Source organism: Parabacteroides sp. AM08-6 (assembly GCF_003473295.1).
GTDB lineage: Bacteria > Bacteroidota > Bacteroidia > Bacteroidales > Tannerellaceae > Parabacteroides.
In genome coordinates, this window is record NZ_QRMP01000022.1 from 1 (window position 1) to 57,671 (window position 57,671).

Sequence of the window (57,671 nt, forward strand, 5' to 3'; positions counted from 1 at the left end):
TGTATTTGTTGTCAGGTAGTTGTCTGTTGCTTTTGTGGTCAAATATGCTACAGGAGTAGTGATTTGAGTTGCAATTGCACTTGTCAAAGCACTTTCTACTATATAATATTCACCATCGGCAGCAACCTTAAAGTATAACGGAGTTGCAGGTACGTTCTTTGAAACGACATATTTACCAGCTGCATTTTTACCCAAGAATTTACCGTCTTTAGTTTTGAAAGTATAAGCGGTAGCTAACAATTCGTCATTTACACCATATTTTGTTACTGTACCAATTGTCGGATACAACATTAAGGAAGCATCATCTGCTTTTACACCCAGAACTGAGTCGGCTACTGTTGTTACATAGATGTTTGCACCGATACCGTTTACCAGACCTAATGCGAATTTCTTATAGTTTATATCAGCAGGATCGATTGCGAAATAATCAATAGCACCCTTCTCTGCATCAGCAGTTACGAATGCCAAAGTATCCAAATTACCCGTTGAATATAAACCATCGCCTACTTCATATAATACATCACCCAATACTTCTTTTGTATAACGGTTCTGAACTTTCAGCTTATCGTCTTTTCCGGATACAACCCATACCTGATAAGAGTTGTCTGCAGAAGCTTCATCTACATAAGCTGTACCGTCTTCATTGCCACACAAACTGTATACATAATATTTGTCGAAGTTCTTTTCTTCCGCATTTGCTTTGTCTGCTGCCTTATTCTGGATAAAGTAGTAACCTTCAGCAATGTTAGGATATACAGGTGCTGTAAATGCGTAAGGACGCAAAATACCTTCTACACGATCAGCGCCAGTAGCATCATTTTCAGCAAACACAGTTGAAACCAATTTTGTATTATCCAATTTAGCTTGACCTAAAACTACTTCACCGTTAGCATAAGTATAAGTACCAAGTGTCAAGGTAGTTGTACTAGGGTTAGGAGCTACAGTAAAATAAGGAGCTGCTGCTGAATTATATTTTACAATTGCTTCCGGACGGAAAATAATACTATCGGCATTACCTACTTCACGCATCAGAGTAAATACCTTAAGACCATTTCTGGGGTTAGTAGTTCCTGCATGTTTTGTTGCATCTGTAACAATAGTATCAGTGCTCAAACCATAAGCATAAACATTATTCTGATGTGCACCTGCGATATTATAACGCGCTGTATCGATTGCATAATATTTAGGGTTATCCAAACCGATTTGTGATACGGGTTTGAAGATAAATTGGGTTGCAGTACTCGGAGTAGCAGCCGGTGTTATCTCATCTGTTGTAGGATTGTAATCAACCGGAATAATTTCGAAGTTCACCAATCCTTGAATGTTCGTAGAACGGATACGAGAAGTATTCAATTCTGAATACGGGATCTTGTACATAGCTGTCATTGCAGCATCAACTGCATCCTTATCCAACTGCCATTCACCGAAAGATGCAACCATCATAGTAGCACTAGCACCTGCTAAACTCGCCAAAGAAGTTTTCATATCAGTATCAAACTCAATGCGAGCTGTACGGGCCATGTTATATGGTTTATCTCTTGCCGAACGATAAGAACCTATAGCTACGACAGAATCAACTCCTTCCGTATGATACATATAAGCGATAGTATATTTGTCACTCGAAGCAACCTTATCTACTGACCAGTATGAATTCAAATCCGTTGCGGTTACCACTTTAGCAGAATCCGTTGTTGCAAGGATAGTATTTTCGTCACTGTAACCAACCTCTTGTTTCGGAGCATCATAAGCCATTACAACGTTTGTTGCAACGTTTGTAAATTTATAATCTTTCAGTCCTCCGGCATTTTCACGTACCGTAACTTTCCAGCTCACAGAGTCAATCTTTGCTTTTGTATCCAACTTATATTCAGCTTGAGAGACAGTAATAATGCCTTTGTCTCCCTGTGCTTTCAAATAAGTAGGAGTAAGATTACCATACGCATTATCCGTAAAGTCATTCTTCACAAAAACGACATCTCCTGTTTTTAATTCAGTAGGGGCTATAGTAGCCGCAAACGCCCCGACGCTACCGGCCAGCAGGACACCGGCCAAAAAAGTAGAAAACTTCTTATTCATACTTCTAAATTTTAATATTAATAATACTGTTAATTGAAATAAGTTCTTATATATGTACACCCGTACGTTAATTTCTGTATAATGACTAAATAAAACGTACGTTTTTTCTCGTCACAAAAATAGGCATAAGTTTTGAACCGACAATTCTTTTCTTCGATTTTTTTTCTCTCTGTATATGCTTTCTTATCAATCAGATAGCGAAGTATGTACAAAATTCGGGCTTTCGATTACGAACTCTGCAAAGAGCTGAAAAAACGACAAAAAAAAACGTACGTTTATTTTAGTCATTTGGTTTTTCGCATCTATCTTTTTAATTATCAATCGTTTAATTTAATTTTTCTACCCCATTTCACCCCTTTATTATACAGACGCACGCGTACATTACACAAAAACCAATTTGCTAATAATCAACCTATTACAAAGACAAGAAATATCATGAATATGAGAGTTTTTTCAACTTACCCGCTTTGAAGTACTTTTCGTATATAAAATTTAACATTATCCGATGAAATTCAAGATGAACAGTTTCCCTTTCTGATTCCGCATACATCTCCCAATATAGCATTAGAATAGACTAAAACTAATTCCGTCAATTAGGGAAATAAATTCTTATTTATATGGTGATTTTCAGATACTCGTATAAAAAAATGGGAAACGAATTTAATATAGCGACTCTGCATTCATGACTATTCACATGTTTGCTCAACTGAGCAGCAAATATCAGATGTTGCGCGATGTCAGTTTTTGAATCAGGATACTCCGTTACCTCCTTGCAGAGAAAGTTTGCTTTAATCACATTCATGTCAATCAGATGTAACCAATTTTGTTTAGCAGTTGCAAACCGCCCTCGCTTTTTCTCATCACTCTCTTTTAATTTGGAGTATAATGAATAAATATTGCTGTTATAAGTGCAGACAAAAGGTTCTGTCTCTTTGTCTAAAAGAGTATAGTTCGTTTTAATCTTTTATAAATCAGCGATTAAAAGTGTTTTTTATAAAGATGCAGGTAACGATATAGTAATGGAAGTCTAGCTACACATTGCATTGCTCTGCATAATTTCAAATAACTCTCTGCCACAAAGGTAGGCAATGTTTTTGATGGTAATAAGTCAATTAGAGTATATTTTAAATGGGGTTGATAATAATTTATCGGCTCCATTTAGCCTCTACGTATTTATCTTTTTAAACCCCGCTTATGGATATTCTTTTTTACCGGCTCAGACTTTTGTTTCTTTTGAGGAAGCGGAAACGACTCAAAAACTTTATCTTGAATTTTAGTCATATCAACCAATCTTTTTTCAATAAGTTTCCAATCATATTTGCCATTTAACATCACAATATCCTCATCGAAATCTATGTCGTCAAAGTAAGTCATTGCTTTGAAAGGTCGGATAACATTTGAGCCCGGGAACTTCTGTTCATACAACCTGAGCATTGAATTGAACGGAAAGCGGGTGGAAAGGAAAGCGATATCTACGAAATCCTTTAACCGTGAACCATTATCGGCAATGGCGGAAAGTTTCATAGCAATAATATCTTCCATGCTGTACAATCTTATACCAGACTCAGTGTAAGGCTTCTCAAGATACTCATAGGAATGGGTAATACAATCTATCTTGACTCCATCGATAGTGCCTTTCAGGGTATTCCTTTCCATAAAATCAGTACGGAAACCATATTTATTAGAGAGGAACATTTCCAATTTGGTTGCATCAAATGGTTCAGGCGTGAAAAGATCCAAATCCACACTTAGCCTATGGCCTAAATAGAGGGACAAAGAGGTTCCGCCTGCCAAATTAAAATTCGACAGGGCACTTTCCGCTTCCAGCTTTCTCAGGAGTTCAAGAGTTGCTCCCGTAACAGTTTCCGTGTGTAGCATTTTAGTTCTTCTTTTTTGAGGTCAAAGACGATGCAGACAAAATTCATATCCCGTGCCGACAAGTAGGGAATTTCCTTTATTATTTCCCTGAATCCCTCTATCCCTCCATACAGATTGAATGCAGCATAAAAGTCCTTTAGCCAGCCTCTTTCGATGACACGCTGAACCACAACCTTCCTCGTTTTCCACCAATCGAAATGAGACAAGTCATATTCCCAGAGCAATGAAGGAGAGATTGAAGAATCACCCGTATAAGTTTTATATTCGTCAAATATAGTCATTACCTTCTCTTTTTTACATATATACAAAATTACCATTTTTCACCGTAACATCCAATTTTTCTACTATATTTGTGATGATTTTCTACCCGCCTTTTTCTGCTTTCCATACAAGCAATTTGCCTTTCGATAATTATGGGAAGGCCTTTTGACAACTGTCGTAAGGCCTTGCGACGGTTATGGTAAGACCTTGCGACAATTGTCGAAAGGCAATTAGCCGCGCAACTAATTCAAAAAAGCCGCCGTATAATTCCTGATTACATAAGGAGCAAACAGGCATAATCCGGAAACATTTCAAAAGTTGCGACGGAAAACCATAAATTATCTGATACGAAATTCTTATCTTTGCACTCTGTAAACGAGGGGTATCCGATTTGCCCCATACGAACAGAATACAATTAATAAATCAACGATATGATTCTATTCTTTCAATCTCCAACAAAGACGGTGCTGGCTGTGGAAGCGGCACACGCTTTCTCTCCTGAAGATGTTCAAAAACTCGTTTGGTTATTTAGTGAGGCTACTCCGCTCCAGGCTGAGACATTGGAAGGCTGGTATGTTGGGCCGCGCCGGGAAATGATTACCCCGTGGAGTACGAATGCCGTGGAAATTACCCAGAATATGGGACTCGGCGGCATCTCACGCATCGAAGAATATTTTCCTGTTTCTTCGGGCGATGCGGAACACGACCCGATGCTGCAACGCATCTACAACGGTCTGAACCAGGATATTTTCACCATCAGTAAAAAACCGGACCCAATCGTTTATATCGAAGATCTGGAGGCCTACAACCAACAGGAAGGCTTGGCACTGAGTAAGGAAGAAATCGCCTATCTGAACGAAGTGAGCCAAAAGCTGGGACGCAAGTTGACAGACAGTGAAGTGTTCGGCTTTTCGCAGGTAAACTCGGAACATTGCCGTCACAAAATTTTCGGCGGGGTATTCGTGATTGACGGTGAAGAAAAAGAAAGTTCGCTTTTCAACCTGATTAAGAAAACATCTGCCGAAAATCCGAATAAACTGGTTTCCGCCTACAAAGATAACGTGGCTTTCAACGAAGGACCAGTCGTAGAGCAGTTTGCACCCCAAAGCGGCGACAAGCCTGATTTTTACGCGGTAAAAAATATCAAAACGGTTATCTCGCTAAAAGCCGAAACACACAACTTCCCGACTACGGTAGAACCGTTCAACGGGGCGGCTACTGGTACGGGTGGTGAAATTCGCGACCGTCTGGGCGGTGGTAAGGCCTCCTTGCCTATCGCCGGTACAGCTGTTTACATGACCTCTTACCCGCGTACGGAAGGGGCACGCGAATGGGAAAAGATTTTGGATCCGCGCCCCTGGTTGTACCAGACTCCGGAACAAATCCTGATTAAGGCTTCGAATGGGGCTTCCGACTTCGGCAACAAGTTCGGACAACCGCTTATCTGCGGTTCGTTGCTGACTTTCGAACATGCGGAAAACAATAAGAAATATGCTTACGACAAGGTTATCATGCTGGCCGGAGGTGTCGGTTTTGCCAATATGCGCGATGCGCTGAAGGGAGAGCCGGAACCGGGTGAGAAAGTGGTGGTAATCGGGGGCGACAACTACCGCATCGGTATGGGTGGCGGTGCCGTCTCTTCCGTGAATACGGGACAGTACACCAGCGGCATCGAACTGAATGCCGTACAGCGTGCCAATCCGGAAATGCAAAAACGTGCGGCCAACGTGATTCGTACGATAGCCGAGTCCGACGAGAATCCGGTTGTATCCATCCACGACCACGGTGCCGGCGGCCACCTGAACTGCCTGTCCGAATTGGTGGAAACTACCGGCGGGCATATCGACATGAGTAAGCTGCCTATCGGCGACCCGACTCTTTCCGCCAAGGAAATCGTAGGAAACGAGAGCCAGGAACGTATGGGTCTGCTGATGAAAGAAGAAGATGTGGACCGCGTACGCCGCATCGCCGACCGCGAACGTGCTCCGATGTATGTGGTAGGCGAAACGACCGACGACATGAAGTTCGTATTCGAACAGGCGGACGGTGTGAAGCCTATCGACATCAAACTGGAATATATGTTCGGCAAACCGCCTCGTACGGTGATGACCGACCATACGGTTACGGAAACATACCAGCCGGTTGTTTACAAAGAATCCGAGTTGCATCATTATCTGGAAAATGTATTGCAACTGGAGGCTGTGGCTTGTAAAGACTGGTTGACAAATAAGGTGGACCGCTCCGTTTCCGGAAAAATCGCCCGCCAGCAATGTCAGGGAGAATTGCAGTTGCCGTTGAGTGACTTGGGAGCCGTAGCATTGGATTACCGGGGAAAATCCGGTATTGCCACTTCTATCGGCCATGCCCCGCAAGTGGCGATGGTTGACCCGGCTGCCGGTTCTGTAATGGCGATTGCCGAATCGTTGACGAATATCGTATTTGCTCCGCTGACCGACAAGCTGGCCGGTGTTTCGCTGAGTGCGAACTGGATGTGGCCGTGCCGCAACGAAGGTGAAGATGCCCGTCTGTATACGGCAGTCGAAGCTGCTTCCGATTTTGCCTGCTCGCTGGGTATCAATATCCCGACAGGTAAAGATTCGTTATCCATGACGCAGAAATATGGCGACGATAAAGTGATTGCTCCGGGAACGGTTATCATTTCCGCCGGCGCAGAAGTGAGCGACATCCGGAAAATCGTTTCTCCCGTACTGGCGCATGAAAAGAATTCTTACCTATATTATATAGACTTCTCGTTCGACACGATGAAGTTGGGCGGTTCCGCTTTTGCCCAGGCGTTGAACAAGCTGGGTAACGAAGTACCGACGGTGAAAGATGCCGAATATTTCCGGGATGCTTTCAATGCCGTACAGGAGGCTATCGAAAAAGGGCTGGTTCTGGCCGGCCACGATATTTCCGCCGGCGGTATGATTACTGCTTTGCTGGAAATGTGTTTCGCAAACGTGGAAGGTGGCTTGGAGGTAAATCTGGATAAACTGGCAGAACAGGACATCGTAAAAATCCTGTTTGCGGAAAATCCGGGTATCTTAGTCCAGGTAAAAGAAAAGAAAGCATTCGAAAAGTTGATGGAAGATGCCGGTGTTGGTTTCGCTGTTATAGCCAAACCGACCGACGAACGTCACATCCTGGTATCGAAAGAGGGCATTCAATATCATTTCGGCATCGACTATATGCGTGATGTTTGGTACGAATCGTCTTATAAACTGGATATCAAACAGAGCGGCAGTGTATGCGCGGGCAACCGTTTCGAGAATTACAAGATGCAGCCGCTGGAGTTCAAGTATCACAAAGACTTTACCGGCAAGCTCTCTTCGCTGGGCCTGACTGCCGACCGCACGAAACCGAGTGGTATCAAGGCTGCTGTCATCCGTGAAAAAGGTTGCCAATGCGAACGTGAAACTTCCTACGCGCTGTATTTGGCCGGTTTCGATGTAAAGGATGTCCACATGACCGATTTGGCTTCCGGACGCGAGACGTTGGAAGATGTCAACATGATTGTATTCTGCGGTGGTTTCTCCAACTCCGATGTGTTGGGTTCCGCCAAAGGATGGGCCGGTGGTTTCTTATACAACGAAAAGGCCAAGAAAGCGTTGGATAATTTCTATGCCCGTCCCGACACGTTGAGTCTGGGTATCTGCAACGGTTGTCAGTTGATGGCGGAACTGGGAGTTCTCTATCCTGAACATGAAAAGAAACATAAGATGTTGCACAACGACTCTCATAAGTTCGAATCCAACTTCATCACAGTGGAAATTCCGAAGAACCATTCTGTTATGTTCGGTTCATTAAGCGGAAGCAAGCTGGGTATCTGGGTGGCTCACGGAGAAGGCAAGTTCGATTTCCCGTACGAAGAGAAGGAATATCATGTTGTAGTCAAATACAACTATGAAGGTTATCCTGCCAATCCGAACGGTTCCCCTTGGTCTGTTGCCGGCGTATGCTCGAAAGATGGCCGCCATTTGGCCATGATGCCTCACCTGGAACGCGCCATGTTCCCGTGGCAATGTGGCTACTACCCTGCCGAGCGTCGCAACAGCGATGAAGTTACCCCGTGGATTGAGGGTTTCGTGAATGCAAGGAAGTGGATTGAAGAGAATAAGTAAAAATAGATGACGAACGGATAAAAATCCATCGTCGTCCCTATCAGAACGGACAAGCTTCGAAGTAAAAAACGAGGCTTGTCCGTTTTTCTATCATCCGCCACGTCAGAAAGTTATCCTCAGCCAAGAGATCTCTCTTATTCATCTGTTTTCAAAGCCCGAATGGTATCCTTGAAGAAAAAAATACATATCTTCGTATCCGGGATATTGAACAGTGATATAGCCATACAAGTAAACATTAATATTATGCGTGCATTTGTTGCTATCAGACAATTAACAGATGTCTCTCCTGTAAACGACATTACAAAACTCCAACAACAAAGTAAGTAAAAAGAATATGAGCAAAAAAGAGAAAATAACCGTACAGGGTACGGAAATAACCGTTATTTCTGAGAAAAATAACGATTATATTTGCCTTACCGATATGGTAAAGGGTCAAGAGGGCGAAGATCATATCCGCAACTGGATGCGCAATCGCAATACTCTTGAGTTTCTTGGTACTTGGGAGATGTTGCACAACCCCGCCTTTAAAGGTGTCGAATTCGACACCTTTTTGCATGAGGCTGGGGCAAACCGTTTTAATATGACACCCCGCAAATGGATTGAGGCAACTGATGCTATTGGTGTGATTTCCCAAGCAGGGCGAAACGGTGGAACTTACGCCCATAAAGATATTGCGTTTGAGTTCGGCTCATGGCTCAGCCCGGTGTTTAAACTCTATTTGATTACCGAATATCAGCGGCTTAAAGAGGCTGAAAACAATCCGATGCTCGGCGAATGGAACGTAAAGCGGGTGCTTAGTAAAGTGAATTATACGCTTCATACCGATGCTGTCCGTGATTTTATCATTCCCAAAATTGATGTTGAGCGCGAGAAAGCATACGCCTACGCAGATGAAGCCGATATGCTGAACCTCGCTTTGTGGGCTTGTACAGCAAAGCAATGGCGAGAAGCAAATCCCGGATACGCAAAGAAAGGTTTGAATATACGCGATACGGCAAGTATTAACGAATTGGTTGTCTTGGCGAATCTTGAATCGTTTAACGCAGAACTTTTGAAACGTGATATGGACAAATCCACCCGATACGCCTGTTTGCACGAAATGGCAGAACGCCAACTGACACGTCTCAATGCAATAGACGCAGAAAAAGGATTTCGAAAATTAGAAGAAAAAAAATAAAGATGCTAAGCCTTTCTTTATCCGAACACAAAGGTACGTTCCAAGAGTGAAATGTCAAGGCTGAAATAAACTTTATCTGAAACGTTCCGTAAAAAATAACATCAGAAGATTTCCTTGTGACTTTGTGTTTGAACTGACAAAAGAAAAGTGGGATTCTTTAAGGTGCAGTTTTTGCACCTTAAACAAAACAAGAGGACAGCACCCTAAATATCTGCCATTTGCATTCAGCGAATTAGGAGTATCCATGCTCAGCAGTATATTGAATTCAGATATTGCTATCGAGGTCAATATTTCTATTATGCGTGCATTTGTTGCTATCAGACAATTAACAGATGTCTCTCCTGCAAACGACATTACAAAACTCCAACAGGAAGTCAAAGAACTGAAATCCTATATCGAAGAAGTCTTTTCCGATTACAATGATATTAACGATGACACTCGCATGCAACTGGAACTGATAAACGAAACCTTAGCCGAACTGCAAAGCACAAAAGCTTTAAGCAATAAGCCACGACCTAAAATCGGTTTTGTGAAATAAATAAGGTTATCTTTAAAAGATTCTGTATATTTGGCAATCATAAGAAATCAAATGAAGTATTTAATTTACATATTGCCTTTTATTCTCTTCTCCCAACTCAATGCTCAGTCATATAGTTTGGAGCAGGGTAAATCTGATTTTCAGAGAAGCAGAAATGCTTTAACTCAATCAGTTCCTGCCAATATTCAAAAATATTTCGATATTGACATAGACGAGATTGAACATTTCTAATTCCACAACAGGAGGGGAGCATATGAAAAGTCATTTTTTTTATACGATACTTGTTTTCATCTTATTGGGTTGTAGCGCACAAAAACGTATGCGTAATTTACAAATATATGAAGATATATATGTTTGTCAAGGAAATCAGGACGTTATTGGAAAATCACTAAATTTATATAGAAAACAATTAGACTATCTAAGCAAGTTTGAATATTCTCCCCAAAATGACACTGTTTATATTCTGGAAATGTATGGCGCACAGGGGAATCTTCTTATTACTATTTGGAATAAAAATAAAATGCTTTCTTATACCAACGAACAAGGTCCTTTTGAAAGTAAGAATGAATCTTTATTTACAAAATATATGATGGAGCTAGTATCGGAATGGAATATCCCCGGAATAAGAAAAGAAGAAATCAACTCTAACACATTGCCTAGTGAATTAATTTATGCCACTAAGATAGTGTTTAACAAGGGGAAATATCACATTGCTTGTATTTATTTTAAAGATTTTTTCAATCTGGAGAGGGATACCGGAAATGAGATATACTAATGGCTGACTCTTTTTCTTATCCCATTAAAAGGAAATGTCAAGGCTGAAATAAATTTTATCTGAAACGTTCCGTAAAAAATAACATCAGGAGATTTCCTTGCGACTTTATGTTTGAACTGACAAAAGAAAAGTGGGATTCTTTAAGGTGCAGTTTTTGCACCTTAAACAAAGCAAGAGGACAGCACCCTAAATATCTGCCATTTGCCTTTACAGAACATGGAGTTGCTCAACTTTCATCTGTTTTAATGACTATTGCCGAAAACAATTCGCTAATATTGCGAATTATACAATTATATGTTACCTTTGTGTCATCAAAGAAATGCCTCTCGAATAGAAGATTTGTATCAGTACAGCTCTTTGAACTATGGGTATAACAGCAAATAATTTACAGTCATTCCGTCCCTATCATCCGGGCGAGTTGGTAAAGGAAGAATTAGAGTGCAGAGGCATAAGACAAAAGGACTTTGCAAAGAAGTTTGGTTTGTCTTATTCTGCCTTAAATGAAACGTTAAATGCAAAACGTCCGATAACTACCGAGTTTGCCTTACTTTTAGAGGCTGCTTTAGGTATCAATGCCGATTTGCTTGTAAGAATACAAACGGATTATAATATACAGGTAGCACGAAAGAATAATTCCTTGTGTGAAAAGCTGAATAATATAAAGAAAATAGCTGCTGTGTTTTGAAGGCAGACTTACGGGCTAATTCCCTTGGCATGGTATATACTATAACAAAGAATAGGGCTTCTAACGGAACGTTTAAAATAAAATCTTTATCTTCGTGCAAAAAACAACACACATGAAGAAATGGTTGCTTATGCTTGCTGTTGCAAGCTTTATGTTAGGTTATGTATCCTGCTCAAATGATAATGACGAGACTTCCGCGTCATTAGCTTTAATCCCTGCCCCACAGGGAGTTTCAGTAAAAGCCGGCCATTTCAAGCTAACACGACGGGCAGCCATTACGCTCGATACATCGAATCCGGAACTAATAGCTATCGCGCAATATTTCAACAACAAAATAGTGCCCGCCACCGGTTTTGATGTGCCGGTAGAAAAACATGGAAAAATAGAGTTCAAATTAACGGAAGACACTTCATTGGGAACAGAAGGATACCATCTGTTGGTAAAACGCGGGGATATCACCCTTACGGCAAACAAACCGGCAGGTATCTTCTACGGAGTACAAACACTCTTGCAAATGCTTCCGCCGGAAATCAAAAGTTCTACGAAACAGGAAAATATCGATTGGACTATTCCTTGTGCCGATATTACGGATAAACCGCAATTCCCTTGGCGCGGTATGATGCTGGATGTCAGCCGCCATTGGTTTACCAAAGAAGAAGTCAAAAAATACATCGATGAATTGGCCGAATACAAAATGAATGTCTTCCACTGGCACCTGACGGACGACCAGGGTTGGCGCATCGAAATAAAATCTTTACCCCGCTTGACGGAAATCGGAGCCTGGCGCGCTCCCCGGGTCGGCCAATGGTGGCAACGCGAACGGCAGCAACCGGGGGAAGAAACTTCCTACGGAGGTTTCTATACACAGGAAGAGATAAAAGAGGTATTGGCTTATGCAGCCGAACGTTATGTACGGGTTATCCCGGAAATAGATGTGCCGGGCCATAGTGTAGCCACGCTGGTTGCCTATCCGGAACTGGCATGTATGAAAGCGCCGGATGCTGTCAATGTGGGAAACAAGTTCTACGGAGAAGATGAAAACACGCTTTGTATCGGCAAAGACTTCACATTCGAATTCATGGACAAGGTGTTGACAGAGGTCGCAGCCCTCTTCCCGGATGAATATATCCATATCGGCGGTGACGAATGTTTCAAAGGTTTCTGGCACAAATGTCCGGATTGTCAAGCCCGGATGAAAGCGGAAAACCTGAAGAATGAAGAAGAACTGCAAAGTTATTTCATTCATCGGATGGGCGACCTCTTAAAATCGAAAGGGAAAAAATTAATCGGTTGGGATGAGATATTGGAAGGAGGCTTGACTCCCGATGCCACCGTCATGAGTTGGCGGGGTATGGAAGGTGGCATCAAATCGGCAAAAGCCGGACATCATGTGATTATGACTCCTTCCGAACATTGTTATCTAGACCTCTGGCAAGGAGAGCCGTCTGTCGAACCCGACACCTACTCCATGTGCCGGTTGAAAGACGCTTATAGTTTCAATCCTGTTCCGGACGGCGTACCGGCTGATATGATATTAGGTGGGCAAGGCAATCTATGGGCTGAGTCGCTTCCGACTTTCCGTCATGCCGAATACATGGCCTGGCCACGCGGATGGGCACTTGCCGAAGTACTCTGGAGCGGACCTTCCAAAACAAACTGGGAACAGTTTTATCCCCGCGTAGAAAAACATTTCGAACGGGCATACTACGCACAAATCAATTATGCCCGCAGTATGTACAATGCCATTATCACATCCCGATATAACAAAGAGGGAATATTGGAAATCAAACTGGAAAGTGAACCGGGCAATCTGGATATCTATTATACTTTCGACAATACAGATCCGGACAACTTCACCCCGAAATATCATTCGCCTTTACAAGTTCCGAAAGATGCGACTTGGTTGCGTGTTGTAACCTACCGCGACAACCGGCCGATAGGCAAAGTTATCACATTAACAATCAAAGAACTAGAGAAACGAGCAGGGAAAAGGGAGTGAGTAGCCGATACTTTGTAACAGGAATGTAACACATATGTCGTAATCCCGAAACAAAATATTCATTCTTTTGCAAACGAATTTAAAAAGTCAAGGATGAAATTCAGAACATTTGTAGTGCTTTCCTTATTAGCACTTTCTTCTTTTGCTATTCGAGCACAAGAAACCCGGAATACAGAGAACCTGAACTTACGTGTAGACTCACTTGAAAACGAAGTAGCTACGCTGGATAAAATAGTTCAGAAACTCAGTAAATTTAAAGTATCCGCCTACATACAAGGGCAATTTCAGTATGGCCAAGAGGACGCGACATTAAAGGTCGGCGACAAAAATGAACATGTCGATAAAGGTTTCAACCGTATCGGTATCCGCCGCGGACGTGTCAAATTCGAGTACAACGACGGTATCGGCACAGGGGCTGTACAGATTGAAGTCAACGACAAAGGAGTTAGTTTCCGCGATTTATACATCGGACTTAAAGACCCTTGGACAAAACGCAGCCAATTGATGGCCGGGGTTTTCAACCGTCCTTTCGGTTACGAAATCGGATATTCGACAAGCGGATTGGAATCACCGGAACGAGCTACCATTATTCAATATTTTTTCCCGGACGAACGTGACTTGGGAGCCATGCTGACCCTCCGGACAAAGGCTACCAGTCCGCTTAATTTCCTGCGACTGGATGCCGGATTATTCGCAGGTAACAGTATTAACAGAGAAACCGATAACCGAAAAGATTTTATCGGCCGCCTGGGAGCTGAAAAGACAATTGGCGATTGGGGAAAATGGGGGTTGGGAGTCTCCTACTACAACGGAGGCGTCTACAATTCGACTACAACAGCCTATGAACTGAAAGGTAAACAATTTGTCTCGGTCGACAAAGGGGAAGTAGGAACCTATATGAAACGCGAATATATCGGGATGGATGCTCAGTTCTCTTTTCTGAGTGCATGGGGAAAGACAACGCTCCGCGCCGAAGGTCTTTTAGGGACACAACCGGGTATTGCCGGTAGCAGCAAGAGTCCCAATACCGGAACCCGTCCGGAAAATTTACCGGAAAACTCATTATTCAAACGGCCATTTATCGGATATTTCTTCTATTTCGTACAGGATATCGGAGTTTCTCCTTTCTCTGCCGTTCTGAAATATGACGCTTACGACCCTAACACCAAACTGAAAGGCAGCGAAATCGGTGTAGATGGCAGCCTTACCTCCAAAACGGATTTGGCACAAAGCACATTAGGCATCGGAGCTTTATACAATTTCAATAAGCACATCCGCCTGCAAGCCTATTATGAATTCAACTTTAACGAGAAATCCCCTTTCGTAAAAGGATACGAGAAAAATCGTAAAGACGATGTGCTGACCGTACGCTTGCAATACAAGTTTTAAGAGAAAAAGCCCTTTATAAAAAGAAGGGAAGTCTTAATAATTCATTCTTCATACAAATGTAATATCTGTTTCACGCCATTGAAATACAACTGTATTTCCTTTGCACGTAGAAAATTAATTCAATTTTAGAGAAATGAAAAAGACAATCTTACTGGCAGCAATAGCCGCCTGTTTATTTACTACAAATGTATTTGCACAGAAAATTAAGGGGAGTGATACCTGCTTACCTCTCAGCCAGACGGAAGCAGAAAACTACATGAACAAAAATAAAGCCGCCAAAATCACAGTAACCGGAGGCGGCTCCGGTGTCGGCATTTCCGCTTTGATGGAAGGGACAACCGACATCGCAATGTCGTCCCGCAAAATGAAATTTGACGAAAAAGTCAAACTTCAGGAAGCAAAGAAGAGTCCTAAGGAAATCGTAATTGCCTATGATGCATTGGCAGTTGTTGTACACCCATCCAATAAAGTAACTAATCTGACACGCGAACAACTGGAAGGGATATTCACCGGTAAAATAAAGAACTGGAAAGAAGTAGGTGGCGCTGATATGAAAATCGTGGCTTACTCGCGTGAAACCTCTTCCGGAACATACGAGTTCTTCAAAGAGAGCGTATTGAAAAATAAAAATTACATGAATGGCATCCTTAGCATGCCGGCAACCGGAGCAATCATCCAATCTGTCAGCCAGACAAAAGGTGCAATCGGTTATGTCGGACTGGCTTATGTCAACAAGGAAGTGAAACCCATCCATGTATCATACGATGCCGGAAAGAATTATGTCGAACCGTCGTTTGCCAATGCAAAAAACAAAACATATCCGGTCGTTCGTCCGCTTTTCTATTATTATGAAGCGAAGAACGAAGGCAAAGTAAAACCGTTTATTGATTATATCTTGTCGGCTGAAGGCCAGGAAACCGTAAAGAAAGTAGGTTATATCCCGGTAAAATAAATCCGACATATCACATTTGAATGAGAGCGGAGTGAACCTCTGCTCTTTTTTATTTTATACATGTACTGCACATTTTTTACTGGCCTGTGCAATAATTCTAGTATAAATTGCACATTCTTTGGTTTATTATGCTACCTTTGCTTCCATATTTTTTATAAACATATTTTACTTACAATGAAGACATTGACAATTGGAGACCTTAAGGCTCGTATTCCAATCATCCAAGGTGGAATGGGCGTAGGGATTTCTCTTTCCGGCTTAGCCTCGGCCGTTGCAAATGAAGGTGGGATTGGCGTTATCTCCGCAGCCGGTCTCGGACTTTTATATAAAAAACTTTCCCCTAACTACACAGAAGCCGGCAATTTAGGGTTGGCAGAAGAGATACGGAAAGCCCGCGAAAAGGCCAAAGGTATCATCGGCGTGAACGTAATGGTTGCTCTTTCCGACTTTGCAGAACTGGTTAAGACAAGTATTTCCGAAAAGGTAGACATTATTTTCAGTGGTGCGGGACTCCCGCTAGACCTGCCTTCTTTCCTAAAGAAAGATAGTGTAACCAAGCTGGTTCCCATCGTGTCAAGTGCCCGCGCCATCCGCATCATCTGCGAAAAATGGAAAAACAATTACGATTATTTGCCGGATGCGGTTGTACTGGAAGGTCCAAAAGCAGGCGGTCATTTAGGTTATAAAGAAAACCAGTTGGAAGATAACAACTATTCATTGGAAGAACTGCTTCCCCAAGTGGTACAAGAAGTATCTCTCTTCGAAGAGAAATACAACAAGAGAATCCCGGTAATTGCAGCAGGAGGCATTTATACGGGTGAAGATATCAAACGCGTGATGGACCTTGGAGCATCGGGCGTTCAATTAGGAACCCGTTTCGTCACCACTACCGAGTGTGATGCTTCCGAAGCTTTCAAGGAGAGCTATATCAAAGCGGAAGAAAAGGATATTGAGATTATCAAGAGTCCTGTCGGTATGCCGGGACGAGCCATTCATTGCGATTTCTTGCAGAAAGTGAAAGATGGATTGAAGCAACCGAAAGCTTGTCCGTTCAAATGCATCAAGACTTGCGATATATCCCGCAGTCCGTATTGTATTGTGACAGCTTTGTATAACGCATTCAAAGGAAACTTTGAAAACGGTTATGCTTTCGCTGGAAGCAATGCTTGGCGTACTACACGTATCATGTCGGTGAAGGAAACGATAACCGAACTGATTAATGAGTGGAAAGCTAGAGAATAAAGTATTAAACTATAAAAGAGGTGTATGAAAAAGGCGAACCCACAATAGATTCGCCTTTTCATCACACACACTGAAAAAAATATCAACTTTTCTTTTTGCCTAACTTCAATTCGATGATAAAGGCGATTATTAAACTGATTCCTCCGAAAAGAAGAACAGATGCCCCATAAACCACTCCGGCTATTTGGCCACGATACCACTGCCAGCTATCTTCCAAATACGACACATTTGAATTCAGCGTAATCGTAGTTGTAATAATAAAACCGACAAGCAAGCCAAGCCCGATACCTGCCAACAAACACCCACCTTTCAAAGCACTAAAAGATACTCTACTAAAATTACCGAAGTTTGGGAAATAGAACTTTCCCTCCAAGGAGGAAGCATCCAATTTTTCACCCAACTTTTCTCCTATTTTCTCCAGAAACAACAACCGTTCTTTCTTATGGACAAACAGTTCGAACAATCCATATACGCCTGCAACACACATTCCGACAATCAGCGGAACAGTAATAAAATCCATCATAATCGTAACGTTTTAAATGATTAATTATACTCTTTGCCCTTTTTGACGTAGCATATCCAAAAAGGTTACAAGAAAAAGAATAAATATTTTCCGGAAAAAATAATTATTTTTGTTGCTGCAAGTTGTAACCTGAAGTCCCGACTTGCGTCCATTATAATACAATGGAATTGTATACCGATACATATTATATAAAAAGGATACAAGCGGGAGATACGGCATGCTTTGCCTGCCTTCTGGACAAATACAGCCGTCAGGTTTATTCGCTGATTTTTAAAGTTGTACGCAACCGGGAAGACGCAGAAGAACTTGCACAAGATGTATTTGTAAAAGTTTACCGGTATCTGTCGTCATTCAAAGGAGACAGCAGTTTCTCTACTTGGATATACCGGATTGCCTACAACACGGCCATTTCGGAAACGAGGAAAAAGAAACATGAATTTCTGGCGATAGAAGACGCTATAATTAATAATGTATCGGAAGAAGAAGTAGCCGAAGCATTGGGGCGGAGTGACACATCCGTCCAAATGAATAAACTGGATGCGGCCTTGGAACAATTGCCCCCGGAGGAACGGGCTATTATCTTGCTCTTTTACATAAAAGAAAAAACAATTGATGACATCGCAGACATTACCGGACTCAGTTCATCAAATGTAAAAGTGAAACTACATCGTATCCGGAAAAAGTTGTTTGTTATATTAAAAGGAATGGAGGAACAATAAATGAACAAGAATAATGACATACTAAACGATTTATTCAGCCGGATGCCGGAAGAAGAACTCCCCCAATCGTTCCGCATCAACGTCATGCGAAAAATAGAGATGGAAACGGAACGGATACGGATACAAAGCGAACGCTGGGGCTGGACAATTGTGATAATCACTTCCCTGTTGATAGCAGCACTGGCCGTTGTCTCCATCTTATATATAGGTATCCCTAAAATATCGTTGCCAATACCGGACTTAACCATGCTGCCTTTTTACTTCTATATCGGCATGTTGGCACTGGTTCTTCTCGGTTCAGACTATCTGTTCCGAAAACATTTCAGAAAAAAACAATTTACTCATAAAGATAAACAACAAGAGGCAGACCCCATCAGTCTTACTTAAAATCCGCAGGTGCCTGCATAACAGACATAAAGATTGTTTTTTCCATACAAAAAGCATTGTCTATCAGAAAAAAGCATTACCTTTGCCCCGATTTTTGAGAGATGACAACATAATGTCTAACTTACTAATTAAAACAAACTTAAGTATTAACAATTAGAGAATGGAAAATTTAAAGAACATTCAACCCGTTGAAGATTTCAACTGGGATGCCTTTGAACAAGGCGAATCTTACGGTGAAGTAAGCAAGGACGATCTTGTAAAAACGTATGACGAGACTTTGAATACCGTAAAGGACAAAGAAGTCGTTATGGGAACTGTAACTGCAATGAACAAACGTGAAGTTGTAGTAAATATCGGTTTCAAATCGGATGGTGTTGTATCTATGGCGGAATTCCGTTACAACCCGGATCTGAAAATTGGTGACGAAGTAGAAGTTTACATCGAAAACCAGGAAGACAAAAAAGGACAATTAATCCTTTCTCACAAAAAAGCACGTGCTACACGTTCTTGGGATCGTGTCAACGAAGCACTGGAAAAAGACGAAATTATCAAAGGTTACATCAAATGTCGTACGAAAGGCGGTATGATTGTAGACGTATTCGGTATCGAAGCATTCTTGCCGGGTTCGCAAATCGACGTGAAACCTATCCGCGATTACGATGTATTTGTAGGTAAGACAATGGAATTCAAGATTGTTAAAATCAATCAGGAATTCAAGAATGTTGTTGTATCTCATAAGGCTCTTATCGAAGCTGAACTTGAACAACAGAAGAAAGATATCATCTCCAAACTTGAAAAAGGTCAGGTACTGGAAGGTACAGTCAAGAATATCACTTCTTACGGTGTATTCATCGACCTGGGCGGCGTAGACGGATTGATTCACATCACAGACCTTTCTTGGGGCCGTGTTTCTCATCCGGAAGAAATCGTTCAGCTCGACCAGAAAATCAATGTGGTTATCCTCGACTTCGATGACGAAAAGAAACGTATCGCTCTCGGCTTGAAACAACTGACTCCGCATCCTTGGGATGCTTTGAATCCGGACCTGAAGGTTGGTGACAAAGTGAAAGGTAAAGTTGTCGTTATGGCTGACTACGGAGCATTCATCGAAATCGCTCCGGGCGTAGAAGGTTTAATCCACGTTTCTGAAATGTCTTGGACACAGCACTTGCGTTCTGCTCAGGACTTCATGAAAGTAGGCGACGAAATCGAAGCTGTTATCCTGACACTCGACCGCGACGAACGTAAGATGTCCCTGGGTATCAAACAGCTGAAAGCTGATCCTTGGGAAGATATCGAATCTCGTTTCCCGGTAGGTTCCCGCCACATGGCTAAGGTACGTAACTTCACTAACTTCGGTGTATTCGTAGAAATCGAAGAAGGCGTAGACGGCTTAATCCACATCTCCGACCTGTCTTGGACAAAGAAAATCAAACATCCGTCCGAATTCACTCAGATTGGTGCAGAAATCGAAGTTCAGGTTTTGGAAATCGACAAAGAAAACCGTCGTTTGAGCTTAGGCCACAAACAATTGGAAGAAAATCCCTGGGATGTATTCGAAACAATCTTCACTGTAGGTTCTATCCACGAAGGAACAATCATCGAAGTACTGGATAAGGGTGCTGTAATCTCTCTGCCTTACGGCGTAGAAGGTTTCGCAACTCCGAAACATCTGGTAAAAGAAGATGGTTCTCAGGCTGCTGTAGACGAAAAATTGCAGTTCAAGGTAATCGAATTCAACAAAGAAGCGAAGAGAATTATCCTTTCTCACAGCCGTATCTTTGAAGATGAACAGAAGGGTGCCAAGAAAGAAGCTAGCGAAAAGAAAGCATCTGCAAAACGCGGAAGCAAGAAAGAAGAAGAATCTGCAATGGTAACCGGTCCGGTTGAAAAGACTACACTGGGTGACATTGAAGAACTCGCAGCTCTGAAAGAAAAACTGGCTGGTAAATAATCACCACTTTTCAGATAAACAAAAAGGAGATATTCGTTCGACGGATATCTCCTTTTTTAATGTCTTCCCCAATTATTTGCTACACATCCTTTATCACTTCCTCCAATTGTTCCTGCGCACCCAGATACTGACAATCTTCGGAAATACCCAAAAGACAGTTTATTTCGTGACGCTTGTCCAAATCGACAAAATAAGCCTCCACGACCTTATACACATCAAACCCGTCCGTAGAACCGGCAGCCAGATTTAACGACTCAACCAACTTAGCCACAGCCTTATGGATTTCAGGTTTTCCAATCAAATGGAATTCATTGTTGTGAATTAATTGACACTTTCCCATGATCTTTGATTTTAAAGTTACACTTGCTTTTCATTAATAACCAATCCTGAGTCGAGTTAGTTCGGCTCATTTCTGTTTGATGCACTAAATATACAAACATCCTTCCATCTTTATCCCTTCTTCCTGTTTTTTATTTGAAATAATCATTAATTTTACGCATCATTCCTCTCCAAATAATAGTATCAGAGAGATTATCATAGGAAATATATTTGGTTATCTGAAAATTAATGCTGAAATTTGTTGACATATAATATTTATATAGTAATGGGCACAAACGAAGAGAACAAGAATGTAACAATTCTGATTGCAGAAGATGAAGAAAGCAACTTTCTTTTACTGAAGACCATCCTGAAAAAGCACTGTAATGTCATTCAGGCAAAAACAGGAGTTGAACTTCTTAAAGTATATAATGAACAACATGCCGATCTCATCCTGCTCGACATAAAAATGCCGGAGATGAACGGTCTCGAAGCTTTAAAAGAAATAAGAAAAAAAGACAAGGAGATTCCAATTATCATGCAATCCGCCTACGCTTTTGAAAATGATATGGAAGCAGCAAGAGCCGCCGGAAGCAACGGTTTTATAACAAAACCTATCAATATTGTCGAATTAAAGAAGACCATATCTACATATTTACCGCAAATTGTGTGGTAACAAAATGCTCAGTCTTGTGCCGTTTAAAAGAGCACTTACTTTCTTAACCTAAGAAAATCATAAAATACGAGCAATCGGATAGCGAAAATTTATCGTTATCCAGTTGCTTTTATCATTATACAACCTTACGTATTCATTACAAAACAATAACCAAAAAAAACTGTTTGCCGATTAGAATTATTAATCCGCTCCAATTGAACAAAATCCCAAATAATCAGTTAATTAGTAGGAGAGAATATTGTTAGTATATAAAAATACCGGGGATACGTTCCATACTTCTTCAATATTATACCAAACAGCCACTATTGAGACTTGGTAAAGAACGAAGTTATATTTTTACACTAGAAATAAACATAAAAAATGTCATACAACAAATACAGAAACATTCCAGACACCCCAGTAAATGTTTATTCTTTGGAAGATGACTTTAAGATTTTTAAAAATGCTCGGCAACTTCCTAGTACCCCATATCCGACTTATGCGAAATGGGGACTCGTTGCTTTTTGCACACAAGGATATGCAAAAACAGAGCTGCATGCCAATGCACATGTTTTGACGCAAAACGAATTAATCATTATATTTCCCGGACAACTTATTTCAATCTCAGAAATAAGTAATGATTTCAAAGCGGATTACTTTACTTTTTCGATTAATCTATATAATGATGTGTTAAGCGGACTATGTCGTTTTTCACCCTTCTTCTTTTTCTATCACAGAAGTCACTATTTTTATAATTTGACGGATATTGAGGTCACAAACTTTCTCAACTATTTCGAACTAATCCGGGCAAAAGTTGATTCGTCCGTCAATCTATACAAGAGAGACTTCATCATTCACCTGTTGCGCATATTCTTTTTAGACGTATATAATATTTATAAGCTCACGACAAAAAATCCGAAAGCCCAACTCAATACTCACAAAAAGGAATTAGCCCATAATTTCTTTTTACTGATTATGCAGCATTATAAAAAACACAGGGACGTTACATTCTACGCCAATAAGCTGTGCATTACTCCCAAATACCTGTCAATGGTAATAAAAGAGGTAAGCGGCAAAGCGGCTAAAGACTGGATTATAGAATATATAATCCAGGAAATCAAAGCTCTCCTGAAGAACTCAACCTTGAATATTCAGGAAATTGCAATGAAAACCAATTTTTCTAATCAATCTTCCTTGGGAAGATTTTTCAAGAAACACACAGGCATGTCGCCTATAGAATATAAAAAACATATATAAATAACATTTATCACTACAGATTATGAACAGAAGTCAATTAATTCAGGTCCTGTCTGAGAAAACAGAGAAAGACAAAAATGAAATAAAAAGCATTATCGATGAATTGCAAGAGTTAATAATCGAAGAAATCAAAGCCGGCAATCGTATCTGTTTGACCGGTTTCGGCTCGTTCAAGCCAAGATTACAAACAAGCCGGCCGGCACGCAATCCCAGAAATGGGAACACCGTCTTGCTAACTCCACGCACGATTATCCATTTCAAATGTGCTCCTTATCTACTTGAGCGTATGAACGATAAGAAGTAAGGGATAAATCCGGAAAAGACAATTTTACGGAAAGATTCCCCGTTTAATTTTTCTTTTTCCCTTATGGAAAGCAAGAAGAAAGATATTACATTTTAAGGCAATCCTCATTGCTTATATTCTTTTTCACCCGGGTCGCTAAGGTTAACTGCCAAGGTCAGCAAGCTTAACGACCCTGGTTAGCAATCTTATCGAGCCGGGAGAGAAGGAAAGAAAGCACTATCTTCAAAGATACATCATTGCTTGAAACATAATAGTTCCCTATTGGATTCATACCAGAAGAGAAGTGATTATTTGCCGAAAAAATGGGCTGAAGGATATGAAGGATACATTCAGTCCCATCATTCAGCGTAATAGTCAGTTTCTGAGATGCTTATTTTCAAAATGAAGGATGAAGGATGAAATTGATGCAAAACCTATAGAGAGGGCGTATTAATAAGGAATCCATTTCCATCTCAAAGTATCTTGAAAAAAAAGAGCCAGAACTAAATCCTGACTCTCTTTTTACTCAGCTTTTGTCGGGGTGAGACGATTCGAACGTCCGACCACACGCCCCCCAGACGCGTACTCTAACCGGGCTGAGCTACACCCCGCTTTTGTTTTACGGGTGCAAAAGTAATTATTCTTTGCTTATGCTCCAAAACTTTCACGATAAAAATCCAACGACTCCAATATTTTTCCTTTCTCCACTTGTTGATTTATCCGGACATCGCCAATTCCAGCAAGCAATGTGAAATTAATGATACCGGCTTCATTCTTCTTATCATGCGTCATCAGTTCATACAAAGTGTCATAATCCTTACAGTCGAAAATGAAAGCAGGATAATACTCTTTTATATAATAAACAACCTGACTTAACTTATCTACCGGGAAATCACAAAGCTTATGTGACAAATACAATTCACTTATAATGCCGGCAGCAACTGCATGTCCATGCAGCAATGGATTGCCTTTCTTAAATGACAAGCTTTCATACGCATGACCGATTGTATGACCGAAATTCAGAGCCTTCCGGATGCCATGCTCTTTCGGGTCTTCCTTCACGATTCGCTCCTTTACGGCAACCGACTGAGCTACCATCCTATTCAGGAAAGCATAGTCCATCTCTGCATCCAAGTCGAACAGCATAACGGAAGCATACGTATCCACCGAACTAATAAGAGCATGTTTTATCATCTCGGCATAACCGGAAAGAAGATTGTCACGGTCCAGCGTACGAAGGAATTCGCAATCGATGAAAACACATTCAGGCGGATAGAACGAACCGATTTCGTTCTTCAGGCCATTAAAGTTAATACCGGTTTTACCTCCTACAGCCGCATCAACGGATGCCATCAGTGTCGTCGGGATATTCACCGTATGCAGTCCGCGTTTAAATGTAGCTCCGGCAAAACCTCCCATATCGGTGACCATTCCCCCGCCTAAATTTACAAGCAACGAATTGCGGGACGCTCCTTCGTTCGAAAGACGCGACCAGATATGAGATACCTGTTCCAGGCTTTTATGCGTATCACCGGCCTCTACGGTGATGACAGGGGCATTCCGGAAAGCAGGGACATCTTTCAGCAGGGGAAAACATTTCACTTGGGTATTTGTATCGGTCAGGATAAACAATTTATCGTAATTCATAGCAGCAAGGAAATCTTGTAGTTCTGCTTTTAGCTCCTTACAAATTACTACTTTTTGGGCAGCCATATTTTTTCTTTTTATTAATATCGTCAGGACAAAGGTATTACTTGTTATCCGATTATCAAAACAAGGGAAAAGAAAATCCCTTCCGAAAGAAACCGAAATTCCATTCGAAAGGGATTATAGATGTATTTGAATATACTTTTATTTCAAACCGGCAACCTCCAAAATATGATTGACAGCCAGACTCAATCCATCCGGATTTTTACCTCCTGCCGTTGCAAAGTGGGGTTGTCCGCCACCACCGCCTTGTATCAGTTTGGCAGCGTCTTTCACGAGTGTACCGGCATTCAATCCTTCTGCAACCAGAGGTTCGCTCATCATGACCATCAAAGCACACTTTTCTCCGTCCTTAATCCCGGCAACAAAGAATACTTTTTCGTCGGTACTGCTTTCACCTTTAATCTGGAATGCCAAATCCTTGATGGCATCTACATTCGCTTCACCACGGAAAACGATGACTTTCACGCCATGCCGTTCAATGGCATTTGCAATCAAATCTTTCTTCAACGCCTGAACCTTTTCTTTGACATAATCGCTTACTTGCTTTTTCAATTCGGCATTTTCGTCGATTGCTTTTCTGATAGTCTGGGCGAGGTTCGGCACGTTATTGAACATACCGCGCAACTCACGGATAGAATCTTGCAGCAGGAAAGTATAATTCTCAGCACCTTCAGCCGTGACAGCTTCAATACGGCGTACACCAGCGGCAATCGAACTTTCGCCTATTACGCGAAGAGAACCAATCATACCGGTTGCCGGAATATGTGTACCACCGCATAGCTCGACAGAACTGCCATATTTTACAACGCGGACTTCATCACCATACTTTTCGCCGAACAGTGCCATAGCCCCTAACGCTTTAGCTTCGGCTATCGGCATGTTACGATGCTCTTCCAACGGGAAGTCGGCACGGATTTTTTCGCTAACCAAACGTTCCACTTTACGAATTTCTTCATCCGTCACTTTCTGGAAGTGGGAGAAGTCGAAACGAAGCGATTCGGGCGATACGTACGAACCTTTCTGCTCGACATGTGTTCCTAAGACTTCACGCAAAGCCTCATGCAGCAAGTGAGTCGCCGAGTGGTTACATTCGCACTGGATACGTTTCTTTTCATTGATTTTAGCAGTAAATGTAGCCGTTACATCTTTCGGTAGTTTTGCCACCAAATGTACCGGCAGGTTGTTTTCCCGTTTTGTATCGAGTACATCAATCGTTTCATCGTCGGCAATCAGCCATCCGGTATCACCGACCTGTCCCCCCATTTCCGCATAGAAGGGGGTCTGGTCCAGCACAAGCTGATACAGCACCTTGTTCTTTTGCTTAATCTGGCGGTAACGCAGAATTTCAGCGTCACATTCGAATAGGTCGTAACCGACAAATTTACATTCCCCATCTTTTAAGCTTATCCAGTCGCCGGTTTCGATAGCTGCCGCGTTGCGGGCACGTTCTTTTTGTTTCTGCATTTCGACATTGAACTCGTCGATATTAGCTTCCATACCGTTTTCACGAAGAATAAGCTCCGTCAAGTCCAATGGGAAACCATACGTATCATATAGAGTAAAGGCATCGACACCGCTGATAACAGTTTTTCCGGCCGCCTTTGTTTCTTCCATCTTTTTATCCAGCAAGCGGATACCTGTTTCCAGCGTACGCAAGAAGGACTCTTCTTCTTCCTTGATAACCTTCTCTATCAAGGTCTTCTGGGCAATCAGTTCGGGATAAGCATCCCCCATTGTCTCAATCAGGACAGGCAACAGTTTATACATGAAAGCCTCCCGGCGTCCGAGGAACGTATAACCGTAACGAACGGCACGGCGCAAGATACGGCGAATCACGTACCCGGCCTTCGCATTGGAAGGTAATTGGCCATCCGTAATAGCAAAAGCGATTGTACGGATATGGTCGGCAATAACCCGCATAGCCACATCCTGTTGTTTATCTTTACCATACTCGGTTCCTGCCATTCCGGCTATCACCTTGATAATCGGCTGGAATACGTCTGTATCATAATTGGAGATTTTCCCTTGCAAAGCCATACATAAACGTTCGAAGCCCATACCGGTATCGATTACCTTTGCAGGAAGCGGTTCCAGAGAACTGTCGGCTTTACGGTTATATTGCATGAACACAAGATTCCAGATTTCAATTACTTGCGGATGGTCTTTATTCACCATATCCTGACCGGGAATAGCGGCGCGTTCTTCGTTCGGACGCAAGTCGATATGGATTTCAGAGCAAGGACCGCAAGGACCGGTATCTCCCATTTCCCAGAAGTTATCGTGTTTGTTACCGTTGATTATATGCTCTTTCGGTAAAAACTGTTCCCAGTAGCCGGCAGCCTCATCGTCGCGCGAAAGGCCTTCAGCCGGACTTCCTTCGAATACAGTTGCATATAAGCGGTCCGAATCAAGTTTAAGCACGTCTACCAGATATTCCCAAGCCCAGTTGATAGCTTCCTGTTTGAAGTAATCGCCAAACGACCAGTTTCCCAGCATTTCGAACATCGTATGATGATAGGTATCGTGCCCCACCTCTTCCAAGTCATTATGCTTACCGCTTACACGAAGACATTTTTGCGAATCCGCGACGCGTGGATATTTACGGGGTACGTTCCCCAGAATTATATCTTTAAACTGGTTCATACCTGCATTGGTAAACATCAATGTAGGATCGCCCTTCACAACCATCGGAGCTGAAGGCACAATCTGGTGCTGCTTGGAAGCGAAGAAGTCTTTAAATGATTCACGGATTTCTTTTGCTGTCAACATAATCTATTTCTATATAGTCTCGTTAATATTCTGAAAAACAATTTGCAAAAGTACAGCAAATTATTATTTTTGCGCATATTCAAACAAGAAAATATTCAATGAAACTGTTTAAAAGCCGTAAAACATACTATTTATATAATCCTAATACACTCAGCTACGAACGGGTTTACCCCTCCGCCAAAGACCGTTTTTTCGGTGTGCTCCGCCACCTGAGTATCGGTTTTGCCATAGGGGTAGGCATATTCTTTATTTTGTCGCGTACATTCGATTCACCGGTTGAATCGTTATTGAAAAAAGAGAATAAATTGCTGCAAACCCAATATGAAGTACTCTCACTCCGCCTGACAAATGCCTTGGAGGTGCTAGACGACATACAACAACGTGATGAAAACTTGTATCGTGCCATCTTCCAAGCCGAATCCATTCCGGAATCAGTTCGCAAATCCGGCTTTGGAGGGAGCAACCGTTACGAGCATTTGATGAGCCTTTCCAATGCCGATTTGGTTGTGGCCACCACTAAAAAGATGGATATGTTGAGCAAGCAGCTCTACATTCAATCCAATTCGTTGGAAGAGCTTATCGCATTAGGAAAGAGCCAGGAGGAACGGAGTAAATGTATCCCCGCCATCCAACCTATCTCAAATAAAGATTTGAAGCGTACGGCGTCAGGCTACGGTGTACGTATAGACCCGATTTACCGTACGCCACGTTTCCACTCGGGAATGGACTTTTCTGCCAAAGTGGGAACGGAAATTTATGCTACCGGTGATGGTGTCGTCACCTTCGCCGCTTGGAAACAGGGATACGGGAACTGTCTGATGATAGACCACGGACACGGGTTCCAGACATTATACGGGCACATGAGTAAGTTCAAAGCCCGCGTCGGACAAAAAGTAAAACGCGGAGAAGTGATTGGCGAAGTAGGCAATACCGGTAAATCGACCGGTCCGCACCTCCATTACGAAGTCATTGTCCGCGGCAAGCATGACAACCCGTCCAAATATTATTATATGGACCTTACACCTGAAGAATATGACCGGATGATTCAGATTGCGGAAAATCACGGTCAGGTTATGGATTAAACATTGTTTAAGACGATGGCATTAAATAAAGATAAAAATCTGAAGCTCTATTTTTCCATCAGCGAGGTGGCGCAAATGTTCGATGTCAACGAATCGACTCTGCGTTTCTGGGAAAAAGAGTTCGATGTTATCCGTCCCAGGAAGACGGCTAAAGGTACACGGTTCTACAAACAAGAGGACATCGATGCCGTCCGCCTCATCTACCATCTGGTAAAAGAACGGGGCATGACACTGGCCGGTGCCCGGCAGAAACTAAAAGACAACAGAGAAACAACCATCCGGCAGGAAGAAATAGTAAACAGGTTAAAACAAATCAAAGAAGAACTGTTGGGCATAAAAGATGCTTTCGATGCCATGGAACCGGTAAACAAGGAGTGATAAGATAAAAACAAGACCAAACAATTAGCAAGTTACAGTAGAAAACCGTACCTTCGCACTCAATTTAATAAAACGATAAACATGGAAATTACGGGAAAAATTATTGCCGTACTACCTGTCCAGGGTGGTACCAGCCGAAATGGGAACGAGTGGAAAAAACAGGAATACGTACTCGAAACACATGACCAATACCCTAAAAAAGTATGCTTCCAGATATTCGGTGCCGACCGTATCGACCAGGCAGCCATACAACCCGGAGAAGAACTTACTGTATATTTCGATATAGATAGCCGTGAATATCAGGGACGTTGGTTCACAAATATCAGCGCATGGAAAGTAGAACGTCCGACGGCAACAGCCCCACAATCAGCCCCCGGAGCCATCACACCGGAGGATATGATACCGACATCCGCTCCTGCTGCTCCTGATGCCCCGGACTTTGGGCCGGCAAATCCGATAGATGATTTACCTTTCTGATTGCATCCGGGTCCGGACAGGCAAACTGTTATATAAAAAATATCCTATAACCTTTTCGTAAAAAAGCTATAGGATATCCGGTAAAAAGCTTAAGGTTTTTCCGAAAGAGCCTTAAGCTTTTTATTTTCAGTCTGCTATACGAGCAACAGACTTTATATTCTTTATCTTCGACAATACCACACACATACGTTGTATATCCTCCACATCATGCACTTTCATCTTTACTTTTCCTTCGAAAACGCCATCTTTCGCTTCTATCAACAAACGAATAATGTTCACATTGAAATCATCCGATATCGTATGAGTGATTGTGTTTAACACACCCATGGAATCAATGCCTTTTATTTCCAACGTCGCTTCAAACGATGAATGATGACTACTCCATTCCGTATTCAGGATACGTTCGCCAAAACTACTTTTCAGGCGCATGGCAATCGGACAGGAACGTTTATGGACAACCACATTCCCATCATCGTTGATAAAGCCAAGAGCTTCATCACCCGGAATAGGTTTGCAACAGTCTGCTATCACGTAATTGCGTTCGAAAGCCTCCTCCTTGAGAACATAAGGTTTCTTTTTATCGTATTTCGGCTTTTCTTTTACCTCTTCAGCGTCTTTCTTCTCATTATCCTCTTTAGTTGCTACTTTAGCTGCCACTTTAAGAGCTTGCTTTACATACTTGAACAGGACATTATCAGTCTTTTCCTTAAGCAACTTTTTAATATTTTCCGGCAAAATCACATCGCCTCTTTCTACGGCATAAAAAAACTCTTCCCGTTTAGAGAAACCAAAATACATGCATAACTTGTCAATATTACCGGCGTTAACTTCAAGTTCATTCTTCTTAAAGGCTTCCAAAACTTTCAATTCACCGTTCTTAGCCACTTCTTTCCGAGCTTTTTTCAAGAAAGCATCTATCTTTGAGCGTGCTCTCGCCGTCGTTACAAAATTCAGCCATTCCGGTTGCGGGTTTTGCGAACGGGAAGTCAGGATTTCTACCTGGTCACCACTAGCCAGCGGATGGCTTAGAGGAACCAAGCGGTGGTTTACCTTTGCTCCTATACATTTATTTCCGATGTCCGAGTGCAAAGCATAAGCAAAATCGAGTGCGGTAGCCCCTTGAGGCAATGTTTTAATGTCTCCTTTCGGGGTAAAGACAAATATTTCGGAAGTAAACAAATTCAATTTAATTGTATCCAGAAAATCAAGAGCATTCGGGTCCGGGCTTTCCAATATCTCAGTAATCGTTTGCAACCATTTGTCGAGTTCGGTATCTTCCTCCACATTATGTTCCTTATATTTCCAATGAGCGGCAAAGCCCTTTTCGGCTATTTCGTCCATCCGGCGACTGCGGATTTGTATTTCCACCCATTGTCCGTCAGGTCCCATAACAGTCAGGTGCAATGCTTGATAGCCATTGGCTTTCGGACGACTTACCCAATCGCGGATACGGTCCGGACGGATACGGTATATATCGGTAATGGCCGAATAAATATCCCAACACTGGTTCTTTTCATCAACTCCCGGTAATGGGTCAAAAATGATACGAACAGCATATATATCATAAATATCCTCAAAGCTGACACCTTTACTCTCCATTTTATTCCAAATGGAATAGACGGACTTGACACGGGCACGCATTTCATAATTCAATCCCATCGCTTTCAATTTGACATCCACCGGAACAGCAAAATGCTCGAACAAAGTCTTACGAGTTTCTTCCGTTGCCTTCAATTTAAGATTGATAAAGGCATATTCCTGAGGATGTTCATATTTAAAGCTCAAGTCTTCCAGTTCCGTCTTGATGGAAAAGAGTCCCAGGCGATGTGCCATCGGAGCATATAGATAAAGAGTTTCTCCCGCAATCTTGAATTGCTTGGCGGGCAACATGGAGCCTAAAGTACGCATATTATGCAGACGGTCGGCAATCTTTATCAAAATAACACGGATGTCATCGCTCATTGTGAGCAGAAGCTTCCGAAAATTCTCAGCCTGCGCCGAAGCTTTTTCGCCAAAAATACCGCCGGAAATCTTTGTCAGGCCATCAACAATCTGGGCAATCTTATCACCAAACATATCCCGGATATCGTCTACCGTATATTCGGTATCTTCCACCACATCGTGCAGAAGGGCCGAACATATAGAAGTAGAACCCAATCCCATTTCGCGACAAACAATACGTGCCACGGCTATCGGATGCATAATATAGGGTTCACCCGAACGACGCTTTACACCGGCATGTGCTTGATTGGCGAAATTAAAAGCCTTGGTAATACGTTCCACCTTACGACGATGGTTGGAATTCAGATAATCATTCAACAGCTCGTTAAAGCCATCCTGAATTGTCTGTTCATCCGAAGAGAGCGCAGGAGTCGCGTCCTGTGCCGGCTGCACATCTGTTGTGTCTTTTGTGTTATTTATGTCGCTCATATCGAATATCCTTCTGGATTTTAACATCTATGTAGGCAAATATATATAAATATTTGCTTACAAATGAGCGAAAGCGACAGAAAAGTTACACGACAGGTATTTTAAGGACTTGCCCGGGGTGAATATCCGCATTTGTCAAGCCGTTGGCTTTCTGCAAATCGTCTGTCGAGACACCCGGATATTTCTTCGCTATCGAATAGAGAGAGTCGCCGGCCTGTACTTTATAAGTGGTCACATTCTTGCCGGAAGCTTTAGTCAATGCGTCCTTCTGAACACTACCGGAAGTTGCCTTCCCCCCGGTTCCAGCCTTTGAAGATTGGGGTTCGTCTTTCTTCGTCTTCGGCTGGGCAAAAGCAACACCGCCATTATCGATGTTCAAGCGAAGACGGCGGCCTTTAGCCACACGGTTCGATTTTAGCCCGTTCCATTTACGTATCTCCTGCGGGGTCACTCCATAGCGGTTTGCAATGGTATAAATATTTTCGCCGGCAGCTACCACATGAGTAATCTTTTCCGTGGATAATTCTTTTGAAGAAGAAGCATTCACCGGCACGCAATTGGCCAATAATTCTTCAATCCGGTGTTTATAGACAGTATCTTCCTTATCCACAAACGCATACGTCTGGGCTGCCGGAAGTTTAAGTATGGAAGCTCTCACATTCCCGGGGATTATATCGCGCTTATATTGCGGATTCAGAGCGCGAAGCGACTCTATATCGATTCCGAGTACATCGGATACCTGCTGCAAATGGAGCATGCTGTTCACCATAACCGTATCCGTGGCAAGCGGCAAACTGGTCTGCATCGGACAAATATTGTGGTCGCAATAGTAATTCATAATATAATTGGCGGCAATAAACAAAGGCACATACGAACGGGTTTCCCGGGGAAGATAAGGGAAAATATCCCAGAAATCAGTCTTACCTCCGGAGCGGCGAATGGCTTTATTTACATTACCCGGCCCACAATTGTAAGAAGCCAGCACCAAATTCCAATCGCCGTAAATGGCATACATATCTTTAAAATATTTACAAGCAGCCTCTGTCGCTTTTTCCGGGTCGCGGCGTTCGTCCAACAAGCTGTTTATCTCAAGACCGTAAATTTTACCTGTCGGCAACATAAACTGCCATAAACCGCAAGCACCTACACGCGAAAGGGCTACCGGGTTCAAAGCACTTTCCACGACAGCCAGATACTTCAGTTCCAAAGGCAGATTATGCTTATCCAACACCTGTTCGATAAGAGGAAAATAAAAATCCGCCATTCCAAGCATATAACGCACCAAATCACGTTTACGGGCTGCATACAAATCGATGCAATCACGTACAATCCGGTTATAAGGCAGTTGGATAACACTCGGCAAGCGTTGTAAGCGTTCTTCATAAACCGAGTCGGCAAAATAAACATTTTCTTCATCGTCATGGCAATATTCTTCTACTTTCGAAAAGTATTGCACATGCCAGGTATGGAGCAAGCTATCCACATTGGCATCCAAACTTTCAGGTATCAGACCTACTACGTCAGACAGCGAGTCTGTCGATAATGTCGAATACTGCTGTTCGTCCGACACCGCATCGTCCTGTGCACGGACAAGTTGCATCAGAGAAAACAAACAGAATAGGATAAGCAGGTATTTATTCATTTTATTAGAATTTTAGACTACAATTTAATCCGTAGGAAGCAGATGTGGCGCGAGTTTTTGGCGTCACCTCCGGCGACCAGTGCAAGCTCAGGTCGGGCGAAATATCAAAATCGAAAAGCTGCGCATCCACATAAGCGTCAATCATACTGATTGCGTACACTCCGACCGTGATTATGATACTCAAGTCCCTGTAACGGCGGAAATAATCCTTCCGTCGTTTCAAGTTGTCCTGAAACTGGGTGTTTTTGACATATTCCGTTTCTCTGTCGGAAGGGACATAATTCACCCACGAACCCCATGGGCCCGTATATTCCTTTCCTTCCTGCTCCGCTTGTAAGACAAGCTTATAGTCTTCCACAATATCGAAATAGGCCGTAGAATAATCCTTATAATTTTTATTATTCCATGTAATCGCATACATACATCCCATAAAGGCACCGTACACCAACGGTAGCTTCCAGTACTTCTTGTTATATATCTGTCCCAACCCCGGCACTAATGCGTACAATAATGCCCTGTTCGGGTCCGGCTTAAAAGTATGCAATTTCACCTGTGACTGCGGTTGTGCCTCAGCCGCCGAAAGGACAGCCTGCACTGACGAGTCGGGTTCGGCAATCCCTACGGTATCTCTCACTTCCGTGACAGAAACCTGTGCCCATCCGCTCCACGAACAACCACATAGTATAATAAAAATAACGAATATCTTATGTCTCATTTCAATTTATCCAGCAAGGCGATTAGTCTCTCCAACTCTTCTTCGGAAGCGAAAGGTATGGTTATTTTCCCCTTACCCTTCTCATTGCAAGCCAATTGGACTTTTGTTTTGAAGAAACCGGACAGATGTTCTTTCAGCAGGTTGAACTCTTCCGGCAATCTCGGCTTGCGAGCGGTTAGCTTCTCTCCTTTTGTTTGTTTAACAGCAGCAACATCGATACCCGCACGGACTATCTCTTCCACATTACGCACGGATAAGCCTTCGGCCAGTATCTGTTCATACAGAGCCAACTGCACTTCCGGGTCTTCGACAGGTATCAACGCACGGGCATGTCCCATATCGATTTTTTTATCTTTCAAACCGACCTGAATTTCAGCAGGGAGTTTCAGCAAACGGAGATAGTTTGCTATCGTTGCCCGCTTCTTTCCGACCCGTTCGCTCAATTTCTCCTGGGTAAGACCATAACTATCTATCAACTTCTGGTAAGCCAACGCAATTTCAATGGAGTTCAAATCCTCGCGCTGGATATTTTCTATCAGCGCCATCTCCACGACATTCTCGTCCGCCGCAGTCTTGATATAAGCCGGAATACGCTCGAGTCCGGCTATCAAAGAAGCACGATACCGGCGTTCACCGGATATAATCATATATTTATCTTTTCCGATTTCCTTCAATGTAATCGGCTGGATAACACCGAGGGAACGGATAGATGTAGCCAATTCTTCCAAGGCCTCTTCTTCAAAAATAGAACGGGGCTGCTCCGGGTTGGGTTGGATTTTGCTCAATTCTATCTCACTAATCGACGAAGAACCACCCGTCTTCAAGTCGTCCATCGTTATCAAAGCATCCAATCCCCTTCCAAGGGCTGATCTTTTCATTACTGCCATTTCGTTAATCCTCTTATTTATTCTTCTCTATAAGTTCCTGCGCCAACTGCATGTGATTCAAAGCACCTTTCGATTCCGCATCGTAAAGCAGCACCGGTTTACCATAGCTGGATGCTTCGCTCAGTTTGACGTTTCGCTGAATAACAGTGGTGAAAACGAGGTCCCGGAACGGACGTTTCACCTCTTCATATATCTGATTAGCCAGACGCAGACGCGAATCGTACATCGTAAGCAGGAAGCCTTCGATTTCCAACGCAGGGTTCAACTTTGATTTTATAATCTTAATTGTATTCAACAGTTTACTGATACCTTCAAGTGCAAAATACTCGCATTGCACCGGTATCATTACCGAATCGGCCGCCGTAAGGGCATTTACCGTAATCAGTCCCAAAGAGGGAGAACAGTCTATCAGGATAAAATCATACAAATCCTTCAGAGGGAGCAGTATCTGCTTCAATATCTGTTCCCGGTTCTCCATGTTCAGCATTTCAATTTCCGCGCCAACCAAATCGATATGCGAAGGGATAATATCCAATCCCTCCACTTCCGTTTTGTTAATCGCCCCTTTAGCATCCTCGCCATTCACCAGACATTCGTAAATGGACAATTCCACACCTCGGATATCCACACCTAATCCGGACGAAGCGTTAGCCTGCGGATCTGCATCGACAACCAGCACTTTTTTTTCGAGCGCAGCCAGCGAAGCAGCCAGATTAATCGTGGTTGTAGTCTTGCCTACGCCACCTTTTTGATTTGCTAAAGCGATAATCTTTCCCATACTTTGTCTATTTATTCGGGAGCAAAACTAAACATTTAAAAATGAACGCAAATCAGTTCAATCAAAACAATATCTGTTTTGTTGAAAAGTCGCTTTATCTGTTGATAACTTGCAAATATAAACAGAATATTTAATAACTGATTGCTAATGTGGCAAATGGAATGTTTTTTTTGGAAATGATAACGAATTTGTCTTAAACAACAGAACCCCGACAGAATAAACTGCCGGGGTTTGTTTTTACCCGCCGACTCTCTTCACAGAGGGTACAGCAAGACTTCATTTCAATACTTTAGTATTATTAATATTAAATTGACCACTTGTTCCCCTTCTCAGGATACTTATCTACTCTGAGATGTGAATAGATACGCAGTCACGAATTATTTGATTATAAAATTGCGTTGTTCTGAAACAGAAGGTTGGTAGTCGGCCAACCTTCCGCAACTCTATGCTTTATTTAACAAGTGCTTTTACAGTTGTTCCACCGTCTACAGTGACAACCACAACACCGGCAGGAGCTGAAATCGTTTCAATATCAGAAGCGATTACCGTGTTCGTAATCAACTGACCCAAAACATTTCTTACCACTACTTTCTTGCCTGTTGCATTGTAGATAGTTACCGAACCGTTTCCACCCAGTACCTGAACACCTTCGGTAGAAATCGTTTCATTCGGTGTTACAGAACCTTCCTGACCGAAGCGAATTTCCACATCACCGGTTCCGACTACAAATTCGGAAGTCGTGATAAAGTCTTGTCCCAGTGCAGAAATACCATTCGGATACAGACAAGGATGATAAGCAGTTACCTGAACATCATACAAGCTATTCGGTTTCAGGTTGATAACATGAGCTGTCATATATTTACCGTCGGCAGTAAGGTTATCTTTATGTGTAGCATGGATTTCAGAAGATTCTGCACCATTCAAAATGCTGAACTCAACATTATCTTCATCTTGCCACATATAGTAAGCTGTAGCTTCACCATTTACCAAAGAAGTATTGATTGTTTCCCATTCAGCGATATTAAAGTCACCCTGATTCATTGGTAAGCCATTCTGAGACTTTCTTGCCAAATGAGCTCCGGCTTCACCGAATGTAAAGATGTCAATCTGATTTTCACCTTCCATCAAGCGAACAGTATATCTGTAGTTATCGCTGATAACAATCTGTACAGGATCACCGGCATTTTCATCAGTACCCTTCTTATCCGAGTATGTACTGATAATCTTAGCTGTAGAATGCCAACCGCCATTCAAGTCGGTAATATTGATATCTTCATTCTTGAAGTGACCATAGAATGTGTACACTTTACCGGATTTGTCTGTACGTTCAACTTGCAGATAATAGTTAACCAACATTTTAGGATTGATTACTTTTCCTGTACCATTGAACAATTCGACAGCCAGTACATTTTGTTCTTTAGAAGCCAATACTTCCGAGATAAATACATTCTTCGACGTGTTAATCGGAGACAGTTTACCAACTTTCACCTTATAATAGTCTGCACCCGGAACCTTGTTCCACTTGATAATAGCGGTAGAACCGTCAATATCTCCATGAGTCATCGGCAACAAAGAAGGAACGCCACTAACAGTCGGAGTAGCTTCGATTACCTTTTCAGCAGTCAGACAAGGAGCTTCAACCAAGAATGAGTTATCCGTTGCACAAGCATTAATAGCCGTAGGAGCATAAGTGATAACATCTGTTACAGAGAACTGACCATTTGCATCAACTACTACATCACCGGCAGCAAGTTTCAAAGTAAACGGATTGTCATAACCTACTTTTGTCAACGAACGTTTGATTGCAGTTCTGCGAGCCGGATTAAACTCTTCACCTCTAACAGTAACAGGTATTTGAGTCGCACCATCAACAGCTCCTGAAATCGGAGTTTCATATTCGAAAGTAATAGTCGGCTTATAAATCATACCGTAAACTTCACCTTCATTTACATATAGATTATAATAGAAATCTTCGCCTGGTGCCAAATGTCCATTAGAAGAACCCATATTATTGTTTAGCTGTGGATAGTCATCGCATTCGCAACCTTGCCAATGTACTACATTTTCATTGGAAGCCACAGTAATCACATCTTCAGCTTTATGAACACCTGCTACTTTTTCATCCTTTGGTTCAAATGTCACAATCACCAAACCTAATACTTCTCCATATTCATTCGGAGTCAGTTCATCCACGATACGGCCATCATTCAGCATATCCTTTATAACATAAGTAAATGCATTCGGATAAGCTTCTACATTCACAGCTTTTGTTATATCAACTTTCTTCTTCAAGTTATAACCAGCCACGTAGAATGAATCGGTTGCGAACGGATTATTATAATCACAGTCATCCAGATATGCTTTTCCATAATATTTCTGGAATTCCGGATAAACTAATTCCGGGAACATATTACCAAATGCAGGTCTCCAAGAGTTATGCATTTCCTCTATGTATGACAGATTATTGATGTTACTCCACAAATTAGCACGTGTATCACCATACAAACCGGCCACAACGCGTACGTAATTATAATAGCAATCACACCCTTCCTCAATCTCTGAATTTTCATCGATAGGTTCAACTACCCATGCCTGCAATTCATATGTATCAGGCAGCCAGTATTTCTCCTCTGCAAGTTCCGGATTTTCAAAACCAGCCTTATTCGGTACGAACTGAACATATATAGGAAGACCTTCTTCACGGAATTTCTTCATAAGTGCATCATCACGAGTATCGATAGACAATGTCAAAGTGTCTGTATTATTATTAATCCACGGATCGCTTTCATTCAGTTTGAAACGGAATTCCTGATTATCATCAGCATTCGGATTATTATAATCAAGATTCAGATTCTGCATTGTAATCTTTATTATTGCAATACCATCGTCATCTGAAGGTTTCAATTCGCTACCATGTAGCATATAAGTCTTCACGCGAGATACACGACGAGTATTATCTAACGGATCTCTTTTGTCATAAGGAGCAAAGAATACATTGTCTGCTTCAAAACGACCTTCTGTACCATCAAAGTTCACGCCTTCATACGTTAACCACAGTGCACCAATTCTGGCTGCAGCAATTGCAGTCGGATACGGGTAAATTCTTACCCCATTATAAGATGTTCTCTCTGAATTCGGGAAAGCGTTTTCAACCCTATAACTTTTTCTGATTCTAATCTGCCAAGCCTCTGCACGAGTAATATCATTTGTCCATTGGGCTAGTGTCAAATTCAAATAAGGATCACCATCTGAACCTTCAATTTTACCACAAGAAGAGATATTAAACACTTCATCCACATCTATATCTCCATACTCATACCATTCTTGATCTGTCGTCCTTTTTTCATAAGCAGAAAAATCAAGATCGGCCCCAGCAGGAATGTTGTAACCACTAATTCCTAATTTCTTAGTCAAGAAATTCTTATTAAAGTAAACATGACCTTCATCAAATTCAACATGAGGAATAGAATTACCACTAACAGTTGCTGTCGAAGCAGAAAGACGAATAGGACTCAATGGGTCGGAAGCTTTTGAAGTAAGTTGGAACTTACCTGAATAAGTACCGATTGTATCCGGTTTGAAACTATAAGTATCTGTTACAGTTGCAGCAGCGTTCTTTGCTACAATGTCTTTCGCATACAAAATTCTTTTATTCGATTGATAACCAACATCGTAAGTAGCAGTAGGCCAAGAATAAACAAAAGCGTCCTCCACTTTAGTTCCATATGGGAACTGAATGTTCGTTGCTTTCATAGTCAACGTACCATTATCACAACTTGTTCTTCCCATACCTGCATTGAAACTTGTTTTACTAGCAGTCAGTTCCAAGCCTGGTTCTGCGAAATTCATCTGGAAATTGCTTACAACCAAAGCAGGTGCAAAATGGCTTACAGAGCCACTTCCAGTTCCTTTGAATTCAACATAGTCAGAAAACAATTCAATCCGAATCAGTTTATTACTCAAACCTGTTTCATTAAACTGAGTAATATCAGTTATGACATCTTTTACTAAATCAAAAAGATAAATTGTTTTTGTTCCGCTTGTAGCTGTTGAAAAAATCGGGTTCTTCGTTGTAAATACAGCATCTTTATTATTCTCGCCATTAACAAATAAAGCAGATTGCTTTACAAGCTTTCCATCCAAACCATAAACACTGACTTTTGCATACCAATCAGCAGTCGTAGTAGCTGCTACCCCAAAATTCTCTGAGTTCAATACAAAAGAAAGATTGTTTACTTCTGTCAGGTATTTAGTGGATAAATCGAATAAGACTTCCCCCTTTTGTTTGTCACCCAAAAATACACCTAAAGAATCACCGGATGTCCATACAACCGTTTCCGTAGGGTTGCTTGTTGGTTTATTAGTCAGGTCTGGAGAATAAGAAGTCTTACCACCCTCGGTATAAGCCTTAAAATAAACACCTTTATTAAATGAATTACCGGGAAATCCTGGCAACACATCATTACCATCGGTAGCATACAAAATAGGCTTTTGAGTATTCAAACCCACAACTTTAGCCCACTCTGTAGTGGGGGTAGGAGTTTGGGGGTCATTAGGTTTAGACTGACCACCACCGTGACCACCGCCAGGTTGTCCAAACGCCGTCGTCGTACCCAAAATCATCATAGCGCTCATTGCAAGCGCCTTCAGTTTAGTAAACTTTCGCATACGAATAAATTTTAAATTAATATATCAAGTTAAATAAATATAAAACCATCGCAAAACCCGCACGCAGTCAAGAATTGTATAATGACTAATGAAAACGTACGTTTATTTTAGTCATTTTTTCAGGCAGATTTTGAGTTTGTTGTAAAAACAGGGTTTTTTGTACGTGTTTAGCTATCTAATTGATAAGAAAGGACATAGAATTGGTAATTTTATTTGGAAAAAGAGTTGCAGGTTCAAAACTTATGCCTATTTTTGTGACGAGAAAAAACGTACGTTTTTTTTAGTCATTTTGATTTGATTTTTTCACCCCTTCATATTCAATCACTTAATAACAATTTCCATACTTTTTTTATACCTCTAAATAGTGCCTGTTTTTACTTCATCGCATTTTTGTAAACACCTACATACCAGCATGTTATAATTTCCCATTTTTGAGCAAATTCGAGAAATCGCGAATAATGGGAGGATTTTGTGTTAAAAACGGGGGTCCAGGTGGAAGATTTTCTCTCTTTTTAGCCGAAATTGGTACTACATATATTTAAATTTCGTTGGGTTCTTTCACATTTTAATGTTCTTCGCCTCAACCGGTATGAGAAGGGAATAAAAAAAGGGCATGCCTCTCCGAGACATACCCTCCTTTTTGGTTTTTGCTTTCTCTCTTCACAGGGATACAGGCAAAAGAACTTTATTTCAAAACTTTAGTATTATTAATACTACCACTTGTTTGCCCTCGCGGGTTAGTTGATTTTTAAAGGAGGCAGGCAGAACCTGCCCCTTTATGAAAATCGCGTGATATTATTTAGATTAATATTTAATTAAATGATTATAAATTCTCATTTACTGAACTATACGTCTTATTTTACGATAGTTTTTACAGCCTTCTCACCTTCCACTGCAATGATTACAATTCCTGAAGGAGCTGAGATTGTCTGCATGTCGGATGACAAGATAGTTGCTTTACCTTCCTGACCTAACAAACCGTAAACTTTTACTTTCTTTCCGGCTGCGCCATAGATGGTTACTTCACCGTTGCCGGCAATCACCTTCACTGTCTCGGATACTGCGATTTCGTCATTATCCGTTGTTCCTTCCTGAGCAGTTGTATTCAACAACAGAGCCTGATAGATATCTTCGTAAACTGATTGAGCAGGACGGCCTTCATGGTCTGTGCCATTTACATTACGACCGGTAGATACGATTGTCTGGTTCTGTTCTTTCACCCAAGTGTTGCCATCTTTAGCATAACCATACTTCTCACCACGTGTTTCAAGATAGAAGTCATTTGAGTCGTGTTCTTTCAGACGGAAGGCTATGGAAGCACCATCATAAGTTTCTTTATTCAAAGTAATCTTCTTGAAGACGTTCTTGCCATCATACAGGTCACGGTCATATTTGATTGTTGCATCAGCTGCATCCATGATATACAAAGCGTCTTTGTAGTGGATTGCATTTACGAAGACGTAACGAGTGTAAACGTTTTCGTAGTTTGCTACTTTTACATAATCAGGAATAATATCCGTGTAGGAAGCATCCAACATATAACGACCCTGCAGATATTCGATTACCTCATAGTGGTCACCGATTGCCGGATGGTCTTCGTGAGTACATTCTGCGGTCTGTTTCTTTTCTACGTCCAGAGCCAACAGATAAGTAGGCATACTCGGTACTGTTACGCGCGCTGTATCAACAAAGAATTCATTGTTACGGCTTGCCTCTTCAACCACACTGAAGATATCCAGATAGTTCACGCCCTTTTCGTTTGCTTCACCCAATGTACGGTTGTTATTCTTTACAGAATAGAATTTTTCTGTCTTCAGACCGATAATTCTGCGATAGTACGGCATCGTATCAGACTCAAGGATGAAGGATTCTGTACGATCCTGGCACAAATCTTCCTGTTTTGCATCCAACTGACCTTGTTCGATGGCAAGTTTGCACAAGTCTTCTATAGTACCTTCACTCAAGTCAACCCGAACCAATGCATAATAATGATTGTCAGAATCTTTAGTCCAATGGTTGTTTTCTTTCAGTGTGAAATAAGCCAATTCATAATCAGCCTTTTTGCCATCCAATGTATCAGCTACACAGAATTTACCATTCTTGTTTACACCTACGAAGATGCGGTCGTTGTTAATCTTGTCGGCATCTTTTACTTTCAGCTTATAAACCGATTTCTTCAATTGAGGAGCTTTAGCATTTGAATAACCGTAGTTAACATTTTCCTTTGCAGGAATCAATTCGAAGTTAGAACCTTCTGCCTGAACTCTCAAGAGAGTATCCGCACCTGATTTAACAGCATTCAGATAATATGCTTCTGTTCCATAATCGAAGAATTGTTTCAATTTGAATGTATTTTCGATTACCTTGTCACCTGGGTTCAGATAACCGAAGGTGTTAGGTTCTTCAATCCGATTCAATTTCAAAGTATCTTCACAACAGAATTTATTTTGAGCACTAGCTCTCTTATCTGCAATTTTGGTTGCATAATCCTGATGGTTGATGATATATACATTGTCATTGCCATCATCATACAATTGACCTTCGAATGCAGTAAAACCATATTCACGGTTTACAATTCTCACACGCGGATTAACTGCATCTGCACAACCTAAATGCTCGATAACCCACTGAGCTGCCGGCATGTGAGAGAATTCCTGAGATTTTTCTTGTTCGTCATAAATGATATGGCCACCCATATCTGCAACCAAATTAGTTCCGTTTATACGGCGCACATCTGTTGATGGAGCTATAGCTGTCACCAAATTAATCAGGTAAACACCTTCCGGAGTAGTTGTACGAACAAGTGTAGGATACTCGTGTTTGAAAGAAATACGGGCTTTGAATTCATCCAATGCTGCGGGAGCTGCCGTTGGAACGAAGTTGCCATCGCCTAATTTGGTAACGGTCAAAGAGACGTGTTTGTCTGTGTACTCTGTAGAAGCATCATTCGTAACTGTATTGCTTACCTGAAGACCGATATGAGCATTGTCTACATCAGCAAATTCCACCAATTGTTTACCGGCAAAGCAATCATCCCATTTAGTACCGTCATTCCATTCCTTATCAGTTTTGGAAGAAGCATTCAACGGTTCGATAGACAAACTGTCGTTTGAAGCAAAATAAGTTACACGGAAGTTGAAACGGGCCAAAATAAAAGGATTAATGGTATTCTTTATTTCTTTATTGCTCAATTTCATTGTTTTCTGAGTAGAAATTTCCTGATTACGAACGGTATCTACCATGTAGTAAGTAGCAGGGGAGCTGCCTTTTACTTTCAGACGGATGTTGAAATTTGCATAATCATCCTGATTTGTTAACTCGTCAAGATTATTTTTAATAACTGTAAGTGCTTTAATATCACCTTCTTGAAGTTCAGAGAGTGTAGTTTTTAAGGTGGCCGCATCAACAAGATTTTGTGTGCCACTCAAACCATTAATTGCTTCAAAAACGTCAGATAACCCTTCCAAAGCAATAAAGGCTTTCACGAATTGATCTTTATACAACGTTTCTTCAAATGCTGCGTTCCAAGCATCTAATGCATCAGCACCAACTGTACTTGGAGTATGTGTATTTGCATCAGTAATTAACGCAGTAAATTGTTCTGTAAGTTTCTTCAACTCGGTAACCTGCAGTTTATAATAATCTTCTACGGCTAATTTATCAGTTGTCAACTCTTCTGCCATATAAGTATTATCAGCCAACACATTATTGGAAATCGTATTCCAGTCAGAGTTGCCATTCTTGTTGAACTTAAATTCAGCACCTGTTTTGTTTACAGCATCAATCATTGAATTGATGTCAGCAGCTTTCAAAACAATACCTGTAGCAACAACCGGTCTTAATTTTAATGCATCATTAATATCTTTAGCCTGATCACCGGCTACAGTATTTGGATATTTAACGGCTACAACTTCTTCATTATCATTAAGCTGCATAACCATCACAGAATCCTTATGGAATGCTGAATAAACAGGGATTGCTTCCGTAAATTTATTTGCATCAGACCAAGCCCAGTTCATGGTGCAACCATCCAAAAGAGTAGCTGCTTCGGTGGAAAGAGTAGCATCCGCATCTTTACTAAGAGCCAAAGTATGGTCGAATACCAATTCCAAACCTGTTTCCTTATTTCTAAAAGTATATTGCTTACCACTTGCAACATCTTCTTTCACCTCTATGCTCCACAAAGAAGCAACAATAGGAGCCTTATCGGCATCTACCATTTTCAAAGTCAGTTTACCGGTATTAGCATCGCGTACCTGAACCAATACTTTGGGAGTCCCGGTAAGACCATCCGCCAATTGATAATAAGGAGCATTTTTCAGTGTAGCAGACGACTGTATTGTAGTTACAGCATTAGCACCTGTCAATGCTGCACTCTTCACATCCTGCGTACGGTAAGGAAAACCTCCTGTACCTGGAACATTGTGAGCCATCGCCACCCCAGAAGCCAACACAAGGCCGGCCATCAAAGTAGAAAACTTTTTGTTCATAATTCTTACATTTAATATTAATAATAGTGTTTACTAAAAGCTTTTCAGTATGCACGTACGCTCGTTAATTTCTGTATAATGACTAAATTAAACGTACGTTTTTTTTAGTCATTTTTTCGGGCGTTTCCAGAGTTCGTAATCGAAAGCCTGTTTTTTGTACTCACTTTGCTATCTAATTGATAAGAAAGCATATACAGACAGAAAAAAAATCGAGGAAAAGAATTGCAGGTTCAAAACTTATGCCTATTTTTGTGACGAGAAAAAACGTACGTTTTTTTTAGTCATTCTGCTCTCTCTGTATACACGTCTTATTTTCAACTATTTACATTCTATTCACTACCCGTTTTCACCCTTAAATAATAGGTACGCGCGTACCTTATTAGTAATTTATTACTCACTGTATATCAACAAATTACATTTTCGTATTTTTGCCCAAAAACAGGCAAATGAGGAAAAGGGGCGTTTTTTGTGTTAAAATCCCCTCTCATTTTGATTGATTTTCATTCCTTCATTTCCAATTTTCCTACTATATTTGTAAAGATTTCTTTTCCCCCTTTTTCTGTTTTCCATGCGAGCAATTTGCCTTTCGATAATTATGGGAAGGCCTTTTGACAACTGTCGTAAGGCCTTGCGACGGTTATGGTAAGACCTTGCGACAATTGTCGAAAGGCAATTAGCCGCGCAACTAATTCAAAAAAGCCGGCATGTAATCCAAAATTCATTCGGATGAAATGAGAAAACACCGCCGGATTAAAAGATTCTCGTTATATTTGTGTCTGCAACAAAAAGAAAAGCAACATGAATAATAGACCGCTTATCCTGATTACAAACGATGACGGCGTACACGCCAAAGGAATTAAAGAATTAACAGAGTGCCTGCGCGACCTCGGAGACATTGTAGTCTTCGCACCGGACGGCCCCCGTTCGGGAATGGCAAGTTCCATCACCTCGCTGGTTCCTATCAAATATTCACTGATTAAGAAAGAAAACGGACTGACGGTTTACAGCTGTACCGGCACGCCTGTCGACTGCGTGAAACTGGCAATCAACGAAGTGCTGGATCGGCAACCGGACTTGTTGGCTTCCGGTATCAACCACGGAGGGAATATGGCTATTTGCGTACAGTATTCCGGCACAATGGGGGCAGCAGCCGAAGGTTGCGTATTCGGCGTACCTTCCATAGGCGTATCGCTATTAGACCATCACGATGACGCAGATTTTACGGAGAGCTGCCGGCTGGGACGCAAGTTGGCACGCCGTGTCCTGAAAGAAGGATTGCCGCACGGCACATACCTGAACCTGAATGTCCCCGATATTCCCCAGGTAAAAGGAATGAAAATATGCCGCCAGGCGGACGGACGCTGGATAAATGAATTCAAACGTTCCGAAAACGCAAGCGGAGAACCGGTATTCTGGCTTGCCGGCTCGTTCGAAAACGCCAAACCGATACATCCCGACAACGATACGTTGGCATTGGACAGCGGTTATGCCTCGCTCGTTCCCTGCAAGCTTGATGTAACGGACTACGACTTCATGAACAACATACAAGATTGGATAGAATAAGAACAGTCCGATGAAATACTTCCTGATAGCCGGCGAAGCATCCGGCGACTTGCATGCTTCCAACCTGATGGCTGCTTTGAAAGAGGTGGACAAAGAGGCTGATTTCCGTTTTTTCGGAGGAGATTTGATGCAGGCCGTGGGCGGTACTCTGGTCAAACATTACCGGGAAATGGCTTTTATGGGCTTTATTCCGGTATTGCTGAACCTGCGTACCATACTGAAAAATATGAAGACTTGCCGGGAAGCCATCCGCAGCTATCGGCCGGATGTGGTTATCCTGATTGATTATCCGGGCTTCAACCTGAAGATGGCCCGGTTTGTGAAGACCGAGCTTCATCTGCCCGTCTATTACTATATCTCACCGAAAATATGGGCATGGAAGCAGTACCGTATCAAGGATTTCCGCCGCTATGTGGACCGGATGTTCTGCATTTTGCCGTTCGAGAAAGAGTTTTTCAACCGTTTGGATTACGCAGTCGACTATGTAGGCAATCCGTCGGTCGACTCCGTCGCTCAATTCCAGGCACAACAGGCAGCCTCCCAGCCGGATACGTTCCTGAAGGACGAGGGATTGGGGGAGAAGCCTATCCTTGCGCTATTGGCGGGAAGCCGGCGTCAGGAAATCAAAGATAATCTACCCACGATGCTCGAAGTGGCCGCCTCCTTCCCCGACTTTCAGCCGGTCATCGCGGGCGCACCGGGACTGGAGACTGAATATTATCGCCCCTACATCGGAAACCATACGCCCAAAATCGTGTTCGGCCGGACTTATCCGCTTTTGCAGCATAGCCGGGCGGCACTTGTGACGTCCGGTACGGCGACGCTCGAAACGTCCTTGTTCCGGGTCCCGCAGGTGGTTTGCTATTATACGCCCGTCGGACGGCTCGTCAGCTTCGTTTTTCATCATTTCTTTCATATTCCTTATATCTCGCTGGTCAACCTGATTGGAGGACGGGAAATCGTGCAAGAACTGTTCGGCGCCCGTTTCTCGAAAAGACAAATACAGGATGAACTGGGGCGTATTCTCCATGATGCGGCTTACCGGAAACAGATGTTGGACGGATACGATGAGATTATCCGACTGCTCGGCAAGCCGGGAGCTTCCCGGAGAGCTGCCGAACTTATCTATCTCTCTCTGAATCATTAACATCTTTTATACTCACGACTTGCAGCGTTTCGCGATTATCCGGCATCTACCTTTATGTAACGGGAAAACAAATTCGTGATACATGCAATGAAGAGGTTGAGAATATTTGTTTTAATGTTGGGGGCCGTTTTGATGATTTTTTCTTTCAATTCGTGCCTGGATGATGACAAATACCCTGCCGACAGATATTGGATAAGAGTTGCTACGGTAAAGCCGACAAGCAGCACAAGCTACTACATACAGTTGGACGATAGTACGACACTTTTACCGGTAGATGGCTCTATTCCTTATTTCGGTTTGGATGAAGAACGTCGCGCATTGGTCAATTTCACGTTATTGAGCGACTCTATCAAAGGATATAGTCATGCGGTCAAAGTGAACCAGATAGACAGTATTCTGACAAAATCGATTGCTTCGGGTTTGGGAGCGGAAAACAATGTCGTCTACGGGAAAGACCCGGTGAGTCTCGATTATGTTTGGATTGCGGGTAATTATATAACATTCCAGTTCCGGACTTATTTCGGTGGAGTGAAAAAACATTATCTGAATCTGGTGCAGACGAATGAAAAGAAACCGTACGAACTGGAATTCCGTCATCACGCATATGATGACCCGAAAACGGCCGAAGGGGTGGGGCTTATTTCGTTCAGATTGAACAGCTTGCCCGATACGGAGGGAGAAACCGTCAAACTGAAAATAAAATGTAATACTTTCAGTGGCGACAGGACATACGAACTTGATTACAATTCAGCCCAACGGATATTCGACCCGGGGCCGAGTCCAAGTTCAATCAATTTTCAGATACCAAAATAAACCTTCCCACATAACTTTTATTTTTATCATTTAGTTCAGGGAGAGAGGCATCGGGATGATGCCTTTCTTTTTTTCCGTTTTTTATCTATTTTCGTATCCGGAATGCAACGTATTGCTTTCCTCTCACGTATATATAAGTAAATGGAGGAAACAACTGCACATCTGATTGAGGGGTGCCGCAAAGGAAGCCGTTCCGCGCAACTCGCCCTATATAAACAATTCGCACGACGATTGTATGTCGCTTGCCTGCGTATTGTAGGGAATGCTCCGGAAGCGGAAGAGGCTATGCAGGACGCGTTCCTGAAAGTCTTTACCCGGCTGGACCAATATCACGACGGACAGTGTTTCGAAGCGTGGATGCACCGGATAGCCGTCCACACAGCCATCGATTACGTGCGCCGGCAAACACCGGAAGCGGAAGAGCTCTCGGACAATTACATCGAACCCGTTACCGATGAAATTGACGAGGAAACGATTCGCTATTCGGTGGACCAAGTGAAAAAGGCCTGCTGCCAATTGCCGGCCGGTTATCGCGTAATCCTCTCGCTCTACCTTTTCGAAGGGTATGATATGGAAGAGATTGCATCAATCCTTCAGATTAAACCGCCCAGCGTACGCAGCCAATATCTGCGTGCCAAGCGTAAACTGTTAGACATTATAGCTGCTAATCAACATGGATAAATTAAAAGATTTCATAGACTCCAACCGGGAAGCCTTCGACGATGACTTGTTGCCGGAAGGTCATTTCGAACGTTTCACCGGGAAACTTCCTGCTCCTCGCCGGAATCGGGCAAAATTGTATAGTCTGCTCGCTTTTGCCGCAGCAGCGTGCATCGCATGGGTATTCCTCCTCAAACTACCGGGCGGTACTCCGATGCCGCCGGCACAAAAGGTCGTTTCCCTGCAACAGAAATGTACGGTGAAGGAAGAAATTGAAGAATTGCGCTTATACTATAATATGCAGATGAGCGAGGTTATCTCGCAAATAAAAAATCTGTACAAACAACAACAGATACCGGGAGCGGAAGAACTGCTGGAAGAAACCAAACGTGTCCTGAGCGACAACTATATGTTCGAGGAAACGGTTCTCCCTACCCTGCCCTGCTCCAATGCAGCGTTGTTCACCATGAACCAGCATTACAATTCCAGCTTGGAAAGCTTGAATATTATGTTGGACCAACTGGTTAAAATGGAAAAGAATAATCAAGAATAAAAACTAAATAATCATTCAAATGAAACCAATCCGCATCCATTCATCCGTCAACCGGGAACAAGCGTTCTTGCGCCCCTGCCTGCTGGCTCTCCTGGTATTGTTTTGTAGTATCCCCGCTTGGGCGAACAAGCCGGAAAGTGTTAAGAAAAAGGAGTTCAGCAAGTCTTTTAATGCTACCAAAAACGACAATGTGAATATAGACAATCGCTTCGGCAATATCAACATCAGTTATTGGAACAAGAACGAAGTCTACATTCAGGTTGTTGTCGAAGCCAAAGCCCGCAATGAGGAAAGGGCGCTTTCCAGCATCAACCGCGTAAATATCGAGATGAGTAAAACCGGGAATACCATCAGTGCCGTCACCTCCTTGCGGGAACAGAATATAAACAATGGTTCCAACGAGTCGTTCTCAATCAATTATTATATCCAGATGCCGTCCGGAATTTCGTGCGACCTGACACAGAAATACGGAAATATCATTATGCCGGAAAGCAATAAGGGGAAATGTGTGTTGCAAGTTAAATACGGTAATATCCAAGCCGGGAGTTTTGATAAACATCTCGAAATCGAAGCGCAATACGGAAATGTAGATTTAAAATCAGTGAATACAGCCAACCTCGATTTGTCTTATTGTGGCAATGCGTCTCTGACAAATGCATCCACACTGTCTATCGACTGTAAATATTCCGGTATCACAATCCAAAAAGTGAACAAGCTGGAGATGGATACCAAATACGGAAGTTTTGATATTGAAGAGGTCAACCAAGCGAATATCGATGTCAAATACAACCAAGGAACTATCCATTTGCTAAAAGAAAGCCTCTATCTGGACGAACTCAGCTACAGTACAGTCAATATCAAAGATGTTTCCCCTAAGTTCAAAAGCATTTATGCGGATTCCCATTACGGAAATCTGAATATCGATATTCCTAATGTCTCTTTCCGGGTGAATGCCTACGGCATGAAATACGGGAAATATGACATCAAAGGGTTCAATCTCGTCGCTTCGAAGATAGAAGACAAAGTGAACCACAAAAGTGAAGTAAACGGTGGGAACAACGGATATATAGAATTTGAAGGCAACAACTATGGAAACCTGAAAATCAGAGAAAGGTAAACAACAAAAGTAATTTCCATAAAAAACCCCGGCATCTCAAATGATACCGGGGTTTTTATTTAGGAATGATTTAATTAATCAAGTTCTTTAACTGTAATGTTACGGAACCAAACTTCGTCGCCATGATCTTGCAGACCAATGAAACCTTCTTTGTTAGGACCGCCACAGTTCAGCAACAGTTCGTAAGCCAACGGCCATTTGTCTTTGCTGAATTTGCTCTTATCCAACATTTCTTTCCATTGCGGTGTCCACAAGTGATATTCAACAACCACTTCGTCGTTCTGATAGTGAACAACAGTACCTTTGTAACACATGATTTTTGACTTGTTCCATTGTCCGAACGGTTTAGAGTTCTGCGGTTTAGCCGGAATCATGTCGTACAGAGAGGCCGACATACGATTACCATTCTCACCTAATTTAGCATCCGGATGGTTTTCGTTATCCAAAATCTGGTATTCAGGAGCAGAAATATAAGAAGGTTGTCCTTCTACTTCCTGGATCATGATAAATACACCAGAGTTGGCACCTTTAGCCACTTTCCATTCCCATTCCAGTTCGAAGTTTTTGAACTTATGAGCGAAAATCAGGTCACCGCCATCTTTAGCACCAGCTTCACCGGCACCTGAGCTTTTCATATGGATTGATCCATCTTTAATGCTCCAAGCTTCAGGAACATCAGCACGGTCATAACCTCTCCATCCCTTGAAAGTTTTTCCATCAAAGATAGTGATTTTACCATCTTTATCTTTCGGGAAAGTAGACAAATCAACTACAGGCAGCTCGTCCATGATTCTGTATTCAGGAGCGGCTTCTTCCGTTGTTGCTTCTTCTGCTGCAGCAGGAGCGGCAGCTTCTTCTGTTGTTTTCTTACCACCACTACAAGACGTCATATAACACATCATAACAGCAGCGCTTGCTAATAATACTGACTTTTTCATTTTCTCTATTTAGTTTAAAACAATTATCTCGGCATATCAGGCAATTTCCAGCCATCACGATAGTTATGCTTAATCAGTTCGGCAGCATATTGTTTAGCATTAACCGGATCAGTCCAGTCTTTATTGAATGACGGGTGTCCATCGTGGATTGTGAAACCATCCTTGATACAAGTCTTAACCGTTTCATTGTCACCAATATTTGTGAACTGCATGTTATTGCCATCCCAATTCAAAGTCTTATTCAATCCTTGCAGACGAACAGCCAATACACCCATTACAATCATTTCATTGAACGGACCTGCTTCAGAGAAATTAGACTTCGTTTCTACACGACTTGACGGATTTTCCTTACAAGCGCGAACCCAGTCCATTTCGTGGCTGCTTACACGACGGCAAACCTTCGGAGCGTTCGGTTTACGACCTGACAACAGGAACGGTTGTTCACCATAGCAACCACAAACCAAAGTATCTTTTGTTCCGTGGAAGATAGTCAAACCACCACCAGGACCCATCAATTGTTTTCCTTCCGGGAAACCTTTCGGACGTTCCGGCATCATACCACCGTCATACCAATGGATTTCCACTTCCGGCAAAGCCAATTTCGGCATGTTATCACGAGCCGGGAAGATTAATTTTACGTGCTGTGCGTTAGGAGCGCAATCGCGAAGCAACAGAGTGGAAGAGGCTTCTACTTTTGTAGGATAACCCAACTTCAACGCTTTAAACGGTGTATGCATAATATGGCAAGCCATATCACCCAGTGCACCTGTACCATAAGCCCACCATCCGCGCCAGTTCCAAGGATGATAAAGGTTACTAAACGGCTTCAATTCAGCCGGACCTGTAAACAAATCCCAGTTCAATGTAGAAGGAACTTTGTCCACTTTTTCCGGAGTGTTCAGACCCTGCGGCCAGATAGGACGGTCAGTAGCACATTCTACTTTCGTTACATCCCCGATTTCACCGTTCCAAATCCATTCGCAAACCAAATCGGTACCTTCACCAGAAGAACCTTGGTTACCCATCTGGGTAGCAACACCTGTAGAAGCGGCCAACTTTGTCAACAAACGAGATTCGTAAACAGAGTGAGTCAACGGTTTCTGACAATATACGTGCTTGCCTAATGTCATGGCATCAGCAGTAATGATAGCATGAGCATGGTCGGCTGTAGCAATAATAACAGCATCGATAGACTTACCCATTTCATCGTACATCTTACGATAATCCCAATATTTCTTAGCATTGGGGTGTTCGTTGAATACGCCTTTTGCATACTTCCAGTCTACATCGCAAAGAGCAACAATGTTTTCTGTATTCTTTACATTGTTGATATTAGCATGCCCCATACCGCCGATACCGACAGCAGCGATGTTCAACTTATCAGTAGGGGCTGTATATCCATGACTTTTACCAAGTATGGAACCCGGCACAATTGAGAAGGCTGCGGCTGCAGCTGCTCCTCTTTGAAGAAAAGATCTTCTAGAAATGTTTGACATAGCAATAATTTTTTATAGATTAGCACTTAATAATGTTACTTTCTAATGTGATTTCTCGTATTTAAAAACACAAACTGTCGCAAATATAGAAATTGAGAAAAGAACAACAAGCCTTCCGGGCCGTCTTTCTTCTCCAAAATAGTTTTTTTTAACAGAGATTATAGATAAAACCTATTTTTAGATAAATAAAATCTATCATTTCGGAAGCAAATAGCCGTAGGTTTACATTATTTTTGTAGAAAAAGAACTTATTCATCTTTTGCTTTGTTATAATAAATGAGTTTATATACATGAAAAGAGAACCAATACACATACGCATATTCCATTTTTACCTGGAAGGATTCCGGGAGATGAAAATGGGGAAAACACTTTGGCTGATTATTCTGGTCAAACTCTTCATCATGTTTTTTATATTAAGATTATTTTTTTTCCCTAATTATTTAGGAAAGTTCGACAACGACTCCGCAAAGGAAGAACACGTATCCGGCGAACTCATCCAACGTGCAATAACTCCTTAAATTATTATAGTTATGATTGCAAGCATTGACACTTCTTTGATTGATTGGTCGAGGGCCCAATTTGCCCTTACAGCCATGTATCACTGGCTTTTCGTACCTTTAACCCTCGGGCTCGGGGTTGTACAAGCCATCATGGAGACCATCTATTACAAAACAGGTAACGAATTTTGGAAGAAAACAGCTCAATTCTGGATGAAATTATTCGGTATCAACTTTGCCATCGGCGTTGCCACCGGACTTATCCTTGAATTCGAGTTCGGAACCAACTGGTCCAATTACAGTTGGTTTGTCGGGGACATTTTCGGTGCTCCGCTGGCTATCGAGGGCATTCTTGCGTTCTTTATGGAAGCCACATTCATTGCCGTCATGTTTTTCGGCTGGGATAAGGTAAGCAAACGCTTCCATTTGGCCTCGACTTGGCTCACCATTATCGGAGCAACGCTTTCCGCTCTTTGGATATTGATTGCCAATGCCTGGATGCAACATCCGGCCGGCATGAAATTCAATCCGGACACGGTGCGCAATGAAATGTTCAATTTTTGGGATGTAGCTCTCTCACCAGTCGCTATCAATAAGTTTTTCCACACCGTACTGTCGGGATGGATTGTAGGAGCGGTATTCGTTATCGGTATAAGTAGTTGGTACTTATTAAAGAAACGCGAGCGTAATTTTGCTCTCGAAAGTATCAAAGTGGGTGCTATCTTCGGCTTGGTCGCTTCCATCCTTATTATCTGGACAGGTGACGGTTCCGCTTACCAAGTTGCCCAAAAACAGCCGATGAAGCTGGCTGCAATGGAAGGACTTTACGAAGGAGGTAACGGGGTCGGCTTGGTAGGTATCGGCATCCTGAACCCGGACAAAACAAGCTATAAAGATAATGTCGACGCATTCCTGTTCGATATCAAATTGCCCAAACTTCTATCCTTGTTGGCCGAACGTAGCGCGGATGCCTATGTACCGGGCATCACAAACCTGATTGAAGGGGGATATACCACACACGATGGCACGCCGGCTCTCTCGGCTACCGAAAAGATTGCAAAAGGACAGACAGCTATCCAGGCTTTGGCCGATTATCGCAAAGCCGTAAAGGATAAAGATGACGCAAAAGCCCGGCAAGCACGTACCTTACTGGAAGAGAACTTCGCCTATTTCGGCTATGGCTATATTAAAGATCCGGCAGAATTGGTTCCGCACGTAGGACTCACATTCTACTCTTTCCGTGTCATGGTAATCTTAGGCGGATATTTCATCCTTTTGTTCATTATTGCCCTGATATGGAGCAAAAAGAATAAATTCGAACATGCCCGCTGGCTACAATGGGCTTGCGTATGGACAATTCCATTAGCCTATATAGCCGGACAAGCCGGATGGATAGTGGCCGAAGTAGGTCGCCAACCTTGGGCCATACAGGATATATTGCCGACCAGTGCCTCCGTATCCAAACTGGCAACTTCGTCAGTACAGACAACTTTCTTCCTGTTCCTTCTTCTATTTACCGTATTACTAATTGCAGAAATCGGAATTATGGTGAAAGCTATCAAGAAAGGACCGGCATTCGATAATCAATCACATTAAAAATATACGCCATGGATAGTACATATATATTCTTACAGCATTACTGGTGGTTCCTTGTTTCCTTGTTGGGAGCATTGTTGGTTTTTCTACTTTTCGTACAAGGCGGACAGTCCATGCTGTTTACAATCGGCAAGACCGAAATACAACAAAAGATGTTGCTAAACTCCACCGGCCGTAAATGGGAATTCACTTTCACAACACTGGTGACTTTCGGCGGGGCATTCTTTGCCTCTTTTCCTCTCTTTTATTCTACCAGCTTCGGCGGGGCATATTGGGTATGGATGTTGATACTGGCTTGTTTTGTTATCCAAGCCGTTTCCTACGAATACCAATCAAAAAAAGGAAATTTGCTGGGTAAAAAGACTTATCAGGTATTTTTACTTCTCAATGGCATATTAGGCCCGATATTACTGGGGACAGCCGTAGGCACTTTTTTCAACGGAGCTGAATTTATAGTCAATAAAGCACAACTCACAGATGTAGCAATGCCTGTTATCTCCACTTGGGCTAACCCCTGGCACGGACTCGAAGCAGCTTTCGTTTTTTGGAATATATGCCTCGGACTGGCAGTCTTTTTTCTGGCACGCATCCAGGCTTTGCTTTACTTTATTAATAATATAGATGATAAAGAGATTATTGAAAGGAGCAGAAAACATTTGGTCATCGAAACCATACTTTTCCTGATATTTTTCCTGACTTTCCTCGTGCATCTGTTGTTGGCTGACGGTTTTGCGGTTAATCCGGAAACAAGTGAAGTCTATATGCAACCTTACAAATATTTTATCAACCTGATAGAGATGCCTCTTGTCCTGGTGGTTTTGTTGGTTGGAGTCGTAGGTGTTCTCTATGGCATTATTCGCACGATTCTGTCGGCAACATGGCGAAAGGGCATTTGGTATTGTGGGAGCGGTACGGTACTGACTGTTTTGGCACTGTTGCTTTGTGCCGGATGGAATAACACAGCTTATTACCCGTCTATCGCAGATTTACAAAGTTCGTTGACGATACAAAATAGTTGCTCCAGTCCGTTCACACTGAAAGTAATGAGTTATGTTTCCATTCTTGTGCCTTTCGTCCTGGCCTATATCTTTTATGCGTGGCGCTCACTGGATTTGCATAAGATTACGGAAAAAGAAATGGAAAAGAATGATAACCATTCTTATTAAGCATGAGGTCATTTCCGCCCCTGTCGTAATACTGCAAAAAACGGTTTCACCGGATGGGCTACTTCGATAAAAGCCGGGGATTACGCCCATCCGTCGAGGTCATAAAAAAAAGGAAACGGCGAAGCTCACGCTTGGCCGTTTCTACATTTAACCGTTTTAAACAAAAAGAAAAAGTTAGTTAAGGCTTAGATGAAAAATATCGTAAGTCTTTTTCCGACTATACAATCGCTTCCTTTAAGGACAGCAAACAAATATATAGAATACCTCCCATCTGCGAAACAAACTTCCCGCTTTTTTTGTTATTTTTCACAGAACACCGAAGCTTTTGTATTATCTTTGCATTGAATTATCCGATGGATACCTTATGGCAGAATTTAACATAAACATACTGGGATGCGGTTCAGCTTTACCTACCACGCGGCATCTGGCGACTTCACAAATAGTTGATTTACGGGACAAATTATACATGATTGATTGCGGGGAAGGTACGCAGATCCAGATGCGTAATATGCGTATCCGTTTCGGCCGGTTGAACCATATCTTTATCTCACACCTGCACGGCGACCATTGTTTCGGCTTGCCGGGTCTCATCTCGACATTGGGCATGTTGGGACGTAACGGTGAATTGGTCATCCACGGTCCTAAAGAAGTGGAAACGTTTATGCGTCCGGTAATGGACTTATTCTGCCGCGGGCTCGAATTCGAGGTTCGTTTCAACCCAATCAACACTTACGAACATTCGCTGGTAATGGAAGACCGTTCACTCTCCGTCTATTCCATTCCCTTGAAACATCGTATCCCGACCTGCGGTTACCTTTTTGAAGAAAAACAGAAAGAACCTCATATCATTCGTGAGATGACTGATTTCTATCAGGTCCCGGTCAGATGGATGCAAGCTCTCAAACAGGGC

43 protein-coding genes, 1 tRNA gene and 3 pseudogenes (1 of these 47 running past the window's edge) are annotated in these 57,671 nt (G+C 42.2%); 30 read left to right on the forward strand and 17 right to left on the reverse strand.

All coding sequences use genetic code 11. The features are described from left to right. The 3 genes and pseudogenes from DW103_RS12830 to DW103_RS12850 form a co-directional block, all read right to left on the reverse strand. Positions 1 to 2,076 (reverse strand): annotated as a pseudogene (locus tag DW103_RS12830) (hypothetical protein); the annotation flags it as partial. Positions 2,077 to 3,249: 1,173 nt separating this feature from the next. Further along, a complete protein-coding gene (locus tag DW103_RS12845; RefSeq protein WP_122276765.1) occupies positions 3,250 to 3,954 on the reverse strand; it encodes a nucleotidyl transferase AbiEii/AbiGii toxin family protein in 705 nt (234 codons plus the stop codon). Continuing rightward, entirely contained in the window at positions 3,909 to 4,235 is a 327-nt protein-coding gene (locus tag DW103_RS12850; protein ID WP_122276767.1) for a hypothetical protein, read from the reverse strand. The genes DW103_RS12845 and DW103_RS12850 overlap by 46 nt, the downstream gene beginning before the upstream one ends. A gap of 411 nt (positions 4,236 to 4,646) precedes the next feature. On the opposite strand from DW103_RS12850, the gene purL reads away from it, so the two are divergent. The 11 genes and pseudogenes from purL (at position 4,647) to DW103_RS12910 (ending at position 17,093) form a co-directional block, all read left to right on the forward strand. Further along, positions 4,647 to 8,336 carry a phosphoribosylformylglycinamidine synthase gene (purL, locus tag DW103_RS12855; protein WP_122276770.1) on the forward strand — a complete coding sequence of 1,230 codons (3,690 nt, stop codon included), beginning with the start codon at positions 4,647 to 4,649 and terminating at the stop codon, positions 8,334 to 8,336. A 192-nt stretch (positions 8,337 to 8,528) separates the two neighbouring features. Next, positions 8,529 to 8,654 (forward strand): annotated as a pseudogene (locus DW103_RS18650) (ORF6N domain-containing protein); the annotation flags it as partial. Between the two features lie 16 nt (positions 8,655 to 8,670). Next, the gene (locus DW103_RS12865; RefSeq protein WP_122276772.1) at positions 8,671 to 9,513 is read left to right on the forward strand and encodes a KilA-N domain-containing protein; all 843 of its coding nucleotides are present in this window, start codon (positions 8,671 to 8,673) and stop codon (positions 9,511 to 9,513) included. A 73-nt stretch (positions 9,514 to 9,586) separates the two neighbouring features. After that, positions 9,587 to 10,051, forward strand: a pseudogene (locus tag DW103_RS12870) (ORF6N domain-containing protein); the annotation flags it as partial. Between the two features lie 319 nt (positions 10,052 to 10,370). After that, a complete protein-coding gene (locus DW103_RS12880) occupies positions 10,371 to 10,826 on the forward strand; it encodes a hypothetical protein (protein WP_147381212.1) in 456 nt (151 codons plus the stop codon). Positions 10,827 to 10,885: 59 nt separating this feature from the next. After that, positions 10,886 to 11,200 (forward strand): ORF6N domain-containing protein, encoded by a 315-nt coding sequence (locus DW103_RS12885; RefSeq protein ID WP_122276780.1) that lies wholly within the window; start codon positions 10,886 to 10,888, stop codon positions 11,198 to 11,200. After that, entirely contained in the window at positions 11,191 to 11,511 is a 321-nt protein-coding gene (locus DW103_RS12890) for a HigA family addiction module antitoxin (protein WP_122276782.1), read from the forward strand. Before DW103_RS12885 ends, DW103_RS12890 begins: the two co-directional genes overlap by 10 nt. A 112-nt stretch (positions 11,512 to 11,623) precedes the next feature. After that, complete coding sequence (locus DW103_RS12895; protein WP_122276784.1) at positions 11,624 to 13,510, forward strand: beta-N-acetylhexosaminidase; 1,887 nt, start codon at positions 11,624 to 11,626, stop codon at positions 13,508 to 13,510. 93 nt (positions 13,511 to 13,603) lie between these two features. Beyond that, positions 13,604 to 14,899, forward strand: a complete 1,296-nt coding sequence (locus DW103_RS12900; RefSeq protein ID WP_122276786.1) for a hypothetical protein — start codon at positions 13,604 to 13,606, stop codon at positions 14,897 to 14,899. Between the two features lie 133 nt (positions 14,900 to 15,032). Continuing rightward, entirely contained in the window at positions 15,033 to 15,851 is an 819-nt protein-coding gene (locus DW103_RS12905) for a phosphate ABC transporter substrate-binding protein (RefSeq protein ID WP_122276788.1), read from the forward strand. A 174-nt stretch (positions 15,852 to 16,025) separates the two neighbouring features. Continuing rightward, positions 16,026 to 17,093, forward strand: a complete 1,068-nt coding sequence (locus DW103_RS12910) for a nitronate monooxygenase family protein (RefSeq protein ID WP_122276790.1) — start codon at positions 16,026 to 16,028, stop codon at positions 17,091 to 17,093. Between the two features lie 82 nt (positions 17,094 to 17,175). On the opposite strand, the gene DW103_RS12915 is transcribed toward DW103_RS12910, so the two are convergent. Continuing rightward, positions 17,176 to 17,616, reverse strand: a complete 441-nt coding sequence (locus tag DW103_RS12915; protein WP_122276792.1) for a hypothetical protein — start codon at positions 17,614 to 17,616, stop codon at positions 17,176 to 17,178. Positions 17,617 to 17,777: 161 nt separating this feature from the next. On the opposite strand from DW103_RS12915, the gene DW103_RS12920 reads away from it, so the two are divergent. From DW103_RS12920 to rpsA, 3 genes are all read left to right on the forward strand, one after another. Continuing rightward, positions 17,778 to 18,335 (forward strand): RNA polymerase sigma factor, encoded by a 558-nt coding sequence (locus tag DW103_RS12920; protein ID WP_122276794.1) that lies wholly within the window; start codon positions 17,778 to 17,780, stop codon positions 18,333 to 18,335. After that, positions 18,336 to 18,722 carry a hypothetical protein gene (locus tag DW103_RS12925; protein WP_122276796.1) on the forward strand — a complete coding sequence of 129 codons (387 nt, stop codon included), beginning with the start codon at positions 18,336 to 18,338 and terminating at the stop codon, positions 18,720 to 18,722. It abuts the gene before it with no gap. 160 nt (positions 18,723 to 18,882) lie between these two features. Beyond that, positions 18,883 to 20,676, forward strand: a complete 1,794-nt coding sequence (gene rpsA, locus DW103_RS12930; RefSeq protein WP_122276798.1) for a 30S ribosomal protein S1 — start codon at positions 18,883 to 18,885, stop codon at positions 20,674 to 20,676. A gap of 79 nt (positions 20,677 to 20,755) precedes the next feature. Here the strand turns inward: rpsA and DW103_RS12935 are convergent, their stop codons facing one another. Then, entirely contained in the window at positions 20,756 to 21,016 is a 261-nt protein-coding gene (locus tag DW103_RS12935) for a hypothetical protein (RefSeq protein ID WP_122276800.1), read from the reverse strand. Positions 21,017 to 21,280: 264 nt separating this feature from the next. Here DW103_RS12935 and DW103_RS12940 point away from each other — a divergent pair, with 264 nt between their 5' ends. The 3 genes from DW103_RS12940 to DW103_RS12950 all read left to right on the forward strand — a co-directional run bounded on the left by DW103_RS12940 (position 21,281) and on the right by DW103_RS12950 (position 23,210). Next, positions 21,281 to 21,670 (forward strand): response regulator, encoded by a 390-nt coding sequence (locus DW103_RS12940; RefSeq protein ID WP_122276802.1) that lies wholly within the window; start codon positions 21,281 to 21,283, stop codon positions 21,668 to 21,670. 360 nt (positions 21,671 to 22,030) lie between these two features. After that, positions 22,031 to 22,906, forward strand: a complete 876-nt coding sequence (locus tag DW103_RS12945) for an AraC family transcriptional regulator (RefSeq protein WP_122276804.1) — start codon at positions 22,031 to 22,033, stop codon at positions 22,904 to 22,906. Positions 22,907 to 22,928: 22 nt separating this feature from the next. After that, on the forward strand, positions 22,929 to 23,210 hold the full coding sequence (locus DW103_RS12950; RefSeq protein ID WP_122276806.1) for an HU family DNA-binding protein: 282 nt from the start codon (positions 22,929 to 22,931) through the stop codon (positions 23,208 to 23,210). Positions 23,211 to 23,725: 515 nt separating this feature from the next. Here the strand turns inward: DW103_RS12950 and DW103_RS12955 are convergent. The 3 genes from DW103_RS12955 to alaS form a co-directional block, all read right to left on the reverse strand. Next, positions 23,726 to 23,800: transfer RNA gene (locus DW103_RS12955), tRNA-Pro, on the reverse strand. A 37-nt stretch (positions 23,801 to 23,837) separates the two neighbouring features. After that, entirely contained in the window at positions 23,838 to 24,902 is a 1,065-nt protein-coding gene (gene aroB / locus DW103_RS12960) for a 3-dehydroquinate synthase (RefSeq protein ID WP_122276808.1), read from the reverse strand. Between the two features lie 138 nt (positions 24,903 to 25,040). Then, positions 25,041 to 27,668, reverse strand: a complete 2,628-nt coding sequence (alaS, locus tag DW103_RS12965) for an alanine--tRNA ligase (RefSeq protein WP_122276810.1) — start codon at positions 27,666 to 27,668, stop codon at positions 25,041 to 25,043. A 98-nt stretch (positions 27,669 to 27,766) separates the two neighbouring features. Here alaS and DW103_RS12970 point away from each other — a divergent pair, with 98 nt between their 5' ends. The 3 genes from DW103_RS12970 to DW103_RS12980 all read left to right on the forward strand — a co-directional run bounded on the left by DW103_RS12970 (position 27,767) and on the right by DW103_RS12980 (position 29,605). Then, positions 27,767 to 28,750 (forward strand): M23 family metallopeptidase, encoded by a 984-nt coding sequence (locus DW103_RS12970; protein ID WP_122276812.1) that lies wholly within the window; start codon positions 27,767 to 27,769, stop codon positions 28,748 to 28,750. Between the two features lie 15 nt (positions 28,751 to 28,765). Next, complete coding sequence (locus tag DW103_RS12975; RefSeq protein WP_122276814.1) at positions 28,766 to 29,128, forward strand: MerR family transcriptional regulator; 363 nt, start codon at positions 28,766 to 28,768, stop codon at positions 29,126 to 29,128. Between the two features lie 81 nt (positions 29,129 to 29,209). Next, positions 29,210 to 29,605 (forward strand): DUF3127 domain-containing protein, encoded by a 396-nt coding sequence (locus DW103_RS12980; RefSeq protein ID WP_122276816.1) that lies wholly within the window; start codon positions 29,210 to 29,212, stop codon positions 29,603 to 29,605. Positions 29,606 to 29,731: 126 nt separating this feature from the next. Here the strand turns inward: DW103_RS12980 and DW103_RS12985 are convergent, their stop codons facing one another. From DW103_RS12985 to DW103_RS13015, 7 genes are all read right to left on the reverse strand, one after another. After that, on the reverse strand, positions 29,732 to 32,035 hold the full coding sequence (locus DW103_RS12985) for a bifunctional (p)ppGpp synthetase/guanosine-3',5'-bis(diphosphate) 3'-pyrophosphohydrolase (RefSeq protein ID WP_122276818.1): 2,304 nt from the start codon (positions 32,033 to 32,035) through the stop codon (positions 29,732 to 29,734). A gap of 85 nt (positions 32,036 to 32,120) precedes the next feature. Continuing rightward, entirely contained in the window at positions 32,121 to 33,677 is a 1,557-nt protein-coding gene (locus tag DW103_RS12990; protein WP_122276820.1) for a lytic transglycosylase domain-containing protein, read from the reverse strand. Positions 33,678 to 33,681: 4 nt separating this feature from the next. Continuing rightward, positions 33,682 to 34,392 carry a DUF5683 domain-containing protein gene (locus DW103_RS12995; protein ID WP_122276822.1) on the reverse strand — a complete coding sequence of 237 codons (711 nt, stop codon included), beginning with the start codon at positions 34,390 to 34,392 and terminating at the stop codon, positions 33,682 to 33,684. Further along, positions 34,389 to 35,279 (reverse strand): ParB/RepB/Spo0J family partition protein, encoded by an 891-nt coding sequence (locus tag DW103_RS13000; RefSeq protein WP_122276824.1) that lies wholly within the window; start codon positions 35,277 to 35,279, stop codon positions 34,389 to 34,391. Before DW103_RS13000 ends, DW103_RS12995 begins: the two co-directional genes overlap by 4 nt. A gap of 13 nt (positions 35,280 to 35,292) precedes the next feature. Further along, positions 35,293 to 36,057, reverse strand: coding sequence for a ParA family protein (locus DW103_RS13005; RefSeq protein WP_122276826.1), 765 nt, complete (start codon positions 36,055 to 36,057; stop codon positions 35,293 to 35,295). A gap of 450 nt (positions 36,058 to 36,507) precedes the next feature. Further along, positions 36,508 to 40,725 (reverse strand): DUF6383 domain-containing protein, encoded by a 4,218-nt coding sequence (locus DW103_RS13010; protein WP_122276828.1) that lies wholly within the window; start codon positions 40,723 to 40,725, stop codon positions 36,508 to 36,510. Between the two features lie 854 nt (positions 40,726 to 41,579). Next, positions 41,580 to 45,215, reverse strand: a complete 3,636-nt coding sequence (locus tag DW103_RS13015; RefSeq protein WP_122276830.1) for a DUF6383 domain-containing protein — start codon at positions 45,213 to 45,215, stop codon at positions 41,580 to 41,582. Positions 45,216 to 46,013: 798 nt separating this feature from the next. On the opposite strand from DW103_RS13015, the gene surE reads away from it, so the two are divergent. The 6 genes from surE to DW103_RS13050 all read left to right on the forward strand — a co-directional run bounded on the left by surE (position 46,014) and on the right by DW103_RS13050 (position 51,068). Beyond that, on the forward strand, positions 46,014 to 46,778 hold the full coding sequence (gene surE, locus DW103_RS13025; RefSeq protein ID WP_122276834.1) for a 5'/3'-nucleotidase SurE: 765 nt from the start codon (positions 46,014 to 46,016) through the stop codon (positions 46,776 to 46,778). 10 nt (positions 46,779 to 46,788) lie between these two features. Continuing rightward, a complete protein-coding gene (gene lpxB / locus DW103_RS13030) occupies positions 46,789 to 47,925 on the forward strand; it encodes a lipid-A-disaccharide synthase (protein ID WP_122276836.1) in 1,137 nt (378 codons plus the stop codon). A gap of 87 nt (positions 47,926 to 48,012) precedes the next feature. Continuing rightward, positions 48,013 to 48,738: a NigD-like protein gene (locus tag DW103_RS13035; RefSeq protein ID WP_233545686.1), complete on the forward strand. Its 726-nt coding sequence runs from the start codon at positions 48,013 to 48,015 to the stop codon at positions 48,736 to 48,738. A gap of 141 nt (positions 48,739 to 48,879) precedes the next feature. Beyond that, positions 48,880 to 49,419, forward strand: a complete 540-nt coding sequence (locus tag DW103_RS13040; protein WP_122276838.1) for an RNA polymerase sigma factor — start codon at positions 48,880 to 48,882, stop codon at positions 49,417 to 49,419. Beyond that, a complete protein-coding gene (locus tag DW103_RS13045) occupies positions 49,412 to 49,951 on the forward strand; it encodes a hypothetical protein (RefSeq protein ID WP_122276840.1) in 540 nt (179 codons plus the stop codon). The genes DW103_RS13040 and DW103_RS13045 overlap by 8 nt, the downstream gene beginning before the upstream one ends. A gap of 19 nt (positions 49,952 to 49,970) precedes the next feature. Next, positions 49,971 to 51,068, forward strand: coding sequence for a hypothetical protein (locus DW103_RS13050; protein ID WP_122276842.1), 1,098 nt, complete (start codon positions 49,971 to 49,973; stop codon positions 51,066 to 51,068). Between the two features lie 74 nt (positions 51,069 to 51,142). On the opposite strand, the gene DW103_RS13055 is transcribed toward DW103_RS13050, so the two are convergent. Next, positions 51,143 to 52,006, reverse strand: a complete 864-nt coding sequence (locus DW103_RS13055; RefSeq protein ID WP_122276844.1) for a DUF1080 domain-containing protein — start codon at positions 52,004 to 52,006, stop codon at positions 51,143 to 51,145. Positions 52,007 to 52,029: 23 nt separating this feature from the next. Continuing rightward, positions 52,030 to 53,502, reverse strand: coding sequence for a Gfo/Idh/MocA family protein (locus DW103_RS13060; RefSeq protein ID WP_122276846.1), 1,473 nt, complete (start codon positions 53,500 to 53,502; stop codon positions 52,030 to 52,032). A 290-nt stretch (positions 53,503 to 53,792) separates the two neighbouring features. On the opposite strand from DW103_RS13060, the gene DW103_RS13065 reads away from it, so the two are divergent. The 4 genes from DW103_RS13065 to DW103_RS13080 form a co-directional block, all read left to right on the forward strand. Continuing rightward, complete coding sequence (locus DW103_RS13065) at positions 53,793 to 54,020, forward strand: DUF4492 domain-containing protein (protein WP_122276848.1); 228 nt, start codon at positions 53,793 to 53,795, stop codon at positions 54,018 to 54,020. Between the two features lie 12 nt (positions 54,021 to 54,032). Next, complete coding sequence (locus DW103_RS13070; protein ID WP_122276850.1) at positions 54,033 to 55,595, forward strand: cytochrome ubiquinol oxidase subunit I; 1,563 nt, start codon at positions 54,033 to 54,035, stop codon at positions 55,593 to 55,595. 11 nt (positions 55,596 to 55,606) lie between these two features. Next, positions 55,607 to 56,761, forward strand: coding sequence for a cytochrome d ubiquinol oxidase subunit II (locus DW103_RS13075; RefSeq protein ID WP_122276852.1), 1,155 nt, complete (start codon positions 55,607 to 55,609; stop codon positions 56,759 to 56,761). A gap of 364 nt (positions 56,762 to 57,125) precedes the next feature. After that, positions 57,126 to 57,671: the 5' portion of a ribonuclease Z gene (locus tag DW103_RS13080; protein ID WP_122276854.1), read on the forward strand. It continues 369 nt past the right edge of the window; only the first 546 of its 915 coding nucleotides appear in the window; the start codon lies at positions 57,126 to 57,128; the stop codon falls past the right edge of the window.

What these genes read in the sequence shown, in the direction of transcription:
- DW103_RS12990 (WP_122276820.1), bottom strand. Translation starts at nt 33,677, where the DNA reads ATGAATAAATACCTGCTTATCCTATTCTGTTTGTTTTCTCTGATGCAA.
- DW103_RS12945 (WP_122276804.1), top strand. Translation starts at nt 22,031, where the DNA reads ATGTCATACAACAAATACAGAAACATTCCAGACACCCCAGTAAATGTT.
- DW103_RS12980 (WP_122276816.1), top strand. Translation starts at nt 29,210, where the DNA reads ATGGAAATTACGGGAAAAATTATTGCCGTACTACCTGTCCAGGGTGGT.
- DW103_RS13015 (WP_122276830.1), bottom strand. Translation starts at nt 45,215, where the DNA reads ATGAACAAAAAGTTTTCTACTTTGATGGCCGGCCTTGTGTTGGCTTCT.
- lpxB (WP_122276836.1), top strand. Translation starts at nt 46,789, where the DNA reads ATGAAATACTTCCTGATAGCCGGCGAAGCATCCGGCGACTTGCATGCT.
- DW103_RS12845 (WP_122276765.1), bottom strand. Translation starts at nt 3,954, where the DNA reads ATGCTACACACGGAAACTGTTACGGGAGCAACTCTTGAACTCCTGAGA.
- DW103_RS12995 (WP_122276822.1), bottom strand. Translation starts at nt 34,392, where the DNA reads ATGAGACATAAGATATTCGTTATTTTTATTATACTATGTGGTTGTTCG.
- DW103_RS12850 (WP_122276767.1), bottom strand. Translation starts at nt 4,235, where the DNA reads ATGACTATATTTGACGAATATAAAACTTATACGGGTGATTCTTCAATC.
- DW103_RS12940 (WP_122276802.1), top strand. Translation starts at nt 21,281, where the DNA reads ATGGGCACAAACGAAGAGAACAAGAATGTAACAATTCTGATTGCAGAA.
- DW103_RS13060 (WP_122276846.1), bottom strand. Translation starts at nt 53,502, where the DNA reads ATGTCAAACATTTCTAGAAGATCTTTTCTTCAAAGAGGAGCAGCTGCA.
- DW103_RS13010 (WP_122276828.1), bottom strand. Translation starts at nt 40,725, where the DNA reads ATGCGAAAGTTTACTAAACTGAAGGCGCTTGCAATGAGCGCTATGATG.
- DW103_RS13040 (WP_122276838.1), top strand. Translation starts at nt 48,880, where the DNA reads ATGGAGGAAACAACTGCACATCTGATTGAGGGGTGCCGCAAAGGAAGC.
- surE (WP_122276834.1), top strand. Translation starts at nt 46,014, where the DNA reads ATGAATAATAGACCGCTTATCCTGATTACAAACGATGACGGCGTACAC.
- DW103_RS12905 (WP_122276788.1), top strand. Translation starts at nt 15,033, where the DNA reads ATGAAAAAGACAATCTTACTGGCAGCAATAGCCGCCTGTTTATTTACT.
- DW103_RS13045 (WP_122276840.1), top strand. Translation starts at nt 49,412, where the DNA reads ATGGATAAATTAAAAGATTTCATAGACTCCAACCGGGAAGCCTTCGAC.
- DW103_RS12910 (WP_122276790.1), top strand. Translation starts at nt 16,026, where the DNA reads ATGAAGACATTGACAATTGGAGACCTTAAGGCTCGTATTCCAATCATC.
- DW103_RS13050 (WP_122276842.1), top strand. Translation starts at nt 49,971, where the DNA reads ATGAAACCAATCCGCATCCATTCATCCGTCAACCGGGAACAAGCGTTC.
- DW103_RS13000 (WP_122276824.1), bottom strand. Translation starts at nt 35,279, where the DNA reads ATGGCAGTAATGAAAAGATCAGCCCTTGGAAGGGGATTGGATGCTTTG.
- DW103_RS12895 (WP_122276784.1), top strand. Translation starts at nt 11,624, where the DNA reads ATGAAGAAATGGTTGCTTATGCTTGCTGTTGCAAGCTTTATGTTAGGT.
- DW103_RS13005 (WP_122276826.1), bottom strand. Translation starts at nt 36,057, where the DNA reads ATGGGAAAGATTATCGCTTTAGCAAATCAAAAAGGTGGCGTAGGCAAG.
- rpsA (WP_122276798.1), top strand. Translation starts at nt 18,883, where the DNA reads ATGGAAAATTTAAAGAACATTCAACCCGTTGAAGATTTCAACTGGGAT.
- aroB (WP_122276808.1), bottom strand. Translation starts at nt 24,902, where the DNA reads ATGGCTGCCCAAAAAGTAGTAATTTGTAAGGAGCTAAAAGCAGAACTA.
- purL (WP_122276770.1), top strand. Translation starts at nt 4,647, where the DNA reads ATGATTCTATTCTTTCAATCTCCAACAAAGACGGTGCTGGCTGTGGAA.
- DW103_RS12975 (WP_122276814.1), top strand. Translation starts at nt 28,766, where the DNA reads ATGGCATTAAATAAAGATAAAAATCTGAAGCTCTATTTTTCCATCAGC.
- DW103_RS12950 (WP_122276806.1), top strand. Translation starts at nt 22,929, where the DNA reads ATGAACAGAAGTCAATTAATTCAGGTCCTGTCTGAGAAAACAGAGAAA.
- DW103_RS12915 (WP_122276792.1), bottom strand. Translation starts at nt 17,616, where the DNA reads ATGATGGATTTTATTACTGTTCCGCTGATTGTCGGAATGTGTGTTGCA.
- DW103_RS12920 (WP_122276794.1), top strand. Translation starts at nt 17,778, where the DNA reads ATGGAATTGTATACCGATACATATTATATAAAAAGGATACAAGCGGGA.
- DW103_RS12890 (WP_122276782.1), top strand. Translation starts at nt 11,191, where the DNA reads ATGGGTATAACAGCAAATAATTTACAGTCATTCCGTCCCTATCATCCG.
- DW103_RS13070 (WP_122276850.1), top strand. Translation starts at nt 54,033, where the DNA reads ATGATTGCAAGCATTGACACTTCTTTGATTGATTGGTCGAGGGCCCAA.
- DW103_RS12935 (WP_122276800.1), bottom strand. Translation starts at nt 21,016, where the DNA reads ATGGGAAAGTGTCAATTAATTCACAACAATGAATTCCATTTGATTGGA.
- DW103_RS12865 (WP_122276772.1), top strand. Translation starts at nt 8,671, where the DNA reads ATGAGCAAAAAAGAGAAAATAACCGTACAGGGTACGGAAATAACCGTT.
- DW103_RS12925 (WP_122276796.1), top strand. Translation starts at nt 18,336, where the DNA reads ATGAACAAGAATAATGACATACTAAACGATTTATTCAGCCGGATGCCG.
- DW103_RS12985 (WP_122276818.1), bottom strand. Translation starts at nt 32,035, where the DNA reads ATGAGCGACATAAATAACACAAAAGACACAACAGATGTGCAGCCGGCA.
- DW103_RS13035 (WP_233545686.1), top strand. Translation starts at nt 48,013, where the DNA reads ATGAAGAGGTTGAGAATATTTGTTTTAATGTTGGGGGCCGTTTTGATG.
- alaS (WP_122276810.1), bottom strand. Translation starts at nt 27,668, where the DNA reads ATGTTGACAGCAAAAGAAATCCGTGAATCATTTAAAGACTTCTTCGCT.
- DW103_RS13065 (WP_122276848.1), top strand. Translation starts at nt 53,793, where the DNA reads ATGAAAAGAGAACCAATACACATACGCATATTCCATTTTTACCTGGAA.
- DW103_RS13075 (WP_122276852.1), top strand. Translation starts at nt 55,607, where the DNA reads ATGGATAGTACATATATATTCTTACAGCATTACTGGTGGTTCCTTGTT.
- DW103_RS12900 (WP_122276786.1), top strand. Translation starts at nt 13,604, where the DNA reads ATGAAATTCAGAACATTTGTAGTGCTTTCCTTATTAGCACTTTCTTCT.
- DW103_RS13055 (WP_122276844.1), bottom strand. Translation starts at nt 52,006, where the DNA reads ATGAAAAAGTCAGTATTATTAGCAAGCGCTGCTGTTATGATGTGTTAT.
- DW103_RS12970 (WP_122276812.1), top strand. Translation starts at nt 27,767, where the DNA reads ATGAAACTGTTTAAAAGCCGTAAAACATACTATTTATATAATCCTAAT.
- DW103_RS12880 (WP_147381212.1), top strand. Translation starts at nt 10,371, where the DNA reads ATGCGTAATTTACAAATATATGAAGATATATATGTTTGTCAAGGAAAT.